Here is a 54,135-nt window from a genome sequence, read left to right as displayed (position 1 = left end):
AGGTTGATCATTGCAATGTCGTATAGCGGCGACTCGTCAATGCTCGGGTCGTTGTTCTGTGCGCCGACAAAGGTGAATGGAATCTCCTTCAGCCGACCGCCAGCGCCCGAAGGCCGAAATTCCTCAGTAACCGCCAGAGGACCGCCATTCTCAGGACCTGAGCGTCGCCAGACCCTGCAAACGAACCCGTCGTCTTCCAGGGCCAGTTCCCGGTACTGCTCGACCGTCTTGAAACCGAAGCCATCGGGGATTTCGGGGGACTCCTTAAGCACCACTAGGGTCAGTACGCTGTGACCGTTCACCATGCCAGTGCGCCAGTTGATGATCTCCTCGGCGCAGTAGGTGAGGATCACAGCATGCCCGCCGATGCCGTCGTCTTGGTGGTAGTCGACATACAGGCCGTGCCGTCCAGCCTCAAGTACCTTTTCCAGCGTGCCTTGCGAGTGCTGGTAGATGCTCACGCCGGAGCCGTTAGCATTGTCCTGCAGATACTCCAGCTTCTTCGCAACAACCAGAGTCGGGTCTTTGTGGAAAGCCAGACCGAGCAAACCATTCCGGGTATGGCCAGTGGCGTTCTTGAACACCGCACGCTCGCGATAGGCTCGATTCCGGTCCTGATTCTCCGGCGACTTGTCGTGTGCATTGATATACGGCAGCCGATCGACGACCCGGTGCTGGCCCGCGCATACGTCGCGGACGGTTGCCCAGCGATCCAGAACTGCTATGTATTCCGCCCGCTTGAAGGAGACGTCGTTGCTCATCGGGCGTATCCCATTTTGATAGCGGTGACCGGTTTGATGATCGGGTACTCGCGGTGAATGAAGTAACCGCCGCCGTCGTTGGCGTGGTCGTTTCCTTGGCTCTTGTCCGGCTCGCCGTTGGGCGCCCAGATCTGCTGTTCTAAGCCGTCGGCGTAGGTCGGACATGAAAACGGGTTCACCAGGTAACGCCGCTCGCCCTGCGCGTTGCAGAACATGGCGTTCATGGCGTTGATCCGGTCCTTCACCGGTGGGTTGGCCGCCGGCGCGATGACCGTGAAGCCTGCCTGCTTGAGCATGGCGATATCGGTGAGGCTGGCATTGACCGACTTGCGCGAGTCGCCGGAGGCGTCTGGGTAGATCCGGATCTCGCAGGTCTTCTTGTAGTCGTTGCCGGTGTGTTCCCAGTACCGCTCTTTGATTCGACGAATCATGTCCGGAGTGTCGTAGCCATCCATCAACTCGTCCACGGCGCGCGGCAGTCCCTGATCACGTTTGACGTGGGTGATCGCCGCCATCTTGCCGACGTTGAAGTCCATGCCGATGAACAGAGGCTCGCCGGGCTGCACAGTGTCGAAGCACTGGATCAGCTTTCGGTCGTAGGCGTGGTAGATCGATCCAGACGTCAGGTTGACGAACTGGCCGTTCAGGTACGCGCGGATCAGTTGCTCAGGATATGACTCCATCAGCGAGGCGATGTAGTCGTCAGGCAGGTTCAGCTCATTGTCGAAGGTGCTGGCCTGAATCAGTCCATACATTTCCTTCAGCGCCGGCTTGTCGCGCAGCTGCTTGACGAACTGGAGAAAGACGAACTTGAAGCCTTCCGGCGTCGTGGTCACGTCCACGCCGTTTTTGAGCCCGGGCAGGTTGTAACGCATCCGGGCAATGATCTTGCGCCAGGCTTGCTGAGCCTTGATCGACGTCAGCACGTCCAGCTCATCCACCAGGGCGTGACCGATCTTGAAGCCGACGATTGTTTGCGGCTTCTCCATCGACCGGCAAATCACAGTGCCGCGATACTGCCGGCCGCTGTAAATGTGAACCTCATGGTTCGCCTGGTTGATCTTGGTCTTCAGTCCCCAGTCATAAGCAACCTCCTCCATCGTGGGATAGAAGATGTCCCGGATCTGCGGGTAAGTCGGTGCGAAGTAACCAGCGTTGACGCCGGGCCACTCCATGAAATGCTTGCTGAGCGCTGAGCAACCGACCCAGGTCTTCCCGGAGCCGAAGCCAGCAACGAATGCGCGAAACTTGTGGGGCAAGAGGAGGAACTGCGACTGCGGAACGTTAAGGCTCGGCATTCGGCTTCCTCGCGTCCACTACGTCGACCTGAATGCGCGTCGGGATTGCCGGCTCATCGTCTGGCTCGTCCTTACGGTTGCGATTGACGTAGACGTCGCCGACTTCCTTAGCAGCCTGCTCGAGGATCTGCATGGCAAGACCGATGTTCTTCATCGTCTCGGCCCGCTCGACAAATCGGTTCATGGCGCGGAGTCGGAACGCTCGGTTGGCGATCGGGATCTCTGCGGTTTCTTCGCGGAAGCGCTTGCGGGCATCTTCAAACATCGTCACCCAGCGCTTGGCCAGGCCTTTCCCTGATGTCTTTGTGGGGTCGTGTGTCTCCACCTGCTGGCGAGTCACCGATATCCCGTATTCCTTTTGGACGGCTTCAACAACCTGTGAAGGCGTGTCGAAGCACGCCAAGGCCTGAACGATAAAGGCCTTCACGTCGTTTTGAAGGGCTGCCATAGATTTTCATCCGTCCAGAGCCTGTCCAGAATCAGGCCGACTTGAGCAGACAGGTTCCGCAGGCCCTCGATATGTTCAATTTCCCCACCTCAGCAGGATTGTTTGCAGCGTCCACCAGCTCTTGCACCTGAGGGCTCGCCCCGTACCGACGCACCACACCGACGAACTCTTCAACGTCGTGTCCGCGCATCTCAAGCTTGGGCAATCCTTCCTGGGTAAACTTGGGTGCGCCGTACTGATCGGTCGCCTGGGCGATGTGGTACAGCTCATGCTCAACCAGTGCGCAGAAGTCAGCGTCGGAGCATTGAGCGCAGTAGTCGGCAGCCAGCGTGATGATGTAGCCCGGCACGTCGCCGAACCAATCCAGCATCTGTTGTTCCATTCGTGCCTTCTGCCAACCACCAGCGCGGAACGCTACCTGTTCGGCCTGGCCTACCACCGTGCGCCCCTTCTTCGTGAAGGCAGCAGACGCCCACATGACTCTCACGTCCGCATCGACCAGATGGGCATGGTCTTCGTTGTGGATGCTGCCGGTGTCGGCGAGGATCTCGGCTTGTAGCCACTCCCACACCTCAGGAGCAGGGCTCAGGCGAATACCGAGGCTGGACAGCTCCGACAGGTCTAGTAGCGACTCCGGAGGCATCGGCCTGTTCATGACTCACCTTGCACTTGTAATGATGGTTGGATGCCGGTATTGGTGAGAATCAAACAAACCACGGAAGACTGTTTATGACTGACCAATCCAGAATCAACCTGTCCGCAGTTCCTTACGCACAAGCCACCGACCCTAAAGCCAAGAGAGCATATGCGGTGTCCGCTGCCTTAGAGCTTATCGCCGTGCGCGTCCTTAACAACACCTCCAGCGGGATACTGGAGAGCGAACTCGGCAAGCTTTCTAGCTATGCCGATACCATCCAGGCCGCCTTGGAAACTAAATAGTCCGTCTTGCAGCGCTAACGATGTGCCGCGACACAATTTGCTGGTTCGCGAAACGTGTCGCGACCTACTTGCTCTGACTGCGCTTGATCTGCGCGTCCACCTGGTCTGCGCAGGTGTCGAGCAGGTTGATGGCTTGGTTCTTCAGCTCCCACAGCTGGCCGTTGTCGGCGAGGTCGTCATCTACTACCCGCTCACACGGCACCAGTTCAGGGGGTTCGACTCTTACTGCCGCTGTCTTTGTTACCAGTGGCGGCTTTCCCGCGCAGGCCGTCAGGCAGAGGCTGAGCAGCCCAATCACGAACAGGCTTGCTGTTGCGTTTGAGTTCTTCAAAGTTCTTCTCCGCCTTTCTGGCTTTGGCCTGGCTGGCCTGTAACCGCTTGTTCAGGTCTTTCTGGTAATCGGCGTTGCGCTGGGCTTCGGCGCGCAGGGTGGTGATCGTGGCCTGGCTTTCGAGGTTGGCGTCGACCGCCTTCTTCTTCTCGCTGGCCTCGAATGCCACCTCCCCGCGAAGGGCAACGACGCGCGACTGCTGAATCCCTATGAGGAGCAGACCGACCAGGGCAATGATGATTGCTGCAGCGAAGGTCTTCATGCGGCATCCGCCTTGCGACCGAGGAAGCGGGTCACCAGCTCGCGAATGGCTGTCACGCCGAGGAAGCCGATCGTTCCACCGGCAGCGATCGATAGGCTTGAAGGCCAGGCCATCCACTCGATAACGCTGGACGCGACCAGACTCAGCGATCCGCAAATCAGCGCCTCGAAAATGATCCGGCGCACGCTGGTTTCTTTTCCGTCGTAGATGACGCGAAGCAAGCAAACGGTCATGGCCATGATGACGCCCGCCATTAGCGGATTGCTCAACGCCAGCCAGAGCTTGGCCCATGTGTCTGGCTTGTCAGGCATGTTTGGCATCCGGGTTGCCTCCCCCTTGGGGAGATTGATAAATCCGGCGTCCGCTGCACTCCCAGCTCGGGGCAATGGGTGTGGGGAGCCGAAAACGAAAAAAAACCCTGCGAATGCAGAGGCTTTGGATATGGAAAAGGCAGCGCGTCAGCGGGCATACTGGGCGTTGAATAATGTCTATCACAGCAAATCATTACGAGGATGGCGGAGTGGCCAAAAGTAATCTCGGACATCTTTCGCTAGCCTTATTGGCTTGCCTCACTGGTCCCGCAAACGCGGTGCCACTTGGCGTTTCATCCGGTGCTGAAGCGCTGTACTTCAAGGCATTGCCTTACCTAGATGAAATTGACGACTTAAACAACGAACTATTCAGTCTTCAGCATCAGCTACTCAAGAACGAAAAAATCCCAGATGGGAAAAAAGAAGCACTAAAAAACAAAATAAGCTCACTGCTGGTGGAGGCAACCCCGTTACTCAGGCTCTCATCTGATGAAGGTAATCCCGCCGCACAATACCGACTAGCTTGGCTTGCAATAGAATTCGATCCCAGAGAACAGGTGCTAGGTCAGGTTTGCTCTTTGTTGAAATCAAGCCTGACAAAGGGATTCGCTCCGGCTGGTCTACAGATGATCAGCTACTGCTTCGACGATGTAAAAACCGTCGAGTTTCGATCGCTGGTTGATGCCTTGCCTGAACCTACAAGCCCGTACAGTAAGTACTATCCGCAGCCAGTGCTTTTGCCGAAATGCGACAGTAAGCACGCCTCCAGCCGTGAAAATGCAATCGATTCACTCGATGAAAAAGCAGTTCGCGCGGATCTTTACATGAGCCTCTCAACTCAAATGTGGAAGCAGAATCTTAAGCAAGAACAAATGAGATATCTCAAAAAGTCTGCAGAATACGGATGCACTCGCGCTGTAGAGCGACTAAAGCTAGAAGCAGGTATCTAGGCCTTCCCGAAGGATGTCCTGGCTACAGGTAAATTAGAGCCAATAAAAAACCCGGCGCGGTGGCCGGGTTTGGTGTGTCAATCCGTTACGCGCAAGATCGACAGGATGGGTAAATATTCTCTCACTTTCTCACTCATTGCAATGGCTTTTTGCTACGCCGCGCAACTTTCGATCAAACCCTCCGCATCGAGCAGCTCCTGCGCCGTTGTCAGTGCTTCGTTAACCTGATCATCGAGCGATTTTCGAATCGATGATCGCCACCGATACCGAGTCGACTCCGGCTTGCCGTCGTTGGACCAGTTAGTGACGTCATACCAGGCGGCAGGCAGCACCGCAGATGAGCGCTTCCCGTCAGTGCCGCCAACCTGCGGTATTGCCCAGGTCAGCACTGCGCACTCACGGAACCGTTGCGGTGCCGGCGACTTCACGGAACTCAGCAGCTCGAGGATCGCGCCGTGCTTGCGCTCTTCGTGCGTTGAATACTTCGCAACCAGTGCGCGCCAATGCGCCGGCGTGAGCGACTTGTGCAGACGGCCGAACACCCAGCAGTCCTGGAGAAAGGCGGCTTCTTTGCCGACGATCTCCCCTTTCTGTTTGGCGCATTGGACCTTTGGCTCGAAGTCGCAGCCCCCAGTCGAGCTGATTGTCTCGGCGGCCAGCGCGCGGACTACGGCGGAAATCACGTTGCGATAGGTCATGCTGCAGCCCTCTTCAGTTCGCGGGTCTTGGCCCGGTATTCGGCCTTGATGGTTTTGATTTCTTCGACGGTGTGCTTGCAGGCCGGGTGCGGTCCTTCCAGCCAATCCACCTTTTGAGGACCGATCAGCTGCAAGAGCGAAAGCCGGTAATTCACCAAGTTGCCGGACAGGTGCGTGTTGCAGGGCGCGCATTGCTTCCACACGTTGAGCGGTTCGAATCGCAGCTCGGGGTTCGCTCCCACAGAGCGATAGTGCCCAGCGTGGTATTGGCCTTCGTGGTGCCGACCGCAACTGATACAAGGGCGATCGGCGTCACGCAGGCGAACCCACTCGTTGAATGCCGCCTGGGCTTCGCGCAGATGATCCGCCCTGCTCTTCAGCTTTTCCTTGCGGACCTGGATCTCGCGGCGATCGCGCTGCGCGATGGCCTTCCGGGCCTTCTCCGTGTGGCGCGGTGCATCAATGGCCGCGCAGGCCGGGCTGCAAACCGCCTGCCCCATCCGCGACGGGACGAATGAGGCCCTGCAAGTAGCGACTCGGCATTGCTTCGGTTTGGGCTGCTTCCGTTCAATTGTCATGCGGCCTCCTGGCTTAGCAAATCATCGAAGTACACGCCCTGCGGTGCGAAGCGCGCGACAATGCGATCGGTGTAGGCAATGCCCTGGGAACGGTTGAACAGACTGGTCACCGGGAAGCCGTCCGGCCCGAACAAATGGCACTCGCCCATCATGTCGAGCTTGGTTTCGTATGGGAGGTGACGCATCACCCGGTACCACTCAGCTTGAAACCCGGCATCCTCGTTCAGCAGGATCTGCACGCCGATGTGCAGCTTGCAGTAGCGCCGGGCTTCAGCCTCATCGCCAATCTGGGTCATTTCAGCGATGCGCTTGTACATTGCGAACCACAGCCGGTTCTGGTCTAGCGTGCGGTCTTTGCCCGGTCGCAGCGACACGACGACGAATTTTTTGTCGCGGAACATGGTGCTGAGCGCGGTAATGGCCTCGGAGAGCTTTGCCTGGCAGTTGACGCTGATCTTGTCAGTCATGCCTGAGCTGCCTTGTCTATTGCCGCGTCAAGGATGGAGCGAGTCTCTTCAAGCCCGGCGTACTCGCTCCAGTATTCACGCTCCAGCGCGCCGTCGACGTCGGCGATCGCTTTGCGCAGCGCCTCGTTCTCGGCCTTGAACTGGTCGATCCGCGTGCGCAGCACATCCGCGCGATGGCGGCCAAGTTCGGACGCTTGCACGGTGGACTGCACCCAATCGGTTTTCTCGACCCACTGCGAAAATGCGTACTCGATTTGCCCAAGCCGGTTGTTCTCAGCCAGCAGCTCCAGCGCCACCTCCTCCACGGTCTTCTCCCCGAGGAATTCCTGCAGCGCCTCAGTGTTGCGCTTCCAGTCTGCGCAGCCGGCACGGTAGGACGCCGCCTCGGCCCACAGCAGCTTCTGGAGTTCTTGTTTGTCGATGCTCATTGAGCCGCACTCCTTGCTTCCAATTGTTCGGCCTGCAGAATGAGCAGCGCCCGGCGGTCCGCCAGCTCATTGGCTGCCAGAATTCGCAGTTCTGTTTTTTGCTCGGCCGATGCCTGGCGCATGGCGAGCATCGAATCCTTCACCGCGGCGAGCCTCTCGCGCAGTTTTGGCGAAGGCCGCACAACCTCACCGGTGAGCAGCGCAACGACGGCACGACCGTCTTCAGTTACCGGCGTGACACTCAAGTCAGCCAGGTACTGCTGAGCTCTCTCCTGTGGGATCCGCCGCATCTGCACAGCCTTGGCGATCGCCTGCGTGCGGCGGTTGGCGTCGAAGCCGACGGACACATGCCAGTTGACGTGTTTGTTGTCATCCCGCGCTTGGCCGACCAAGCGCTCGTAGGCGCTGTTGAACGCCATGCGCGCACCGACCTTGTCGCCGGCATCGAGTACAGGTTTTGCCGCTGCCAACGCGAGCTGAATTTCGTCCGTCAGCACCACAGTTTCAAACTCGTCATTTGTGGTCATGGCGATCGCCCATGCTTCGTCCTTGCCCGGATGCCCGTCGGCGATCTGCACGCGCTGGAGGATGTCCGCCATTGCCAACTTGCCTTTCACCTCAAAGCGGCAGGCCTTCAGTGCGGCCTTCACTACCGGCACCGGGTAAGCGCAAAGGTCTTCAGCCATGATCGCCGCGGTGCCTGGGTTCATTTCCTGACCCATGGCCTCGGCGGTGGCGCAGATCGCTGCAGCGAGCCCGGCAACTTGCTGGTCGTTCATTTCATAGGTACTCATTGCGCTCCCCTGCTTGGCGCTTGGCCAAGACCATTTGCGCGGCCTGCTCGGCGGCGGAGACGTTCGCTTCGGTGCGTTCCATTTGGCGGGCAGTTGTCCCGTTGATGCGCTGCCCCGTAACCCACTGGGTGTGGTAGCTCTCGGCGTTGGCCAGCAGTTCGTTGAGGCTGTGGCATTTGCGGAGAACGGTGGCATCGCTGGTTTTCAGGAAGTGGGCGGCGACGTGATGCGCGACATCGGCGCCGAGGCGGTCGACCAGTTGGCCGAGCTGGCCACCGACCTTGGCGTTCCATACCGGCCAGGCGCTGTAGCGCTTGCGGTAGGCCATGGCGTAGTTCGCCCAGACCTTGAAGGTTTTGCAGGACTGATCCTTGGGGCCCGGCATGTCAGCGGGAATCTCAACCCGTGGCGCATCGGTGCGATCAACCACCAGAACCAGATTGCGGGCCGGCTTGTCCGGGCTGCCATGCAAGTCCTGACTGGTATCCTGATTGGTACCCTGATGATTGGTATCCTGATTTGTCGGAGATTTTTCCGACCCTTGTTCGGATTTTTCTCCGACCTTGCTCGGATTTTTTTCCGAGGTAGATCGGATTTTTTTCCGACCTTCGTTCTTTGGTGGGGTCGGATATTTTTCCGACCCGTCGAGCTTCTGGTTCCACTCGATCGCCTTCTCGGTCAGGCGAAACAAGGTGATGTTTGATGTGCTGGAAAGCTCAATCAAACCAGCTTCTTCCAGAGCCTTCAGCATGCGGTAGGCAGTGTCTGGCTTATCAGTGAGCAGCGGCAGCTCCTCGGTGATTTTTGCCTTGCTCAGCGCGAAGAAGATCCCGTCGTCAGTCTTGATTGGCTTGGTCCAGCTCGGGCAGCCGTAGACGAAGGCAAACAGCAGGGCCTGCTGAGAATTCAGCCCCCACTCCAACGCCTTCACCTGATTGATCGTGACGGTGAATTGCATATCAGGCCTTCCCGACCAGTTTGGCCAGTTCGAGGAAGCGATCGACGTACCAGTGAGGCTGCGTCTCGCGTGGGGATTGGGGGTTGGTCAGGTTCTTGCCGTAGGTCATGCCCTTCTCGGTCACCGACCAGAACGGAACCATTTCCTGTTTGGAGTTCTTGCGCTGGAGCTGCTTGAGGAAACCGTGGGCTTCAAGAACAAGGTTGAACGCCCGCGTTGTGCAAGCGACGCCGTTTTCCTTGATCAACGCGGTGACCGCCTTCGTCGGCATCGAGCTACCGCCAATGGCATCTGGCGCGGCATCGATCGCGTAACCCGGCAGGAAGCTCGACTCCAGACCGTTATTGGTCGCGATCTTCGCCAGCATCATCACTGGGCTGGATGGTGAAGGCTTGAGCAGGCGCGTGTAACACTCCATGAGCGCGAGTTCCCCGACAACCTTTGAACTGCTTGGGCTGGCGGCGTCGAATTTCCCGGTCTTGCGGATGCTAGGCAGAACCTCACCAACCACCCATTCCTCGAAACGTTCGGCGCCAACCAGCTTGGAGCGCATCACCAGACGATAGACATCGCGCTCAGGAATTACAGTCATGAAACCACCACCCTGTTTCGGGGTAGTGGTCGCGGCCTTGCAATGGCGAGAGATAGCGTTCTCTGGCTTGGCATAGCCCAAGGCGTCAGCGACATCACGGGCAATGAACCACGGATCGCCGAGCTCGTCGGTGATTACGCGGATGGCGCCGCCATCAAAGTCGAAAGGAATTACTGAGATGGTACGCGACACGTTTTGTGATTGGTTAAAACGTGTCGCGACATTGTTCGGGGTATTGCTGGAATTTGGCTGGCTCTGCATAATCGGGCCTCTCTAGTTTTGCGAATCAGCCGACCTTCTCCGTCGGCTTTTTTGTGCCCGGGATTCAGGCAGCCTTCACCGAGGCATCCATCACGTCTAGGCTCTGCCGAACGTGGCTGATCTCTTGGCGGATCAAGTTTTTCTCGAAAGAACTGACGTGGTTGTCATCCAGCGCCTGGTGCACCGCGATGGTCAGATCGGCGACCTCTTTGCCGACGTTGATCAGTGATTTGGTCAACGCTTGCGGCTCTGGCGCAGCTTTCGCAACGAGGTCGAAACCAAACTCGCCCGCCAGTGCAGCTAGAGGGCGCATGTCGCCTGTGTGCAGCAGAATCCCGAACAGATGCTCCACGGTCAGGTGGTGAGCGTCGTTGTCCGGATTGGCGCGCTGAAGCAGGCCGACGTGAGGAACGCCCATCTTCGCAGCCAGGGTCTTGGCTTCGTTGTCCAGGACAGCGCTCTGGCAGGCCCGCAGAAAATCTTCCATTCGTAAAACCTCAAATTTGTTTCCGTGGTGCCCTGCCATTACGTGAGCGATTATTTGTTCAGGCAGTCAGCGATGAACGTTTCAAGCTGCTGTGCGCTTGGGTCGCGCAGGGATTGGGCGAATCTCGTTCGCCTCAATGCGCCCGTCGTCATAAAGGGTGATTTCAATGCTTCTGCCGGCTCGAACCATTTGCGAGATCGCGCTCTGGTTCACGCCGAGAGCAGCAGCAAGCGCGGCTTGAGTGCCGTGCTCTTCTAGGTATTTGCTCAAAGGGATCTTTTTCATGGAAATTCCACGGCTTGATATCTGCCATGGATAGTAGCAGCGCTGCTTTTTATCAGCAACAAAATACTAGCAGTGCTATTTGCTTGGATATCAGCTCTGCTAATACTCTTGTCCGTATGAAAATACGCCGCTCACTTACCCCCGAAGAAGTCGCCGAGAGCGCCAGGCTTAAGGCCATCTATGAACAGCGCAAATCTGCTGCAAAAGCTGCCGGGCGCAGCCTGACGCAAGCGGATGTTGCCGAGGCGTGCGGATGGTCTGGGCAAAGTGCATTCAGCCAATACGCCACCGGCAAGGTGCCGCTCAATGTGGAAGCGTTGCTGAAGCTTGCAAAGGCGCTCAATTTTGATGCGAGCGAAGTTAGCTCCCGACTGTTATCCACTGTTGCCAGCGTGCAGCAAGAGCGCATTCAGCCAAGCGTAAAATTAGAAAATATCGAGACTTGGGATGACGAAACCCCGCTCGATGACGATGAGGTCTATGTCCCCTTCCTTCATGAAGTGGAGCTGGCGGCCGGATCTGGCAGGTTTGCGATTGAGGAAAGCGCCAACTCACGCTTGCGCTTCAACAAGAAAGACCTGCGCCACAACGGCGTTCAGTTCAGCAACGCCAAGTGCGTGAAGGTCGGCGGCAACAGCATGGTGCCCGTGCTGCGCGATGGCGCGACTGTAGGCGTGAACGTCGGGAAAAATTCCCTGAGCGATATCGTCGACGGAGAGATGTACGCCATCAACCACAACGGTCAGCTTCGCGTGAAGCAGGTCTACCGCATCCCGACCGGGATTCGCCTACGCAGCTTCAACCGTGACGAGCATCCGGACGAGGACTACACATTCCAGCAGATCCAGGAGCAGCAGATTTCAATCCTTGGGCATGTGTTCTGGTGGGCGATGTACTCTAGATAACGCCAGCTACGTATTTGTCATAAATTGACATTACGTCGTCTCTCTTGCCAACCGATACGAACAATACCCATAAATTGATCGTTGAATGATGATTTGATAATTGAGGAAATTTGTTTGCTCGAGTGAACGCAGAGCGATCTGGCGTACAGCAATATTCGAAGCTTTGGCTTTTCGACCGCGACACAAGGAGGTAAGTGTTGATCCCGCAATGGAACCACCAGGGAATAATCCCCCCTATCGATGAGAATGACCCGACAGCCTTGGAGCGCGCACCTTATCCGGTCACTGTCGAACAGGTTGTTGAGCGATTTTCTACTACGATTGAAAGATGCGACATACTCGAAGGTTTTCTCTCTCATAGGGCTGAGCTTCACCGTATGGGCGTGAATTCGGGCTTCCAATGGTTGAATGGAAGCTTCATGGAGCATGTGGAGCTGCTTGAAGGAAGGGCGCCAAACGACATGGACGTGGTGACTTTTGCGGATATCCTTCCCGGCGTTGAGGCGGCATTACAGCCAGCAGATATCAACACATTGACCGACAACCGATGGATCAAAGCGACTTACAAGGTTGACTTTTATCTGCTCCCGCTTTCCGAACCTGCGGAATATTTAGTCGAGATGTCAGCATACTGGTACAGTATGTGGTCTCACAGAAGGTCGCAGCAATGGAAGGGCTTTTTAAGCGTAAGGCTTGAACCTGACCATGACGCCGATGCTAGGAACCTTTTGGAGAATCGCAAGCGGGAGGTCCAGAATGAACAGAACTGAATTCACCCATGCGCAGGCTGAAATCAATTTCTTGGATCGCATGTCGCGCAAGCCGGGCCTTAGCAGGCTCGCACAATTATCAATAAACTCGAGAAAAGAGCAGGTAGAGTCTCGCCTCCAAGATCCCGGCCGCGGCGCCTTTTCTCCTGCGAAAGCAGTTGTCACTTATAAAGGTGCCCCTGTATGGGGCGTGCACGGTGTCGTGGCGGAATTCGGAGCAATCGCTACTGCGAAGTTTTCGGAGGCCATTGCTGCGGTCGCAGCATCAATAGGTGGGGTACTGAATGATTTTGGACCAATACCGAACAAAGCCCAGAATCAAATCCTGATAACTGGAACGGCTATTGGCTCGTTCGGATTTGAATTCGAAGAGGCCCCCTCCCTCGAGGCCCAATTACCGCTGGAGGGGACGACCTCGGTTTCGCAGGCGTTTGAGCTAGTGGCCGAGCTGCTTGAGGCATCGACAAAAAGCGATGAAGAGCTTTCCGAACCCGCGTCCAGGCTAGGCACCCGTGCGCTTGCAATGATATCGGATTACCTCGATAAGCTGATTGCATACGAAGCGTATTGCTCTATGGCAACGCGGGATCACTTGTTCACATTCACCAGCGTGGATCAAGTCCGGATTAGCAGATCTCGCCTAAGCATCGAGAATATTGTAGAAAAAGACGTTCAGTTTACTGGAGAATTTTTGGGTGCATTTCCTGCCGAAAGACGGTTTGAATTCAAAACTCAAGAAGGATCGATTATTCATGGAAGGATTGCCGCCTCTGTTGAAGATCCAGCTGTTATCAATATGCATCTAAACAAAGCATTCACTGTTCAATTACGAGCTAGAACGGTTGGCAACGGCCGGCCTAGATACACTCTTACCACGCTTCCCTGGTAACGAAGCCCGGCCTAGCGCCGGGCTTTTTCATGCCCACCCTCCCCCGCCCTCCACCTCCTTTGACCAATGGTGGCGCAGGGCCACGAATGGTAAAATCTGAGCTCAATTGATGGAGGGATCCAATGAAAGGTTTTGGGACCGTTGCAATGGTTGTCGGCATCTGCTGGCTGGTATTTGCGCTTGGTATGGATGTTTCCGTCGCGACGGGATCCGGCGGTAGGGTTAACAACCTTGGGCTCATGGCTGACCGCCAAGTGCATACCATCGTAGGCGGCATGATTATGTTGGCAGGCTTACTCATGATTTTGCTGGGGGGCAAATCCTCCGCGGCCCAAGTTGGCACTGACACCGACACTCGCCCCTGCCCTCTCTGTGCCGAATCTATCAAGATGGCAGCAATAAAATGCAAACACTGTGGTGCTGACGTTGAGCCGATGGCAGCTCCGAGACTGAAAAATGGATGGGTCGCTTCGACTTCCTGTCGTGACGAGGAAGAGCGGCTGCGCACGATAGAAGCCATTGCTGCCACCGGACTTCCCGTAGTTTCGATGATCGGCCTGGCCGTTGGCGCAGGGCCATTCGAGACGAAGGACGAAGCCAAGCAAGCCCTGATCACAATGCGAGACGGCCCGAGACTGTTCAGCGAGATTGTTTACAGGGATTCAGTGAGCGGGAAATATCCGCCCATCACTGACAGTATTATCGAGCGTTCCTTTCAGGGTTGGACAGTTCGGATCAAAACCCCTCCAGCAGACTCTCTCAGAATTGAGAACCTGCTTGAAAGTCTAGCGATACCAGTGCTTGCGGTAGATGGCAACACTATCATCACGGGCCCCTTTGAGAATGAGCAATCCGCCAAAGTGGTTTCTGTGGAGCTCAGTGACAATCATGATATTCAATGCAATATGTACTGGGTACCGTCTTAAAGCTGATCCAACGAGACGACCTATCAAGCCCGCTGAACGCGGGCTTTTTTACGCCCGCAAAAATTATTATTAGCAGCGCTATTTACTTTAAATAGCAGCACTGCTACTTTTATTCGCAAGCCGGACAACTCGCCCCAGCAGCGAAAGCCGCGCAGCTCTTTAGCGACACCCTTTGCCGGATCACCACCGGCCCAGATTCAAAGGCAGCGATGAACCGGCCTCAACGGTTCTGAGGGTTGGCAACTGACCCGGGCGTGCAGCGTAAAACGTCGAAAGCAGTTATCCAGCGGGAGAACAAGCCGAAAGGCCCGCGGCTGGAGGAACAATTTGATTGAGCCGATGACGGCCGCCGGCAGCGGGTCACGGCAGGAAAGTTTCACTGATGCACCTGGTGACGGGTGCATTGGGAAAACAACCGAGGGCAACTCAATGAACAAGGTAATTCACATCACCCTGCGCGGAGAGTTGCAGGTCTTCGCTGATGCCGACCTAAACGCCTGCATCCGAGAGGCGAACAGGCTCAACGCTGAGCGCGGGCTCAAAAGCGGCGTGCGCGTTGTTGAGTGCGAAGACGGCCATCGAATGACGGCGGTTGATTGCAAGGCTGCTGCCCGATCCTCTCTATGAGAGCGCATCGGAGTGTGATCTGAAATGGCCCGCCATAAACCAAGAAACTGGAATATGTGGTCAGGTCAGATCACACCCCGATGCGGACGAAACTGCGGCCTATAACCGCCCATCTGCATCAGGAATGAATCACAGCGAAGTGAGCAAGCGAGGCACTTACTTCGCGGTGATGAACCCGCCACAAAGGCTGTCCAGCAAGCTCTGGCCGCCTTTGGAATTGAAGAATTCCATCGACTGCTTCACTTCCATTTCGTACCGAGGATTTGTAGCAACATCACTGATGTGTTTCGCCATCTCGTCAGTCATGCCCTCTTTCTGCTCAGTCAGGAATTTTTCTAAAGTGATACCTGCTTCTGGATGTTTCTTTGCGCACGCCTGGGTGGATGCGACAGCCATAACCGCAGTGTTGTGGTCTGCGACAACGTCGGTGGTAGCCGAAGCTGGGACAGCATAAGGGAGGGCAATCACCGCAATGGCTGTCGCACTGCGAACTTTACTCAGAAACATTCAGATCTCCAGATCTCAATTATTTGGCATTGATGCCAAGACGTATCGGCCAAGCTCGCTGGTTCCTTTAGCGATTTAGTAACCCTTCCCCGACACCACCCGAATGCCCTCCCCTCCGCGCCCAACGGCAACCAGCGGAGCGGATGAGTGCATTGCGAGTTTTGTTGGATCAACCACATGGAGCAAATCATGGCCGAGCAACGAGCGCCGTACCCACGGTCGGCGGACAACGCTGATCAGATGAACCTGCCCGAGGGCAAGACCTGCGACGACTGCGTGCACTGCAAGCGCTGCACTGCGATGTTCGGCCACATCCCTGCGGATGAGTCGTGCGACTGGAGCCCCTCGCGCTTTCGTGAAGCCATTCCGGCCACCGCCTAACCCCAAACACTGGAGGTCGCCATGAGCGATTGGCAAGACATCGCGACGGCGCCACTGGATGGCACAGAGATTCTTCTGGCGTCCATCGGCCAGACATTCGACGGCGCTCCGGTTCCTCCTCGCGTGACCCTTGGGCATTACACGGTTGGCGACGAGCTGCTCCGGGACGCTGGCGATTGTGGCGGGGCCTGCCACTGCCCGGAGTACGAAGAAATCGAACCATTCTGGATGTCGTGGGATGGCGGGTTCACTGATGAGAATCCACCGACGCACTGGCAGCCGCTTCCCGCCCCGCCCACCGAATAAAGCCGATCTGGAGGCAACCATGAACGCAGCACTGAAGATTTGTCAGGCCATGCACGACGCGCAGTTGCCTCCGATGGTGAGCGAGAGCGCGCAGGAAGTGGCTCGGGCTGAGTGGCTTTACAATGCGACCGAGCAGTTGGTGCGGTTCGGCTGCGACGTCTCGTTTCAGCGCCGCATGCGCCCGGCTCTGGGCGTCACGCTGGCCCAGTTCGCTCTGGCAGTTGATGAGCATGCAAACGGACGGCTCGCAGACTGCGAGGTCACCACGGCTTCGCTGGAGTACCTGCTGATCGCTGCCGAGCGCGGTCACGCTGACAAGGTCGCCGCCGCCGAACTCCTCGGTCCAAGCGATCACCCACTGGGCAAGCTCGGCGAAATCGCAGAGGGCCTACTTCGACCCCTTGTCGATGACGCGCTGATCGCCCAGGCCGAGGACAACGAGCTATGAGCAATCAGGTAGCACTGGCCCGGCTGGGCCTTGAGATCGCGAAGATGCGCAAGTCCTGCACTCCGGTGCCGGATCGCACCTTCGTCATGGGCATGATCGAAATGGCGGAGTTCGCCGAGATCATCGACACCCGCACCGCCAATCGTTATCGGGATGCGCTGGACGCCAAGTTCGTCGAGCGCAACACGCATCTGAAAGGAGTTTCGGCATGACAACCCCTCTGGTGAAAACGCTGGTCGATGAGCAGCTCGACGATATCGAGCGCCGCATCGCGATACTCGGTTTCGGCCTGCCCTTCAATGAGGTGATCGGTCGCAAGCGCGAGGATCTGGTCGACAGCCTCCCGCAGCGCCTGTCGGTGACCATGAAAGGCAGACGCATCGCTGTGAGGGCTCGGCCATGAATCTCTTGTACTGGATTCTCGTTGTGATTCTTGTAGACGGCGCAGGCGCCTACGGCATCGTGAAAGACGGCTCGGGCACTTGCCAGGTGCCGCGCTCCACCACCTACCAAGTATTCCGATGACCGGCCGGCAGATGGCCCGCCGAATTCTCATCTGGCGAGGATCGTTCCCAGTCCTCGCGATTTACACCTTCCTGATGCTGCTTAGCGCCCTCGCCGACCGCATCACCTCCTGACTTTCAACTTCAAGCGCTGCGCACGGCGCGGCAAGGATTCCCCGTGTCTACGAACATGCAGATCTGGGACAAGGTCAGCACGACCGATACCCGTTACACCAAAGCCGCCGAGGTTGGCGGGCAGAAAATCACCAGCCTCAACGGCACGGCGATGATCATGAAAGCGACTGAGGTTTTCGGCCCGGTCGGAATTGGCTTCGGTTGGTCGATCGTTGAAGAACGCTTCGATGAGGGTTCCGAAATGGTCAGCGGCGAAGGCGACAAACGCCTGGTGCTCGGTCGCGAGCTGAACCACACCATCAAGATTCGTTTCTGGTTCGAACTGGACGGGAAGCGCGGCGAGATCGAGCAGTACGGCTGCACGCGCTACCTCTACAAATCGAAGTACGGCACCACCACAGACGGGGAAGCGCCGAAGAAGTCGCTGACCGACGCCATCAAGAAATCTCTGTCGATGCTCGGCTTCAGTGCCGACGTGTTCCTCGGGATGTTCGATGACCACACCTACGTCGAGCAGCTCAAGGAAGAACAAGCGATCGAGCAGGCAGTGGACAAGGACGCCGAAATCCTGCGTCAGAAGCAGGAGCGTCTGGAGTGGCTGAATTCTGCGGTGGAAACGATGGGCAAGGCCGTGACCGCCCACGAACTGAAAATGCTGAACGTTAAATACATCCGCGAGGCGACCCGCCGCAACGAGCCGACTTTCATCGCCCGAATCACTCGCGCCTTTGAAGAGCGCAAAGCGGCCATTGAGCCCGGCAAGGAGAATGCAGCATGACCCAGCTCTACGCACTGACCGGCAAGCTCGCCGAACTTCAGGGAATGGCAGACACCGACGACGAGGGCCTGAAAGAGGCCCTGCAGCATGCGATGGACGAAATCCAAGGCGAGTTCGAGGTGAAAGCTGACAACATCGTCATGCTGCGTCGCAACATTGAAAGCGACGTGACCGCCATCGATACGGAGATTGAGCGACTTACCGAGCTCAAGCGCATCAAGTCCAACAGCGTTGCGCAAATCAGCGATTACCTGCGCCGGAACATGGAAGCCGCCAACCTCAAGTCGATCAAGCGCCCGCTGTTCACCATCACCTTGGCCCTGGGCAAGGAGAAGGTCATCGTCGACAACGAGGACGCGGTGCCAGACGAACTGACATCTGTGAAAACGAGCATTGCCCCGGACAAGAACGCGATCGCCGCCAAACTCAAGGAAATTCGCGAGCACAACGAAACCGTGCGCAAGCGCATGGCCGCCGGCGAAGACGCAGAACACGAACTGCTCGAAGAACCTGCCTACGCGCATTTGGAGCGCGGCGACAGTTCGATCCGGATCAAGTGAGGCCAGCATGATCAGCAACCACCTCAACCTCGTCGAGCAGCACCGACCTGACTCCGAGTCGATCGCTGAACGAATCGCGCAGTACTTGGCCGCCGGCGGGCGGATCGACCAACTGAAAAACCCGCCGCGCAATCCACTGCCACCGCCCCGCTCGAAGAAAATAGACCCTGAAACGGTCCTCAAGCGGCGGCCGAAGCCGATATCCGCCGCCGAACGCAAGGCGCTGCGCAAAATGGCTGACTCGCTATGAAGTCGAAACGCAAACCCAACAACGGTTTCGCCCGGGCTGAACGCAGTTGCCGGGCCTTACTGCGCACCAACCACGTTGCGGTGGTGAACATCGATCCCAGCGGCAGCCAGATCATGGCGAACTGGAAGAGCTGCAAGCAGATCCGCAGTCTGGCGATCGCCAACGCAATCTTCGATTTCTCCTACCGCTGGACGATCTATATCGCCGCCATGTGTCGAGACGAGCGCGGCGCCGAGTACATCAAGTCGGTGGAGATCTCGCCCGAGGGCATCTACAAGGTCGAGCGCCTCACCGATGCGATCGAGCATTACTATCTGGAGCTGCGCAACAGCGCGAATCCAAACCATCTGGTTGCGTCAGGGTGGATTGCGATTCCCGACAAGATATCAATGGACGAAGCCCAAGCCGCGAAGCTGTTCTACGCCGCCGGCGCCTGGCATCAGGTGAAGGTCGCAGCGTGAGACGTTTTCGCACCCAACAACGCAAACGACAGACCTGGCTGGACTTGCCAGCCAGCGGAATTGAAGAGGTAGGCCATGGCCAAGACTGGCAAAGAGCGATCAGCGAAGGCTGCCGAAAAGCGGATCGAGTACGACGAGAAGGAGTTGCGGCACCGGGTCAGGCTCGGCACCCGGCAGAAGCTTGATGAACTGATGGCCTGGAACGGCATCACGGAAATCAACGAGGCGGTGCAGAACCTGATTCTGAATGCTCATGCGCTCGGGCCGACCCTTTCCTACCAGGCGATGGAAAGTCCGCGCCACAAAGTGCAGATAAGCGAAAACGTGGCGCGGATGTTCCGGGAAGAAAGCCTAGCAGAGTTAAAGCGCGACCCTGGGGATGAATAGCGGACTAGCTACCACTCCAAAGCTTTACTTATGCAGGATTTGCTCGATCAAAACTTATTTTTGCAATGCCTCCTGCCCCTCTAACATCTTTAACCCTCATAATAAAATTATCGACAACTTCTTTTCCCATCCCATATGAGTACGTGATCGAAAAACTATAATCTTTACTTTCTGCATCCAAGGGCACACGAAACTCAACGGACTTACCAGCAGCAATTGCACTACCACTATAAACCTGGGACTTACCGATAGAGACCGACACACCTTCGGCATTCTTCCCAATATTTTCTATTTTAATAAAAACGTCCATCACCCGGTCTGATGCAGTGGGGACCCGAGCAGAAAACTTCATATTAGGCCGATTTTCGTACTCGGCTATTTGCCTGCTGTATTTTACATTTTCCAGCTCATTTTCTAGTTGCCTACCAGCGATGCCAACCATTTCTTTTTGCTGGTCTACCGAATTTTTCAACTCCTGCGCCTGTAATTGCAACGCCTCCGAGCTTAATTTTAATTCGCGTCCCTGCTGAATATATCCGAGCACCAACCAGAGAAAAGCTATCGGCCCAAATACACCCGCGAGAAAATCACCTATTGCGTTAAGCTCAAGAGTTGGAAGAGTTGTACGCTTCCAATACACAAGAACGGCTACGCACACTAGATAAACGCCCGTTGCTACCCCACCGACAACTTCTGATTTTACCTTCATATCTCGCTCCATCGAATGATCGCGAGATAATAAACGCAGCACCAATTCTTTGGAAGCATTTTGCCATCATTCGTGGCACTTCCAGCCACCGAGGGCAAGCCTGACTGGATCTAAAGGCGCACGGAATTGAAGAGGTAGGCCATGGCCAAGAGCAATGCAGATCGCTCAGCGAAAGCCGCGGCGATGAGGAAATCAGGCTGCACTGCCTGCCCGGTACTCGCCAAGCCCTTGCTGAGCTGATGGCATGGAGCGGCATCGAGGAGCAGGGCGAGGCGATCACGCTGATGATTCACCATGTGCATGCGATGGGGCCTCAAAAGTGTCTGCCGATGCTGGATCCTCCGCGACACGAAATCACGATCAGTGAGAACGTGTCGCGTAGGTTGGAGCTGGCTTTTCAGAGAGAGCTGGTGAGGGTTTCTAAGAGTATGTCAACTGAGGAAAGCTATTAGCTGAATGCCAAGCGGGCTTGTCCTTCTCGCCAGCATGCCATCACCGCTCATCCCGGTGTTCAGCCCGTCGGTAGTGACCAAGCCTCTCTGGAAAAGGTCCTTCCAAATGGAATCGCGAATATCGTTATGACCTTTCAATTCTGGCATTGCCAAATCAACGACAGTGGCAAGCGACCCCATTGTCCAGTTAGGCAGATGCTGACCTCTCTGATCGAACCAAGCTTGAGGACGATCGAAGAGCTGCAATAGTTTGATATGCGTCACTGTGCAGACATCAACAAAATTCAAGAAGAGTTGACGGTAGTCGTCTGCCGGGCAGGATGGCAGAGCTGAATTACGGACCGCATTTTTAAGAGCCTCGAGCTTTTCTATCTGATGATTTCTCAGAGAAATAGCGCATACCTCCGCCACGGTACTAATGAATGCTTCGTTCTCGTGAAGGTCTTCTTCGGTTACAACCTTCTTTTCAAGCAGGTCGTTTATAACCTCCCCGATTTGAACCATGGTTTCCCATCGCCGCTTTGTAAGGGGAGACTCTATTGCAGAATTGAATACCTCTACCAAAGCTCCTCCGACACCAGGAACGAATGAGAGTGCTATACGGGTAGCGCGGTGGATTTTCTCGCTGTCCGGCTCCAAGTTTGGGTCAATAGCATCTATATCGATTCTACTCATACAAGCCCCTTGATCCGGCCCCATGCCGGGCCGAACACAAATACCCCACTTATACGAATCACGCCAGCCGGCGAGGCAATCGGCTGTCTGGAGCAATTATGAATCCCTACCTGATCACCGGCCCGGCCCAGATCGGCATCAGTGGTGGTCGCACCAGCGGGCACATGGTCTACAAGATCCTCGAAGCACACGGCGGCACCCTCCCGCCTGATGTGCACCTGTTCTTCCAGAACACTGGCAAAGAGCGCGAGGAAACGCTGATCTTCATCGACCAGATTGCGAAGCGCTGGAACGTGAACATCGTCTGGATGGAATGGTGCCGCAAGTACGGCCAGCCGGATGACGCGCCCTGGTACAGGCTGGTGGACTTCGAAACTGCCAGCCGCAACGGCGAGCCTTTCACGATGATGCTCGAGTATTACGCCGCATACCGGAAGGCCGAAAAGAACCTGCCTCCGGTGCTGCCGAACTTCTCGAACAACATGTGCACCGCGTATCTGAAGGTGAAGATCGGCGAGAAACACATGCGCGCCCTGGGATACACCGAGTGGGATTGCGTTGTCGGCATTCGCTACGACGAGCCGAAGCGGTATCACCGAATGATGGCTGCCAATGATCGCGGCGGCACCCGCTGGGACAACGTGTGCCCGTCCTACACCGCCGGCGTCACCAAGGAGGATGTCGGCGCGTTCTGGACGGCCCAACCGTTCGATCTCGGAATGGACTCGGACTTCGGCAACTGCGACCTGTGCTGGAAGAAGAACGAAGGAAAGCTGATCAAGACCATCATGGATGACCCGTCGCGGGTAATCTGGTGGTCAGGCACTGAAGAGCGGTTCGGCCAGGTGTTCAGACAGGATCGAGCAGACTACAAGACGATGGGCTGGTCTGCCGAGCAACGCTCCCGACAGACCAACTTCGATTTTGAGTATCTCGCCGAAGACATCGAATGCTTCTGCGGCGATTGATTTTCATAATATTGGCTTCTGTGTCCCCGGGTATGCCTCATCAAGCTTCTCATACGCCTCTTTTACACCGCTTTCCAGAAACGCACGGACTTCCGCAACACTTTTAAATTCAGCAAGCGATATATCCAATGCAACTTTTGACAAGTGATCCACTGACTCACGAGCTTTGTTTCGATGATCAATCATACCTTTGAGCTTATTATATTGCTCTTCCGTCATATTTTTTTCGAACTCTGCACGATACCTAAAAGACATGTCATGCTGCCGATCAAAGTCACGCTCATGCATATTCATTCTCATCTCGATTAAACGAACCGCCGACTCTTGCGCAGCTGCGACTTGAATAATTAAAGCGTCCCGAGCAGAGCGTTCCACTTGCGATTGTTGGGATTCGAATGTCTTCGTCTGTAGCTCATTCATTCGATCAAACTCTTTCTGCTGAGCGCCTAACAATTCGCGCTGCAAAAATACGGTTTTCAAAACCGCCATTAGAGTCACGAAAGAAACAAGTGGGCCGAAAACACCACCAATATAACTACCAAAATTCGACCACTCGCTAGACACACTCGAAAGCTCACCACCGAATTTTAGTCGATATAAATATACCGCTATCGCGAGCGCAACGATTAGTGGCAGCAAAGAGAACAACCAAAATCCATTTAACGAACGAAAATATTTATTCATGTATTGCCCTCATGCTGTTCCAATTCTTTTCTGGATGATCGCATGACGGCAATTAAGTAGAAATCCCCCCTCCATCGCCCGGGCATGACCCGGCATAGGACGCCCCATGCCCACTGCAATCGATTTGTTCGCCGGTCTCGGCGGATGGTCCACCTGCGCGCGCTGCATCGCCAGATTTACCGGGGGGCGGTCTGCAATCGCCACCTAGCGGCTTGGAGCAGTTGACCACTGAACAAGGAAGCGAAGTCGGGTCTGAGCATGATCGCCTCGACTGTCAGGTGCTCCCTTCCCTCTCGCAATAGCTTCCTGAATCCGTCTTGAAACTCGGGGGATTGAACCAGTTTGATTGATGCTTCAACCGGATGCTGCGCTCGGTTCATTGCCTCCCATTTAGATGGGTGGTATCCAAACTCGTGGCATTCCCTAATTGCATCAAAAATCGCCTCAGCAAATGCAGCTCTGACCTGCTCCACGCAAACCTCCTTGCTTATAAGGATGGCACATTGCCGTCCACAACCTCCTGAATACCCCAAATCATCAACTCACGCCACCTCAGGCGAGGACCCCCCTATGTCCGCACAACAGATATTGCCTCATTTCATCCATGGCCAGCCGAGCATGGGCCTGCCGTTCGAAAAGGAACTTGTGGTGGACCTGTTCGCCGGCGGCGGTGGCGCCAGCACCGGCATCGCCCGGGCATACCGGGAGCCGGACGTGGCGGTGAACCATAATCCAATTGCCCTGGCTGTGCACCGCGCCAACCATCCCACGACGGCGCATTACGTCGCCGACGTGTTCGAAGTTGATCCGCGAGAAGCCACGGGAGGCCAGCCGGTGGCAATCATTTGGGCATCGCCGGATTGCCGTCACCACAGCAAGGCCAAAGGCGGCGCGCCACGCGATCGCGGCGTGCGCGGTCTGGCCTGGGTTGTAATTCGCTGGCTATTCGCCACGAAGTCGCGCCTGCTCTTCCTCGAAAATGTCGAAGAGTTCTGCGATTGGGGCCCGATCGACGATAACGGCCAGCCGATCAAGTCTGAGCGCGGCCGCACCTTCAAAGCGTTCATTGCCGCAATCAGCACCGGCCTGCCCGCTGATCATCCAGACATGCCGGAAATCATCGGAGCGATCGGAAAGTTCGTGCCGATGGACGCGTTGGTCCGAGGACTGGGCTACAACGCCGAATGGCGGGAGCGCATCGCGGCGAACGCCGGCACCCCGACCATCCGCAAGCGCCTTTACCTGGTGGCCCGCAGCGACGGGAAGCCGATCGTCTGGCCCACGCCGAAACGTCACAAGCGGCCAACCGCGAAACAATTGCCGTGGCGCTCGGCGGCAGAGTGCATCGACTGGAGCAACCTCGGGCGCACGATCTTCCGCGACAAACCGATGGCTGAGAACACGATGCGCCGCGTGGCCAAGGGCTGCTGGCGTCATGTCCTGACCAGTGCGAAGCCTTTCATTGTTCCAATGCGCGGCACCTCATCGGCGCACACCAGCACGCACGGAACCGACGAAGCGCTTTCCACAATCAGCGCGGGCGGCACCCATCACGCACTGGTGCAGCCGGTTGCTGCGCCCTTCCTCACCGAGTGCGCCAACGGATCAGCACAGCGAAACTTCAACGTGCAGGAGCCGCTGCGCACGCAGGTCGCCCAAGTCAAAGGCGGACACTTCGCGATGGCGGTAGCGCATATGACTGCGTTCGGGCAGAACGCAGCGGGCAGCTCGCCTGACGATCCAACTCAGACAGTTCTGGCCGGCGCCACGCGTCACGGCATCGTCACTGCGTTTTTCGAGCAAGCGAATGGCGGCTTCTACAAAGGCGATGGCAGATCGGCTTACGATCCGATATCGACCATTTGCCAGTCCGGGGCCAATCAGCGGCTGGTAAGTGCTTACCTGGTGAAGTACTACGGCAACGAGAAGGACGGCATCTCGCTCAATGAGCCGATGCACACGCTGCCGACGAAAGACCGGGTAGCGGTTGTCGAGACGGTGCAGGTACCGGACACGCTGACGCCCGAACAAATGGAAGGCGCCCGGCGCTGCGCCGCGTTCATGCACAAATATCTGCCGGAGCACTTCAACGACCCTGCCGAAATGGTGATGGTCGGCGGTTATGTGCTGATCGATATCACCCTGCGCATGCTACAACCGCCTGAGTTGAAGGCCGCGCAAGGCTTCGACAAAAACTACATCATCGATCGCGGACTGTTCGTCGACCCGGCCACCGGCGCTGAAGAATGGCGCGATATCAAGAAGGTCGACCAGGTGCGATTGATCGGCAACAGTGTCTGTCCCGACGAAGCCGAGGCACTGGTCGCCGCCAATGCCGCAGACATAATCGAGCTTTACCGGCGCCTCGCAGCATGACTCGCTACTGTATAGACGTGGCTCAAGGCTTCACGAAAGAGGATTTACCCCACATATAAAAACCTCCGCATGAAAGTAAAACCCCAACTACAAATACAATGCCAAACATCCAACTAGCTAATACAAATCTCTCATATCTTGCGGCTGCAAGCTTGAGCGGCTTTTCCATCTCCTTCATAACTCGCTCGGTTTCTTTGGACGCGGGCGAGGCGAGATTCAATTGTTTTTCAACGAAAGCCAATTGAACTTCATCAAGCTTGGACTGATCGCCCCCAACACTGTTTATTAGCTTAATGGCTTTATTAGTTGCTTCAGCCATCTGCCGGTATGACTCTAGGTATTTGTCTGTCTGATAACGCATTTCAACGTAGTCGTTGTCTGCTTCAACTTTTAGAGGCCACCAGTAGTAGTAGCTACCAAAAATCATAACAAGGCCCAAAATTGCGAGGCATTTTGGCAGGCTGTCAGTAGGTATTGTGACCAAGGTCTGAAGTCCTTTTCGATTTAGAAAGATAGAGGATCTTGCATTGCCCTAAATTTGCTTGCAACTGCAAATGCTAAGTAATTGAAAGGGGTACAAATGTACTCCGCTTCTAGCCATCTCCTTAAAGTCAGCCGCTATAGCGGCAAGGACGACCCATGTCTCAAATAAAGGAACGGCCGATCCTGTTCTCGGCGCCGATGGTGCGCGCCATTCTGGATGGACGTAAGACGGTAACGCGCCGCCCGGTCAAAGGGTCGGCCCTGAAATGGCTGGAAGATTTCGTGCCGGAGTTCGTCGCGCTTTCAGCCAATGAGCTTTGCCCGTTCGGCCAGATCGGCGAACGACTGTGGGTGCGTGAGGCTTGGCAGGATGTGCATCCGGTCCAAGTCATTGATCGCTACTCACAGCCAGGCCGGGCCGGAATTCCTGGTCCTCCGGGAGTCACTTATCAAACGATCTACCGAGCGGACGGTGACTACCCGCCGGTCCATTACACACATGAGCATCCCTACAGATGCCTCGAGCCAGACCCAAACCATGGATTTCGCGGAGCGGCAGATTCCGGTTGGACGGGCTGGACACCAAGCATCCACATGCCGCGCTGGGCCTGCCGCATCCTGCTGGAGATCACCGACGTGCGCGTCGAGCGGTTGCAGGACATCAGCGACGATCAGGCCGAGGCCGAAGGCTGCTTCTTCACCGATTACGGGCGCAAGTGCGGTCACTCCGGGAAAGGCTGGACCGAGGTCGGCGACTGCCCGGCGCCGAAGGATCATCACCCCCAGCGCGACGGCTGGATGTGGGACAAGACAATCAGTCATGAACAATGCCTGGGTGCGCCACGCTGGGCGTTCGCCAACCTCTGGAACTCAACCGGCGGCGACTGGGACGCCAACCCGTGGGTCTGGGTCGTTGAGTTCAAACGGGTGACGCCATGATCACCAAGTGCTTACTCGGCTGCACCCTCTTCTTCTGGCTTCCATTGGTACTGACCATAAAGGCGGTGATCGGATGAGCGAACAACACCGTATTTTGGTCGGTGACTGCATCGACATGATGCGGACGCTGCCCGACAAATCAATTCATACGTGCGTGACTTCGCCGCCCTACTTCGGCCTGCGCGATTACGGCGTCGAAGGCCAGATCGGCTTAGAGGAAACCCCGGGCGAGTTCATCGCTCGCCTGGTCGAAGTGTTCCGGGAGGTGCGCCGAGTACTACGCGACGACGGCACGGCTTGGGTGAACATGGGCGACAGTTACGCCGGCAGTTGGGGCGCGCAAGGCAGGCCTCAAGGTGACGGACAGATGGCCGGGCGCAGCGTCACCTCAGCCCGCCAGATCAACGAGCATCCACGATTCAAGTCCGGTACCGGCGTGCGCGGCCGCGAGATGGGTATGAAGTCTAAGGATTTGATGGGCATGCCTTGGCGCCTGGCGTTCGCGCTGCAGGATGACGGCTGGTATCTGCGCCAGGACATCATCTGGAACAAGCCAAACCCGATGCCGGAGAGCGTCCGAGACCGCTGCACCAAATCGCACGAATATGTGTTCCTTCTCAGCAAGTCGAAGAAGTACTACTTCGACCAAGCGGCGATCCTTGAGCCGTGTTCGCCCAACACTCACGCCAGGCTGTCGCAAGACGTACAGGCGCAGATCGGCAGCGAGCGGGCGAATGGCGGCGCCAAGAGCAATGGCAACATGAAGGCGACTGCGCGGAAGACCAACGGCGTTGGCTGGGGTCATGGAAGCGATGCTGATGAGCGTCAGCGTGGAAGGGTCAAGGATAACGACTCGATGAACTCGGCACTCGCGATCATGCCGACGGAGCGAAACAAGCGCAGCGTTTGGACTGTGGCCACACACAGCTTCAAGGGCGCCCACTTCGCCACCTTCCCGCCCGACCTAATCCGCCCTTGTATTCTCGCCGGCGCCCCGCGCGGCGGTGTGGTGCTGGACCCGTTCGGTGGCGCCGGTACCACTTCGCTGGTGTCGATGCAGGAAGGTCGCCGTTCGATCATCTGCGAGCTGAATCCAGAATACGCCGCAATGGCTCGGCGCCGGATTGACGCGGCATGGCTCGACGGCGCAGCGCAGATGGACGTGTTTCACGACGCGAAGGCGGTGTCGGGATGAACCGCATGGTCAGCGTCCGCACCGAGGAACTGACCGGCCCGGCGCTGGACTGGGCGATCAACGCGATCGAGGGTGATCAGCAGCCCGCCGCCGGCCAGCTGGATCTATTCGCCCTGCCCGACTCCGAGCAACTGATCACGAAGTACGGCGTCTGGGTCGACGCTGGCCACCGGCACTCATGGCTGGCCGACGCAACAAACGAACCTTTCAACCGCCAGCCCGGCGAAACTCGAACCATCGCAGTGTTCCGCGCTGTGGTGTTCGCCAAGCGCGGCGCCGCGGTGAAAGTCCCCGCCGAACTGATCCAGCAATAACCCCAACCACTCAACAGCCTGCCGGTGTACGGCGGGCGAGGTATTCGTATGTCCACACTGAACCGCTTTCATGAAACAGCGAGCGATGCCTTGGAGAAGATCAGCGCCAGCTTGCCGGCCGGCGCCAAACTCTGCCTTTCCATCTACCCCCCGGAAAAACCAGAACTCGACATCGTACTGCAGGACAAAGGGCTCGACCTGAACGAGGTCGTTTCAACCCTGCGTCGGCGCGGCCTGAGCATCGACGGCGACAACGCCTACAAGCGCGATCTGCTGGACTGCGTCGTCGGCGCCTTGGCACACGGAGCACAGAACAGGAATCCACCGCCGGCCGGACACTGGGGCCAGCGCTTCTGGGATATCGGTCGTGAGGAGCGCGGACTGCACGAAGAGCTGGTCGCGGCACTGAAGCTCACCCGCGAGAACCTGCGCGCCTGCCAGGCAACGATCCACTTGGCCGGGTACTTCGACCCCGCCTACGTCAACGATGCACAGGCTGCCAGAAGGTCGCCGACGCAGTCCTAGCCAAAGCCGGCGCATAACCCATCACCACCTTCTGCCGCCACGCGCGGCATGGAGCATCATCATGGCAAAGGTCATTGCCCAAATTACGGCCAGGCTGCCGCGCCTCATGGAGGCAGGCGAATACAGGAAGCTGCGGTACGCCGGCGGGAAGCCGAGTCTGCAGCAGTTGAAAAAATGGATTGAGGAAGGCGAAGTTGTGGGAGAGATAAAAGGCGGGATGTATTTCGTGGATCTGCAGGCGGTTGTGCTGGGTTCGAATGATCCCCTGCTCGCCAAGATGATGGAGGTGGGCTGATGGCTCCGCCGCGCGCCAGGACAATCAAGAACCGGGATCTGCCGGCCAACCTTTACCCGAACGGGAAATATTGGCAGTACAAGAACCCGATCACCGGCAAGAAGACCAGCATCAACAAGCCGATGGCGGAGGCCATCAAGCTGGCCAACGCCGCCAATGCGAAGTTGCTGCCCTTGCTGGCCGACGACGGCGCGCTGCTGGCAATGCTCACCGGCGAGGCCGCGCCGAAGTTCAGCGGGTGCCTCGATCGTTTCGAGAATGAATGGCTGGGCACCAGGAACTATGCCGAGCGAACGTTGAAGGAAATCAAATTCAAGTTGGCGCGGTACCGGGATGACCTGGGCGATTTGATGATGGGGCAGCTCGACGTGCTGACCGTGGCCGAATACCTCGACGGATTCGAGAACAACGCCTACACCAAGCATCGCGGCCTGCTCGTTCAGATCTTCGCTTTCGCCGTGGCCAAGGGCTTGTGCGAACGCAACTCGGCCGAGCTTACGCTGGTGAAGAAGGAGGCCGAGAAGAAGCGCCAGCGCCACACGGTCGAAGGGTTGAACACGATTTTTAATTACGTGGGGACACCGGTCTGGCTGAAGCGCGCGATCCGACTGGGTTTGCTGAGCCTTCAGCGGCGGGAGGATATCGTGATGTGGCCGAAGTCGGCCGTTGACCTCGAGCAGAACACCATCAAGGTGTCGCCCGGGAAGACGCAGAACTATGGGAAGCCGGTTCACTTGGAGATTGCCATGGGCCCGGCGCTGCGCGAGGTGGTCGCCGAGTGCATGCGGTCGCCCGTCGTTTGCCCTTACCTCATCCACTACTCGCCGAAGGCCCGCAAACGGTCGCAACTCGATGCCAAGCTTCATTGGAACGCCGTCACGCCCGACTACCTGACCAAGTCATTTGCTCAGGCGCGGGATGATTCCGAGGCATACAAGGACATACCGTCCGGCGAGCGCCCCACTTTTCACGAGATTCGGGCGCTGGGTGCGTGGCTGTACGAGCAGCAGGGTTTCCCGCAGGAATATATCCAAGGGCTGATGGGTCACGCGGACGTCAAAATGACTGAACACTACCAGGCAGGCCATGGCGATGACGCCGTGGTGTACATGCGGGTGAGCGCCGACCTGAAGGTGTGAGCGGTGGTCGTTTGCCCAAAATATTCCCAAAGTTTGCCCAAAGGCCAGACAACAAAAAAGGGCTCACCTTTCGGTGAGCCCTTCTAGACCGCCCAGCAGAGCGGATTTTGTTTGGTAGGCGCGATTGGACTCGAACCAACGACCCCCACCATGTCAAGAGCCACCATGCTAGGCGTAGAGCTACGAAGCTCAAGGCCCCGAGAGAACGCCCATTCACATCATGAGGCGTCAACAATGGCTAATATCCGCTCCCTTCCCTCTGGTAACTGGAACGCTCAGGTACGTCTGAAAGGGAAACCTGCTCAGTCCAAAACCTTCCCTACTCAAGCAATGGCCCAAGCATGGGCTGACCAGCTTGAAGCTGTCACCAAGGAACACCAAACCCATACGCTCTACACCTTGGGCATGACCTACTGTGAAACCTTACTCAAGGGTAAGGGTAGCTATGACCATGCAATCAAGATCGTTGACCAGCTATATGCTGCGTTCCCCCAGTCAATTCATGACATCACCCCTCAGCTAGTCAATGACTTCAAGCTGAAGCGTCTACAGACGGTCAAGCCTGCTACCTGTCGCATTCAGTTAGCGTTCATGTCCCGTTTCTTCAGGTTCGCTAAGCGTGGCCTGCTAATCGACATACACAACCCCGTAAGTGATATCGCCCTACCCAAGCCAGATAAATCTAGCGACAAGGTAATCAGTGCTGGCGAGCTTAGACAGTTGCTCAACAAGCTATCCCCTACCATGGCGCTCATCGTGGAGCTTGCCTTTGAAACCGCTATGAGACGATCAGAAATACTCAAGCTCACAACTCACTGCCTTCACCTGGAGGATCGAATTGCGGATGTGATTGATGGTAAGAACGGCACTAGGTCTGTGCCCCTAACCATTAGAGCCATAGAGTTATTGAAAGAGGCTCAGCGTCTCGCATTAGCAGACAGAGCACACAAAGGAAGACTGTTCACTGTGACGCCTCATAGCGTCTCACAGGCTGTCAGATTGGCAAGGAACAAAGCAGGCTTGGACAATAGCGTTAGGCTTCACCAATTAAGACATACCCGAATTACTAACGTAGCTAAGAAAGGGTTTAACAACGCCCAGATAATGATTGTGTCGGGACATAGGGATACAAGGTCAGTCGCTAGATACTCTCACCTAAACGCTAGGGATGTACTTCACCTCATTGACTAAGCTCGCTGCAAGCTCACGAGAGCGACGATAACAGACAGCCCCACCCAACATAGCCATATAACCTAATAGCCCCTTCACAGGGGCTTATAGTGATAATGAGTAATGGGATGATGAATAGCGAGAGTTACCCTTAGAAAATAATTTAGAGAACCGTTGTAGTCTTTCCTCTCAAAATTAAGTAATAGTACATAGAGGCGTTAAATTTCCACCTGACAAACACCCACTCTTTGAGTCTGAGGGAATGGGCTGTGCTGTCTCTTGAAAAGTAATGCCATAACACGCAATCGATTGAGAGAACACTATGACTATCACACTGGAAGAGATTATCGCTATCCAGCACCAAGCATTAAATACGCTACCACGAAAGATCATCTATCTGATGATCCGCAATAGTGAAGACGCTACAGGATGGGCCACAATTTCTAGAGGTTCATTCTCTAGCGCAACTGCACTACCACGCCGAAGTGTTGACTACGTAACAAAGCATCTAATGAGCGTTGGTCTAATTGAAAGACGCAAATCAGCAGAGCATGTTAATGCCACCTACCAATATCGTGTAATCGAAGCTTAAGGAAACCCTATGAAAACCATCACTATGACAGATGTTAACGAGCTCGCTCGACGCACAGGTAATACTCCCATGGGAGTCCTCACAGAGTTAATTGAACAAGGCTATCAGCTAACAGAAGAAGCACCCCAATCAAAAGGCAAACCTCTTAGCTCCGCCAAGGATGCCCTCTCACAGTGGAAAGAGTCCAAGCAACGTGTAGCTCAGGAAATGTATGCGGGAGATCCTTTGGTTCGACAGCTAATGGACGCTGAAAACGCGTCTAAAAGCTTCGCTCCTCAATCCCAGAAAAGCATCCTTCAGCGTGATGAACAAGGTAACCTCACAGGCACATCTAAGAGCATGCTCACAGGCGCCACTATGAAAGAGCAAGCTGAGCTAATGGCCGCGATCCGTGCCTCTTACAATCAAGGAGATAACTAATGGGCAACACCTATCTAACAGAAGCTGAACAACGAGCACTACAAGAACGACGCTCCGAGCTAGGAGCAATGGATTGTAGCATTGAGCAGAAGAATCGACTCATCACAGGTATACGTGACTACAAATTCGTTGAATATGGCATGAGCCAGTATGGCTACTATCAGGTTCTGAAAATCAAGGGAAACAAAGTTCCTGAAGAACTCACTGGCAACTTCACCCATCCTAACTACATCATTAAACAAGTAGACAGTTTACTCAAAGAAGGAAAACTGATTGAGCCTAAGTGAGTCAAGGGTCATATACGTAGCAGAAGCCACACCGGGTACGGGCAAGACAGAACAATTCATCAGAGAGCTAGACTACGATCCCTACAAACGCTATCTCTATGCTGTACCTACCAAGGTACTGTCAAAAGATGTCGTTAAGCGTATCCAAGCAATTGGCATTAATCACATTTGCGTAATCAATAGTGACACCCACAAGCATGTCACTGACACCGTAGAATGTACACTCCTAGAAGATGACCCCAAGGTTCTTATCATCACGCATAAGACCTTACTAGACCTTGATCCTTGCTACCTGCAAGATTGGATTGTGGTCATTGATGAAGTCCCATCTGTCGCTAACAATCTCACCCGAGATATTGGCGACCACGCCTATACAAACTTCCTAGAAAAATTCATTGAGATTGATAGCGTCTCGACCAAAGCATCTATCAAGCAAGGAATGACCAAGGAAGCACGAGCGATCTATTCAGATGTAATCGATGACAAGGGAATGTCAACAATCACCACTTGCTTAGGAGCATTGCTCAGAGGCAAAGCGGACGTATTCATTAAAGAATATCTGAGCAAGAAGGAAAGCAAGTGGAAGTGGCAAGTTAGGGTAATTGATTACTTTGACTTGAGTGGTATCTATGAGCACGCCTCTGAGACACACATCCTTGGAGCTAATGTTACAGGCACCCTTGCATATCAACATGCCCTTACCAAGGGTTATACCATTGCAGAGTCTAAATTCACACCAGAATACAGACGCTATAAATTTGAGAGCTACATCTACCCATTGATTGGGGGCAGCAAGGTTAGCAAGACCATGCTCCTTACGCTCCCTGATGGGGCTGTAGCTGAAGACTGGAGCGATAGTGTCTACGGGCATACTCTGTTACGTGATGCTATAGAGTTCGTGCAAGGCGAACCCATCCTTGTACAGGTTCATGAGTGGTGCAAGTACCCATTTGACAACCACCCTAATGTAATACGCATCCCCTTTGATGCAAGGGGTTTGAATGGCTATTCAGACGTACACCACACACTTTCGTTAATTCATGGTAACCCTAACCCTATTGATGACCAGAACAACTCTGAGATGCTGGAGAAGATGGATATCTCTTCAGCAATAGGTAAGCAAGCCCTGCGTAATGAACGCTACAGAGAGTTAATATTTCAAGCCGCTACACGTAGTAGCATCAGGACATTCAACAATGATAGACCTACAGTTCACTTCGTACCTACAGAGGAATCAGCACGTCACCTAGCATTTGATCTTAGGGGTAATCATCTAATCCTAAAAGACCTTACTCGACCAGCGCCACAAACTAACTCAAGAAGCAAGCTAGAAGAAAATATGATAATCGCCAAAGAGTTGTCATCAGATGGCTTATCAGCAAGGAAGATTGCTAGCCTAATGGGAGTTAGCAATAGAACTGTAAGCTTGTGGCTAAAGAAGCCTGTGTAATTTTCCTTAAAGATACTCTAAGGGATTTTACACACTTTAATACTTAACAACCAAGATCAAAAGCAACGTCGGCACAGCCGACAAAGAGCCCGCATTAAAGAGAGAATCAAAAGCAGAGCAACCATTAGTAATCTGCTCTTGATCTTTCTTATTTGCGTATGCCACTCCGTGGCGTGTTCTTGCTTTTGCTTCTGTCACGCAGTGACGCTAAGATAATATTGATAACCGAGAACAATCATGTCAGACCTAGACACAATTAGAATACCTAGCTTCGTATCATTTGCTATCAAAAATATAATTATCTCCAGAGGACTAGCCAAAGAGATAATCGATAAGCGCAATGATAATAGAGAGCTATACAACATCTCCCTTCATAATCGCCTTACCCTACAGTCAGTGGGTTATATCTCACGCTGCAACATTAAAGACATCGAGCAAGCGCCAGCGATCTAGACAGTGTACTACCTCCTAACCCTCCTGCTATGCCTTCAATACACCCAAATACTAATCTTACAGATAATGCAGAATTACAGCATTTTAGCCATAGCCCTAAATATCACCTGCCACGCACTCACATTAATAATAACAACGCAACATATAAGACAGAGAGCACCATGAACCTTACAGATAAAGATAAGAACGAATACATTGAGACCAATTCACACTGCGACCTAGCTAAACGCTTAGGCGTAAGCATACTCACTCTAGATACTTATGCAGAAGAACAAGGATGGAAAGAGGAGCACCGGATTTACTGGCACGACAAGTCCATTGAAATATTGAAACAGGAGCTAGTCAATGGAAACATAGCAGCGGTTAAGGAGATGCTTAAGGTAACTGGTAGTGTAAGACCTGTAGGACGCCCAAGGAAGGTAGATGTTGAGCGTGAAGTAGCGATTAGTAAGCGCATTGCTGATGAATATGAAGCTGACGTACAGAGACTCAGCCTTGGAGGCGGCTAGTAGAATAATTATTTATTAAGATAGAGGGGGTGTATTGGCTTTGAGGTAGAGCGACCAGATTTATTTTTGATAAATGAAATAAAAGAGGAAGCCAATGACACCGACAATCAACGCTAACGCTCCGAGATTTAAAACCAATCTAATCAGTACGACCTTGAGCGTTTCCACGCAATCATCCTCTTGATGGGCATAGCAATCCTTTGTCGCGTCCGCTCTGCTAGGTGCTCACCTAGTACCCCTTGGGGGTGCTCAATGCGTTGCCACACTGGCCGTTCTTCACAGGGGCTAACGCCTGCTGTGCCTGATAGTTCAGCTATCAGTTCCTGCCCTCCTAACAACGCCAGAAGGGGTAAGCGCTCCACCTCTGAGGGTGGCACCTCGGCCTGTTTACTAACCACCGGCTCGGTCTTCTGAGCGTTCACATCACCACTACACCATCCAAGGTTCGCTATGACGCTACTGACGTTGAAGCGTCTCACTCTCTGAGGCATACAGTTGACTAGTTTCAGTTAGGCCCGTTTGCCTATGAATCGCGAACATACAGTGGCCAAATGCAGTCCGTCAAGCCTATCCCCTCCGCACATGACATGTCATAGCTGCCAAAGCTCGCGTGGACGCCTCAGCGCTCCTTGCCTGGGTTATATATCCGTCCACACAATCACGAAAGGGCAAACTGATAGCGTACGAGAGTATTAATGCAGAACAAACGATTGAAGCTGCAATCCATTTCATATGCGCTCCATGATACTCAGGCCCATGGCAGGCTATTAACACGCCCATAAATGTGACCATCACTGATGTAGCAACTGGTATACCCGGAAGGACCGTAGATATGTCGCTCACTGATATAGCAGCTTGTATAACCTTTGGGTCCATAGATATGACCATCGGAAATCCAGTGACTAGTGTATCCCTTCGGGCCATAGATATGGTTTTCGCTGATCCAATAACCTGTATACATCACACGCCCCTCGCTCCTTAGACTCAACAACGAATAGCAGATCGCCACCATTTTGGCTAGAAATTCACGAGCGACATTGCATACATAAGCACCCCACCCCCAACCCCCTTCCCCACCCCGTTAAACAAACTCTCACAGGAATTCCTACAGGCTCATTCAAGGCGTCCATGATTCAACACATAGCGTTGGTGTTGTAGAGCGTGGCCGATAGGCGTTTATCGCCTCACAGCAGGCACGTAGCTCAGTTGGTTAGGCAGCATGCCCTTGTGAGGTACGAACAACGGGCAAGGGAGTGAGCTTGCGAACGTACCACCACCTAGACAAGAAAGGGCTCAAGCCTTACGCATCAATAGGTTAGGTATGGTCATTCACAATTCTGAGTGTGAACAGAGGCAGGCATGAGTGAACGTTCACATTGCCTTGTGTGAACGAAGCGTATAATTTGTGAACGTTTTCTTAGGCAAAGAAAAAGGGGAACCCTTTCGGATTCCCCCTCACACCGCCCAGCAGAGCGGATTTTGTTTGGTAGGCGCGATTGGACTCGAACCAACGACCCCCACCATGTCAAGGTGGTGCTCTAACCAACTGAGCTACGTGCCTGCTGTGAGGCGGCATTCTACGGAATTCCGGAGGGGTGTCAACACCTTTTTTTCACCTAACCCTATGAATATGCAAAATATTTAATTTCGCCTCAGCGACGAAGATTTTCCGGTGGCTGGCGGAGGTTTTTCAACTCGGGTAGGATCGACGCACTCGTAAAATATATTAAACAGAGGCGGCAGGATGGCGAACACCCAATACCCAGAGTCTTATTACGCTGCGTCGGCCAATGCCGTACCACCACGCCCTGTGCTGCAGGATGATGTGGAGACGGACGTCTGTGTGATCGGCGCCGGGTATACCGGGCTGTCGTCCGCTCTGTTTCTGCTGGAGAACGGTTTTCGCGTAACCGTGCTGGAAGCGGCGAAAGTCGGTTTTGGCGCTTCAGGCCGAAACGGCGGGCAGATCGTCAACAGCTATAGCCGCGACATAGACGTCATTGAACGCACGGTCGGCCCCAAGCAGGCGCAACTGCTCGGCGAAATGGCCTTTGAAGGCGGCCGGATCATTCGCGAGCGCGTGGCCAGATACAACATCCAGTGCGACCTGAAAGATGGCGGTGTATTCGCCGCCCTTTCCGCCAAACAAATGGGCCACCTGGAATCGCAAAAGCGCCTGTGGGAACGCTTTGGCCACACCCAGCTGGAATTGATGGACCAACGCCGCATCCGTGAAGTGGTGGGTTGCGATCAATACGTCGGTGGCATGCTCGATATGAGCGGCGGCCACATCCATCCGCTGAATCTGGCGCTCGGTGAAGCAGCGGCAGTCGAGTCTCTCGGCGGCACCATCTATGAGCAATCACCTGCCGTGCGCATCGAGCGCGGGGCCAATCCGGTTGTGCATACGCCGCAGGGCAAGGTCAGGGCCAGGTTCATCATCGTTGCCGGCAACGCCTACCTAGGTAATCTGGTGCCGGAACTGGCGGCCAAATCGATGCCGTGCGGCACTCAGGTGATCACCACCGAGCCCTTGGGTGATGAGCTGGCGAAAGCGCTTTTGCCGCAGGATTACTGCGTGGAGGATTGCAACTATCTGCTCGACTACTATCGCCTGACCGCCGACAAGCGCTTGATCTTCGGTGGCGGCGTGGTTTACGGCGCTCGCGATCCGGCGAACATCGAAGCGATCATTCGCCCGAAGATGCTCAAGGCCTACCCGCAACTCAAGGATGTGAAGATCGATTACGCCTGGACCGGCAACTTCCTGCTGACCTTGTCGCGCTTGCCTCAGGTCGGACGACTGGGCGACAACATCTATTACTCGCAGGGCTGCAGCGGTCACGGCGTCACCTACACGCATCTGGCTGGCAAAGTCCTCGCCGAAGCGTTGCGCGGTCAGACCGAGCGTTTCGATGCCTTTGCCGACCTGCCCCACTACCCCTTCCCCGGCGGGCAACTGCTACGCACGCCGTTTGCCGCGCTGGGCGCCTGGTATTACGGGCTGCGCGATAAGTACGGTCTATAAACACCATTGTGGCGAGGGGATTTATCCCCGTTGGGGGTGCGAAGCGCCCCCTCTTGAGCAGGAGGGGACTGCTGCGCAGTCCAACGGGGATAAATCCCCTCGCCACAGTAGATTCAGCAAGGCTTAGGATCAGAGCTGATCCCGAGCGATGCCGCTGCGAATCCGCAGGATATCTGCCAGCACCGCCAGCGCAATTTCCGCCGGTGTCTTGCTGCCGAGGTTGAGGCCGATCGGCGCATGAATCCGCGCCAGCTGCGCCTCGCTCAAACCACCAATGCGACGCAAGCGCTCAAAGCGTTTTTGCGATGTCTGCAGCGACCCCATCACACCGATGTAAAACGCCTCGGTCCGCACCGCCTCCATCATCGCCAGATCATCGATACGCGGATCGTGGGTCAACGCCACTACCGCCGTATCGCGATGACAACCACCGTCGGCAATAAACACCGAAGGCAACTGCCGACGGATTTCCACGCCATTGAGCACCACACCTTCCAGCACCTCCTCGCGCGGATCGCAGAGAATCACTTCGAAGCCAAGCCCTACCGCGAATTCGGCACAGGCCTGCGCCACACTGGAGTAGCCGGCGAGCAACAAGCGCTGTGCTGCACCGATACGGATGCGCACCCGATCAATCTCACGCTCGATCCGTGCACCCTGCTCGCGATCAGCCAACAGAACGCGCGCACCGCTGGCCAGATCGACTTCGCGAAGCAGACGACGCTGACCCAGCAGCGCTGATTCCAGTTCACGCAGATGCGCCTGCACCGCGCAGTCGGCGTCAAGTTTTTCCACCAACACATCGAGAATGCCACCGCAAGGCAGACTGACCCGCGAGCGCGGATCATCGCCTTCGCCGTAACGCACGACGCTGACTGCTTCGAGAAACGCACCTTCGGCGACGCGTTCAAGAAAGTCCTCCTCGACGCAACCGCCCGACAGCGAACCGATCCACTGCCCGCCTTCATTCACTGCGAGCAGCGAACCCGGCGCGCGCGGCGCCGAGCCGTAAGTGGTCAGCACCGTGCACAGCCAGATTCGCTGCCCGGCCACCGACCATTCCAACGCCCGACGCACCACTTGCAGATCGAGATGCTGCATATCAGTGGGCCTTGTGCTCGACGCTCGGTGCGTCGGATTGCAGCTTCTGCACTTCGCTCACCGCCAGTTCAGCGCCCTGCCCGCCCCAACCCTGACGCAGGTAGTTGAGCAGATCAGTCAATTGCTCAGGACTGAGCTTTTCAGCAAAACCCGGCATCGGCTGCATGTGCTCGAACCCGGAGAACTTCTGTTCGCCGATGCCATCTTCGATCACTCGCAACAGGTTGCGCGGATCTTCCAGACGCAACGTGGTGTTGCCACGCATGGCCACTGCGATGTGCGGCTTGCCTTCACCGCCAGCCGCGTGACAACCGGCGCAGACGTTCAGATATTCCTGACGGCCGCGCTGAGCACTCGGGCTGAGCTTGTCGAGCGGCACCTCGACGAGCTCTTTGGCTGGCGGCGGTTGCTCACCCAGCAGGAATGTTGCCATTGCTGCCAGATCAGCATCGCTCAGACCCTGAGTGCTGTTGTGGAACACCGGGAACATTTCGTTGAACATCGTTCCTTGCGCGCTCATGCCGTGTTTAAGGAACGTGCTCAGATCCTGCTGATTCCAGCCGCGCGCGGCCAGGTCGGTGGCCAGCAGGCTCGGCGCCAGATAACCATTGAGGATGCCGCCGGTCATGCGCTTGTCCATTTGCATCGCGCCGGGCAGGCCGCGTGGCGTATGGCATTCGCCGCAGTGACCGAGAACGTCGACCATGTACTGGCCGCGCTTCCACGCCTCACTTTTGCCTTCCGCCGATTCCAGCTTGACCTCTTTGCCGTAGAGCATGTTCCAGCCGGTCAGGCCCAGACGCACATTGAACGGAAAGCTCAGGCTGGTCACCGGCGCGGCGCGTTCGATCGGCTCGATGGTTTTCAGATACGCGTGAATCGCATCGGAATCGGCGCGCGGCATCAGGTGATACGAGGTGTACGGCATCGCCGGATACAGATTCGCACCGTCGCGCCGCTTGCCTTCGGTCAACGCAGCGAAGAACTCATCATCGCTGTACAGACCGATGCCGTGCTCTTTGCTCGGGGTGATGTTGGTGCCGTAGATCGTGCCGAATGGCGAGACGATCGGCAGGCCGCCGGCATAGGGCGCGCCACCCGGTGCGGTGTGGCAGGCCATGCAGTCAGCGGCGCGGGCGAGGTATTCGCCGCGCTTGACCTGATCGTCGGCGTGGGCCGCCATAAGCGGCGCAGCCAGTCCGACCGCGAGGGCCAGGCGGGTCAGTAAATGCTTCATGCTCAACCCTCCTTGACCAGACCAAGATCGGTCAGCACGTTGCGCGTGGCGTTGTAATAACGCACGTAACCGGTGCAGCGGCAGACGTGATGGCCGAGGCTGTCCTCGATCACCTGTTCCAGCTGACTTTTGACGATCGGCTGGCGCTGCAGCTTCTCGACCAACACCGTCGCGGCGTTGACGAAGCCTGGCGCGCAATAGCTGCACTGGAAGGCGAACTCGTCGACAAAGCGCTGCTGGATCGGATTGAGCTCGGTGACCTGACCCTGCTCGTCGCGAGTGGCGTGGCCTTCGATGGTGCGGACTTTCTTGCCCTCGAAGTAGTGCGCGCCGGTGATGCAGGTGCGCACTTCTTCGCTGGTACCGTCTGGGTTATCGACGATCACCACGCAGGCGTGGCAGATCCCCTGACCGCAGCCCAGCCGCGAGCCGGTGAGGTTTTTGTATTCGTGCAGGTAGTCGATCATCGGCAGGTCATCAGGGATGTCCACCGGGCCGACGGATTGACCATTGAGGGTCAGTTGAAGCGGACGGTTAGCCATTGAGGGCCTCCTTGATGCGCGCAGCGGTGATAGGCAAGTCACGAACACGTTTACCGATGGCGTGCGCCACGGCGTTACCGATGGCACCGACAATCGGGATCATCACCACTTCGGCGATGCCCTTGGACGGATCGCTCGGCGACAGCGGCGGCAGGATCTCCGCAGTCTGCTTCCACACCGCAACGTGACGCGCCATCGGCAGACGGTAACGGTTGAAGTTCCAGTCACCCTCCCCCGGCCCGCCTTCGTACAACGGCATCTCTTCCATCAGCGCATGACCAATACCCATGGCGATACCGCCTTCGAGCTGGCCCTTGACCAACTCTTCAACCAGCACCCGACCACACTCGATCCACGAATGGTGGTTGAGCACCTGAACTTCCGCCGAGCCTTTATTGACCTTCAACTCGACCAGCGTCGCGACCGGGCTGTAATAGGTCACGGCAGCGTTGTTCAACTGGACCACCGGGTAGTTGACGTTCTGCCGATCAAGCAAGTGGAAGCCGGCGCTGTTCATCTGCGCTTTCTTCGCTTGCGGCGCGCCATCGCCGTATTTCACCGCCAGACCGTCGAGCGGCAGGCGCTCGCGCACGCCGTCGATGCTGTATTCAGCCTCGGCCCAGCTCCAACGGTTGAAACCGTGCACCGTGGCGCCCGTCACCAGCCCGCGTTCGTGGGCGCGCTTGGCCAGCTCTTCGAAACTCAGCGGCTGCATGCCGTTGGCGGTCAGCTTGCCGTCGATCCAATGCGCATCTTCGCGACGCACCACATAAGGGTTGGCCTGGCCGCCGTACGGACCCTGACGCCAGATCTCCAGCGCCGCCGGCCACAAGCCGTGGTTGAACAGCACACGCGCCGCTTCACGGGTCGCATGACTGAAGTAATAGGCGGAGTTGGTCGCCGAAGACGCCGACGCCAGCTTGCCGACCCAGCGCGGATTGCGCAGCAGATTGTCCTGCTCGGCCTGACTCATGATGTAAGGGTTGCCGCTGGTGATCAGCTGCATTTCCTGCCATTCGGTTTCGCCGGTCTTCACCTCGTGCGCCGGGCTGCCGAGGAAATCGGCGACGACCAAGGCTTGCGAAGTGGACATGCCGGTGCCGATTTCGATACCGATGTGGCGCAGAGTAATGCGCCCGTCTGCAGTGAATTCGATGCTGGCCATCGGCGCTTCGGAGCCGGTGCCGAAGTCTTTCTGGCAGATGGCGAAACCGACGCCGTACCAGTTATCCGGGTCTGCCGCTTCACGTTGCTGCTTGATCGTGTCGCGATTTTTCCAGACTTCGTGCACCGAGGCTTTGTCGAGGATTTCATGCAGGCGCAGTGCACCGGCCGGGATTGCGCCCTGGGTGTTTTTCATGCCGGATCGCAGGGCATTCCTGCGGCGCAAATCGATGGCGTCGACACCCAGGCGATTGGCGATCTCGTCGACCATCATTTCGGTCGCCGCCATGCTTTGCAGAGTGCCGTAACCGCGCATCGAACCCGCCTCGACCGCGCGCGAGTGATACGCGGTGACCTGCAGATCGTTCTGCGGCATGTAGTAGATCGACTGCGCTGCGGTGGCGCCAACCGCCGCCACCGATGGGCTGTAGTTGACCCGACCGCCGCCATCGACGCTCATTTCCGCGCGGAAAATCTTGAAGGTGTAGTCGTTCTTGTCCACGGCTAACTGGTAGCGGATGTCGAACGGGTGACGCTTGATGCCGCTCTGGAACTGCTCGTAGCGGTCGTTGGCCAGACGCACCGGCACACCGGCGCCGTACAGCGCGGCCAGGGCTGCGTAGTAGACGAAAATGTTGTGGTCTTTGGAGCCATAGCCGACGGTATAGCCCGGGTGCATGTTCAGATTGGCCAGGCCGAAACGCGACGGCCCGATCATCTTCGCGGTCTCGGTCGCGACTTCCAGCGGGCACTGCGTCGCCACGACGAAATGCAGGGTTTTGGTTTTCGGGTCGTACCAGCCGTTGCCGTTGTCCGGCTCGAGGGCGGCCGGCTCGATCGACGGCGTCTTGTAGCGCTCATCGAACACCAGCCAGTTGTCTGGCGGCGTGTCGATTTCCTGCTTCATGCGATCGGCGTAGAACAGGCCGCGCTCGGTAAGGTTGCCATGCAGGTTCGGCGATGCATTCCACACTGGACGGCGGTTCTTCAGCATCGGGAACAGGATCGAATCCTTGAGGCTGGCGAACTCGTCTTCGTCCGCCGAGGTCGCGCCGCCGACGCGCACGTAGCGGAAGCTGCCGTAGGGATCGCCTTCGTAGAACGGCACTTTGGCGCCGTAACGAATCGCTTTGTCATTGAATTTGAGTTGATTCTTGGCCTGACGGAAACGCTCGAAATCGTTCCAGATCAGAATCGCTACCGGGTGACCGATGAACATCGGCACTTTGCCTTCCGGCAGCAATGGATCAGGCGCGTGCTCTTCGGGGAAGTGGATACCGTCCTTGTCCAGATCGGCAGCGGTAACGATGCGGTCTGGCTGCAGATCAGCGCCGAGCCACGACAGGTCGTAGCCTGCGTAGATGCGGTCGGCCTTGATGGTTTTCAGCAGCATGGCGTGACCCTGTTGCTCAGGCCAGCCGGGCATGTCCTTGGCGCGGATGTCGCGGGCAAACACCTTGCTGCCGCAGACCTTGGACAAGGCATCGTTGCGTTGCCGCGCCTTGCCGTTATTGCCGAGCCATTTCTCGGACGGCACGGTGACGCTGTTTTCCATCAAGGCAGCCAGCGCCTGACTGCTGAGCGGCGTAAGCGTAACGCTCACACCCGCCACCAGCCCGCCCTGGAGGAACGAGCGCCGGGATATTTCACGGTTGGACATGGATCATCCTCTGGGCGGTTATAGGTCCGCCCTTGTGGTTATCTACTGGGGATCTCGAGTCGTGCAGAAGCTCTTTCTGGCGAAGCAAAGAGCTGTGTTGACAGTGCAAAGCTGACCGAAAGGTTAACTTTAAAGGTTTCTGCGCCCACAGCAAACAACCAGTTACAAAAACCTGACTAAATAATCAAAAAAATCAATGCGACGTGGCACCGCAGTAGGCTTGCAGAGATTCTTGTAGGAGCTGTCGAGTGAAACGAGGCTGCGATCTTTTGATCTGGATTTTTTAAGAGCAAGATCAAAAGATCGCAGCGTGCCGCAGCTCCTACAGGACGATTTGCGCAGGAGTTCGAGAGGGGAATAACCAAATTTCAGACACAAAAAACCCCGGTCTTTCGACCAGGGTCTTTGCTATCGATCCGATTCAGCCGATGGCTGGTTTCGGCGCTTCAAGGCGTTCAGTGGTCCTTGAAACAGATATGGCGCAGCGGACGGGACTCGAACCCGCGACCCCCGGCGTGACAGGCCGGTATTCTAACCGACTGAACTACCGCTGCGTATCGCTTTGAGCTTGCGCTCAAGTAACTCGTTTTGATTACCGGCTTCGGTGCCTAGCAATCGCGAACCAGATCAATCTGACTCGTAAAATATGGCGCAGCGGACGGGACTCGAACCCGCGACCCCCGGCGTGACAGGCCGGTATTCTAACCGACTGAACTACCGCTGCGCGTCGGTGCAGGCACTTTCAGCCTACTCTCTTGCTTGCGCAAGCTTCTCGGGAGTGGTGGGTGATGACGGGATCGAACCGCCGACATTCTGCTTGTAAGGCAGACGCTCTCCCAGCTGAGCTAATCACCCGTTTGCATCTCCGAGGCCGCGAAATTTACGCAGGTGGCGAAGCTAAGTCAATAGCAGGATTGGAGTTTTTTTCAAAAACGGGTTTTAGCTGCAAGCTGCAAGCTCCAAGAAAAAGCAGGATCACCTAAAGCAGGCACACCAGCGTCTTGCTTTAGCTTGCAGCTTGCAGCTGCCTTTCACTGCTCGTAGATCATCTTCTTGGTCATGCCGCCGTCGACGACGAATTCCTGGCCGGTGACAAACCCGGCATTCCTCGACAGCAACCACGCCACCATCGCCGCCACGTCCTCGACAGTCCCTACCCTGCCCGCCGGATGCTGAGCATGATCGGCATCGGCCAAAGGTTCGGCGCGACGCACCGAGGGATCACGGGCATCAATCCAGCCAGGACTGACTGCGTTCACGCGGATTTCCGGTCCAAGGCTGATTGCCAGCGCATGGGTCAGCGCCAACAGCCCGCCCTTGCTCGCCGCATACGCCTCGGAGTCCGCCTCCGACTGTCGCGCGCGGGTCGAGGCCAGATTGACGATCGAACCGTTGTGCGCACGCAGATAAGGCGCACAGTGCTTGGCCAGCAACATCGGCCCGCTCAGATTCACCGCCAGCACCCGATTCCAATACGCCAGATCGAGGCTTTCCAAGGTGATGTTGTGCGGATCGGCGACCGCCGCGTTGCAGACCAATGCATCAAGGCGACCAAACTGCCCCAATACCTCGGCCACGCCCAGCGCGACCTGATTTTCGTCGGCGACGTCCATGGCGATGAACCAGGCGTTCTCGCCCAGCACCTTCGCCACTTTCGAACCACGCACCCGATCAAGATCGGTCAGCACCACCTGCCAGCCTTCGCTGATCAGCCAAGCGGCGATTCCGAGGCCAATACCGCGCGCAGCCCCGGTGACCAGCGCCACGCGGCCATGGGTGTTGGCCGCGGGTGTGGACAACTCGATCACAATGCCGCCAGACCGCGCGCCAGGTCAGCTTGCAGGTCAGCCACATCTTCCAGACCGACCGCAACGCGGATCAGACTGTCACGAATGCCTGCCGCTTCACGCTCCTGGGGCGCCAGACGGCCGTGGGAAGTGGTGCTTGGATGGGTGATCGTGGTTTTGCTGTCGCCGAGGTTGGCGGTGATCGAAATCAACCGCGTGGCATCGATAAAGCGCCAGGCGCCTTCTTTGCCGCCCTTGACCTCGAAGCTGACCACCGCACCAAAACCCTTCTGCTGGCGCTGGGCCAACTCGTGCTGCGGATGGCTCTTCAGACCGGCGTAATGGACCTTCTCGATGCCGTCCTGCTGCTCCAGCCATTCGGCCAGCGCCTGAGCGTTCGCGCAATGCGCTTTCATGCGCAGGTTGAGGGTCTCGAGGCCTTTGAGGAAGATCCACGCGTTGAACGGGCTGAGGGTCGGCCCGGCGGTCCGCAGGAAACCCACCACCTCTTTCATCTGTTCACCGCGACCGGCGACAACGCCGCCCATGCAGCGACCCTGACCGTCGATGAACTTGGTCGCCGAGTGCACGACAATGTCCGCGCCGAGCTTCAGCGGCTGCTGCAACGCCGGGGTGCAGAAGCAGTTGTCGACCACCAGCTGCGCGCCCTTGGCATGAGCGATTTCAGCCAGGGCGGCGATATCCACCAGCTCGGCCAACGGGTTGGACGGCGACTCGACAAAAAGCAGTTTGGTGTTGGACTTGATCGCCGCGTCCCAAGCTGACAGATCGGCCAGCGGGACGTAATCGACTTCGACGCCGAAGCGTTTGAAGTATTTCTCGAAGAGGCTGATGGTCGAGCCGAACACGCTGCGCGACACCAGCACATGATCGCCAGCACTGCACAGGCTCATCACCACCGCCATGATCGCGGCCATGCCGGTTGCCGTGGCGACGGCTTGCTCGGCGCCCTCCAGCGCGGCAATGCGTTCTTCGAACGCGCGCACGGTCGGGTTGGTGTAGCGCGAATAGACGTTGCCAGGCACTTCGCCGGCAAAGCGCGCCGCTGCATCGGCAGCGGTGCGGAACACGTAACTGGAGGTGAAGAACATCGGGTCACCGTGTTCGCCTTCCGGCGTGCGGTGCTGACCGGCACGGACGGCCAGGGTATCGAACGCTACGCCTTCGAGGTCGCTGTCCAGCCGACCGGCATCCCATTCCTGACTCATGCTGTCTCTCCTTGCTGTTCTCGAACAATAAATATCAGATACAAAACCGGCCCCTCAGGGCCGGTGGAAACTCAGTTGTTGTACAGATCGATGATCGCACTGACTGCCTGGGTCTTGACCTTCGAGGCATCGTTGCGCGCCTGCTCGATCTTGTTCAGGTAAGCCTCGTCGACGTCACCGGTCACGTACTTGCCATCAAACACTGCGCAATCGAAGTGCTCGATCTTGATCTTGCCGCCGCCGACCGCTTCGATCAAGTCAGGCAGATCCTGATAGATCAGCCAGTCTGCACCGATCAGGTCGGCCACGTCTTGAGTCGAACGGTTGTGCGCGATCAGTTCGTGGGCGCTCGGCATGTCGATACCGTACACGTTCGGGAAGCGCACCGCAGGTGCCGCCGAGCAGAAGTAGACGTTTTTCGCGCCGGCTTCGCGGGCCATCTGGATGATCTGCTTGCAAGTGGTGCCGCGCACTATCGAGTCATCGACCAGCATGACGTTCTTGCCGCGGAATTCCAGCTCGATGGCGTTGAGCTTCTGGCGTACCGACTTCTTGCGTGCGGCCTGGCCCGGCATGATGAAGGTGCGACCGATGTAACGGTTCTTGACGAAGCCTTCGCGGAATTTCACGCCAAGGTGATTGGCCAGTTCCAGCGCTGCGGTACGGCTGGTGTCCGGAATCGGGATGACCACGTCGATGTCGTGCTCAGGGCGCTCGCGCAGGATCTTCTCGGCAAGCTTCTCGCCCATGCGCAGACGTGCTTTGTACACCGACACGCCGTCGATGATCGAGTCCGGACGCGCCAGGTAGACGTGTTCGAAAATGCACGGGGTCAGCGACGGGTTGGTTGCGCACTGACGGGTGTGCAGCTTGCCATCTTCGGTGATGTACACCGCTTCGCCTGGCGCGAGGTCGCGGATCAGGGTGAAACCGAGCACGTCCAGGGAAACGCTTTCCGAGGCAATCATGTACTCGACGCCTTCGTCAGTGTGACGCTGGCCGAACACGATCGGGCGAATGCCGTGCGGGTCGCGGAAACCGACGATGCCGTAACCGGTGACCATCGCCACAACGGCGTAGCCACCAACGCAACGGTTGTGCACGTCGGTCACGGCGGCGAACACGTCTTCTTCGGTCGGCTGCAGCTTGCCGCGCTGGGCCAACTCGTGGGCGAACACGTTGAGCAGCACTTCCGAGTCGGAGCTGGTGTTGACGTGACGCAGATCGGATTCGTAGATCTCCTTGGCCAACTGTTCAACGTTGGTCAGGTTACCGTTGTGCGCCAGTGTGATGCCGTACGGCGAGTTGACGTAGAACGGCTGGGCTTCGGCCGACGTCGAGCTGCCGGCAGTCGGGTAACGGACGTGGCCGATACCCATGTGGCCGACCAGACGCTGCATGTGACGCTGCTGGAACACGTCACGCACCAGGCCATTATCCTTGCGCAGGAACAACCGGCCATCATGGCTGGTCACGATACCGGCAGCGTCCTGGCCGCGGTGCTGGAGCACGGTTAGCGCGTCATACAGCGCCTGATTGACGTTCGACTTACCGACGATACCGACGATGCCACACATGCGACGCAACCCCTACTTAATGGATCTGAACTGAACAGCACTCACTGAGGCGTTTTCGCCGTCGGCAAGAGTTGCTCCTTGAACGGAATCTCAGCGGGTACGCTGATTCCGCTGGCAAGCCACTGACTGCTCCACCCCAGTATCAGGTTTTTGGACCAGTCGGCGACCAATAGAAACTTGGGCACGAGCTGTGATTCTTTCCACCACCCGTCCTGCTGTACCGGCCCCAGGCTCAACAGCCCGACCGCCACGACCACCAGCAACACGCCACGCGCTGCGCCGAAGGCCATGCCGAGGAATCGATCGGTCCCGGACAACCCGGTGACGCGAACCAACTCGCCGATAAGATAATTGATCATTGCGCCCACGATCAGTGTGGCGACAAACATGATGGCACAGCCCGCGATCACGCGAGCCGATGGGGTTTCGATGTATCCGGCGAGGTACTCGGACAGTGAGCCACCAAACATCCAGGCAACCGCTCCTGCGATGATCCAGGTCAGCAGCGATAACGCTTCCTTTACGAAGCCGCGGCTCAGACTGATCAATGCGGAGATGGCGATGATTGCAACGATCGCCCAGTCAACCCAGGTAAATGGCACAGTGCAGCCTACAGACGGATAAGGCGGCGCATTTTAGCAGAGCGCATGGCTGTCGGTAAGCTGCGATTGTCAGTGCTTTTCAATCGAGGTGATAGATTTCAGCCACGTTCAGGCTGAAAACGGACAACGAAGCCTTTGAGGTTCTGCTGACGACTCAGCAGATCACGCAGACGGTCGGCTTCGGCACGCTCGATCAGCGGACCGACGAACACCCGATTCTTGCCATCGGCCGAACGAATGTAGGCGTTATAACCCTGGCTGCGCAGGTTCTTCTGCAGGCTCTCGGCGCTGGCGCGGCTCGACAGGCTGGCAAGTTGCACCGACCAGCTCACCGACAGACCGTTGGCATCGACGCGGCTCTGCGTGGTGTCAGGCTTGCTGTTTGCGGAGGTGATTGGCTGAGCCGGCGCCGGAATCGGCTTGGCCACCGGTGGCGGCGTTGCCGGGCGGGCAATCTGCGCCGGGATGGTCGGTGCCGGGGCGGCCGGAGCAGCAGCCACCACTTCTTCAGCGACCTCTTCGTCCGTTGGCACCGGTTCTTGCGGCAAAGCCTGGGGCTCAGGCACGGCGACCGGGTCCATTTGCACTTGCGGCATGGCCGAAGGCTGAGGCGCAGCCGGGGCCTCGACGGTCACCTGACGCTGCTCATCCTGACGGGAAAACAGCATCGGCAGGAAGATCACCGCCAGCGCCACCAGCACCAAAGCGCCGACCATGCGCTGCTTGTACGCTTTATCCAGCAAAGCCATTTGCCGCTTCCTCCGTGGAGCGCCGGGCCAGCCATTCAAGGGCCTCGGCGACACAATAAAATGATCCGAACAACAGAATCTCGTCGTCGCTGGTTGCCTCAGCGCACTGCCCTTCCAGAGCGGCCGCAACGCTGGCATAGGACGTAACCGAAGCACCAAGGTTCTGCAGCGCTGCCTCAAGCTCAGCTACGGGACGCGCACGCGGCGAATCCAGCGGCGCGACAGCCCAATGCGCGACACTAGCATTCAATTCGCCAACAACACCATCGAGATCCTTGTCCGCCAGCAACCCGAACACCGCCAAACGCTTGCCAACCGGCGGCCGCGCAGCCAGACGTCGCGCGAGATATTCAGCGGCATGCGGATTGTGACCAACATCCAGCAACAGGTTCAGGCGCTTGCCGTTCCATTCGAACGAACGACGATCGAGGCGCCCGACCACGCGCGTCGCCTGCAACGCCGCGACAATCTGTTCGGCATTCCACGGCAAACCTGTCAGCAGATAGGCTTGCAGCGCCAGCGCGGCGTTTTCCATCGGCAGATCAAGCAGTGGCAAATCACGCAATTCGACCGCTTGGCCCTGCGCGTCGGTACCGCGCCACTGCCAGTGCTGCTCAGTGATGCCGAGATCGAAATCGCGACCACGCAGAAAAAACGGGCAAGCCAGTTCGCGTGCCTTGTCGAGCAGCGGTTGCGGAGGATTCAGGTCGCCACACAGAGCAGGCTTGCCCTGGCGGAAGATTCCGGCCTTCTCGAAGGCTACGGATTCGCGGGTATTGCCCAGATAATCGGCGTGATCGACACCAATACTGGTGACCAGCGCGATGTCGGCATCCACCACATTGACGGTATCCAGACGCCCGCCCAGACCCACTTCAAGCACCACAGCATCAAGCGCGGACTGTTGGAACAGCCAGAACGCCGCCAGGGTGCCCATTTCGAAGTAAGTCAGGGAAGTGTCGCCGCGGCCCGCCTCGACCGCAGCAAAAGCTTCGCACAGCTGGGCGTCAGTGGCTTCGACGCCGTTGAGCTGCACCCGCTCGTTATAACGCAGCAGGTGCGGAGAATTGTAGACGCCAACGCTCAGGCCCTGCGCACGCAGCAAAGAAGCCACGAACGCGCAGGTCGAACCCTTGCCGTTGGTGCCGGTGACCGTGATCACCCGAGGCGCCGGCTGGCCCAGCCCCAAGCGGGACGCTACCTGTTGCGAACGCTCCAGGCCCATATCGATGGCCGACGGATGCAACTGCTCGAGGTAGGCGAGCCATTCACCAAGGGTGCGCTGGGTCATACGTTGGCAGGCACCGGCGGCACCACGATCGGCTCGATCGGCGCGGCGACGAATTTCGGCGTCGGCTTGCCAGTCATTTGTGCCAGCAGGTTACCCAGACGCGGACGCAGTTCCTGACGGTGAATGATCATGTCGATTGCACCGTGCTCCAGCAGGAATTCGCTGCGCTGGAAGCCTTCCGGCAGTTTTTCGCGCACGGTCTGCTCGATTACCCGCGGACCGGCGAAGCCGATCAGGGCTTTCGGTTCGCCAACGATGACGTCACCGAGCATCGCCAGACTGGCGGAAACGCCGCCGTAGACCGGGTCGGTCAGTACGGAGATGAACGGAATGCCTTCTTCACGCAGACGCGCCAGCACGGCCGAAGTCTTGGCCATCTGCATCAGCGAGATCAGCGCTTCCTGCATGCGTGCACCACCGGAGGCGGCGAAGCAGATCATCGGGCAGCGGTTTTCCAGTGCGTAGTTGGCAGCGCGAACGAAGCGCTCACCGACGATGGCGCCCATGGAACCGCCCATGAAGTTGAATTCGAACGCCGAAACCACTACCGGCATGCCCAGCAAGGTACCGCTGACCGAGATCAGCGCGTCTTTTTCGCCGGTCTGCTTTTGCGCGGCAACCAGGCGATCCTTGTACTTCTTGCCGTCGCGGAATTTCAGACGGTCAACCGGCTCCAGATCAGCACCCAGTTCGTTGCGGCCTTCCGGGTCGAGGAAAATGTCAATGCGCGCACGTGCGCCGATGCGCATGTGATGGTTGCACTTGGGGCAAACGTCCAGGGTCTTTTCCAGCTCCGGACGGTACAACACCGCCTCGCAGGATGGGCATTTGTGCCACAGACCTTCAGGCACCGAGCTCTTCTTGACCTCCGAGCGCATGATCGAAGGGATCAGTTTGTCTACTAACCAGTTGCTCATGCTTTCTTTCTCCAGTACCGGCGGCCCGAACGCTCTGGTTCGCAGCCCCGCGTATGCCCTTGAGCTAAATTCATGTGTGTGGCGATGGTTGCCGAACAGTCGCGGTCAGCGCGAAACATGACCTGCGTACGATTCAGCAACCCTCAGCCGCGCCTGCTTTGTGCAAGTGCATTGATGGACGGCGGCAGACTGCCAGCCGTCACATCGACGATGTATTGCCGCGCACCGCGTTGATGAATGCGCGAATCTTGTGGTGATCCTTGATGCCTTTGCTCGCTTCTACCCCGCCGCTGACATCCACCGCGTAGGGCTTGACCCGTGCTACCGCGTCGGCAACGTTCTCCGGCGTCAGGCCGCCGGCCAGAATCAGCGGTTTGCTCAGGTGTTGCGGAATCAGTGACCAGTCAAACGCCTCGCCGGTTCCACCGGGCACCCCTTCGACATAGGTGTCGAGCAGTACGCCACTGGCGCCGGGGAAGGCATCGCAGGCAGCGGCAATGTCATCGCCAGCCTTGACCCGCAGCGCTTTGATGTACGGACGATGCCAGCCTTCGCACTCCTGCGCACTTTCGTCGCCATGGAATTGCAGCAGATCAAGCGGCACCGCATCGAGGATTTCTCCCAGCTCGCAACGACTGGCGTTGACGAACAGCCCCACGGTGGTGACGAACGGCGGCAACGCCTTGATGATCGCCCTTGCCTGCTGCACATTCACTGCACGCGGGCTCTTGGCGTAAAACACCAGACCGATCGCATCGGCACCGGCTTCGACGGCGGCCAGTGCATCTTCAATGCGGGTAATGCCACAGATCTTGCTGCGAACAGCTGACATGTCAGGAAAACCTCAAGGCAAAATCCGAAAACGTCCCGGATGGTAACAAAAGCGTCCGAGGGCGTCAGCCGTCAAGTTCGGAGAAACCCGTAAGGAAATGTGGCCCGATAAAGCGCTCGGGCAACGGGAATTCGTCGTGATACTCGACCTGCACCAGATAGAGCCCATATGGATGCGCCGTCACCCCGCCGGAGCGACGCTCGCGACTCTCCAGCACTTCTTTCATCCACTCCACCGGGCGCTCCCCGGCACCGATGGTCATCAGCACACCGGCAATATTGCGCACCATGTGATGCAGGAACGCGTTGGCACGAATGTCGAGCACGATCATCTTGCCGTGACGGGTCACGCGCAGGTGATGCATCTTCTTGATCGGCGACTTGGCCTGGCACTGACCGGCCCGGAACGCGCTGAAATCGTGGGTACCGATCAGGTACTGCGCGGCCTCGGCCATACGCTCGGCGTCGAGCGGACGGTGATTCCAGGTGATTTCTTCATTGAGGTGCGCCGGGCGAATCTGATCGTTGTAGATCACATAGCGATAACGCCGGGCGATGGCCTTGAAGCGCGCATGAAAATGCGCCGGCATGACCCTGGCCCAACTGACGCTAATGTCGTGGGGCAGATTGATATTGGCGCCCATGACCCAGGCTTTCAGCGAGCGATCAACCTGGGTGTCAAAGTGCACCACTTGGCCGCAGGCATGCACGCCGGCATCGGTACGCCCGGCGCATTGCAGGGAAACCGGCGAATTGGCGACTTTCGACAGGGCTTTTTCAAGCTCTTCCTGCACCGTCGCCACTCCGGTCAGCTGCCGTTGCCAGCCGCTGTAACGCGAGCCTTTGTACTCAACGCCCAGCGCGACGCGGTAAAAGCCGTCGGGCGCCATTTCGGCGACCGGGTTATCTATGTTTGCCAAGGTGGTACAGCCTGCTGATTTTGCAAAGGCGGGCATTATAAGGCGGTGGGCCGGGGATGCCAGAGGTTCTCTGTCGCATGATCTGCCGCCATCGCTGGCAAGCCAGCTCCCACATTGATTTGCGGCGTGCACCCAACCTGTGGGAGCTGGCTTGCCAGCGATGACGACGGCACTCACAACCCTT

The 54,135-nt window shown here is 56.9% G+C and carries 65 protein-coding genes, 4 tRNA genes and 1 pseudogene (1 of these 70 only partly in view); 32 read left to right on the top strand and 38 right to left on the bottom strand.

All coding sequences use genetic code 11. The features are described 5' to 3' along the window. The 4 genes in view from QMX86_RS03395 to QMX86_RS03380 are tightly spaced (at most 31 nt apart) and all read right to left on the bottom strand, a layout consistent with a single transcriptional unit that may run on beyond the window. Positions 1-761: the 5' portion of a DUF4055 domain-containing protein gene (locus QMX86_RS03395; RefSeq protein ID WP_282381950.1), read on the bottom strand. 658 nt of this gene lie to the left of the window's left edge; 761 of the gene's 1,419 nt are visible here — the first part of the coding sequence; its start codon is at positions 759-761; its stop codon lies beyond the left edge, outside the window. Beyond that, complete coding sequence (locus QMX86_RS03390) at positions 758-2,059, bottom strand: terminase family protein (protein WP_282381953.1); 1,302 nt, start codon at positions 2,057-2,059, stop codon at positions 758-760. The genes QMX86_RS03395 and QMX86_RS03390 overlap by 4 nt, the downstream gene beginning before the upstream one ends. After that, positions 2,046-2,507, bottom strand: a complete 462-nt coding sequence (locus tag QMX86_RS03385; protein ID WP_122706967.1) for a DUF2280 domain-containing protein — start codon at positions 2,505-2,507, stop codon at positions 2,046-2,048. The genes QMX86_RS03390 and QMX86_RS03385 overlap by 14 nt, the downstream gene beginning before the upstream one ends. Positions 2,508-2,538: 31 nt before the next feature. After that, the gene (locus tag QMX86_RS03380) at positions 2,539-3,162 is read right to left on the bottom strand and encodes a putative metallopeptidase (RefSeq protein WP_282381961.1); all 624 of its coding nucleotides are present in this window, start codon (positions 3,160-3,162) and stop codon (positions 2,539-2,541) included. Positions 3,163-3,236: 74 nt separating this feature from the next. Here QMX86_RS03380 and QMX86_RS03375 point away from each other — a divergent pair, with 74 nt between their 5' ends. Beyond that, positions 3,237-3,446, top strand: coding sequence for a hypothetical protein (locus QMX86_RS03375; protein WP_252878041.1), 210 nt, complete (start codon positions 3,237-3,239; stop codon positions 3,444-3,446). A gap of 64 nt (positions 3,447-3,510) precedes the next feature. Here QMX86_RS03375 and lysC read toward each other — a convergent pair whose 3' ends face one another. Genes lysC through QMX86_RS03360 form a run of 3 tightly spaced genes read right to left on the bottom strand, consistent with a single transcriptional unit; the run spans position 3,511 to position 4,359 of the window. After that, entirely contained in the window at positions 3,511-3,744 is a 234-nt protein-coding gene (gene lysC / locus QMX86_RS03370) for an Rz1-like lysis system protein LysC (RefSeq protein ID WP_252878040.1), read from the bottom strand. Continuing rightward, entirely contained in the window at positions 3,653-4,039 is a 387-nt protein-coding gene (locus tag QMX86_RS03365; RefSeq protein WP_064361125.1) for a hypothetical protein, read from the bottom strand. Before QMX86_RS03365 ends, lysC begins: the two co-directional genes overlap by 92 nt. Beyond that, complete coding sequence (locus QMX86_RS03360; protein WP_282381978.1) at positions 4,036-4,359, bottom strand: phage holin, lambda family; 324 nt, start codon at positions 4,357-4,359, stop codon at positions 4,036-4,038. Before QMX86_RS03360 ends, QMX86_RS03365 begins: the two co-directional genes overlap by 4 nt. A gap of 164 nt (positions 4,360-4,523) precedes the next feature. Between QMX86_RS03360 and QMX86_RS03355 the strand changes: the two genes are divergently transcribed. Beyond that, complete coding sequence (locus tag QMX86_RS03355; RefSeq protein WP_252878039.1) at positions 4,524-5,300, top strand: hypothetical protein; 777 nt, start codon at positions 4,524-4,526, stop codon at positions 5,298-5,300. A gap of 152 nt (positions 5,301-5,452) precedes the next feature. Here QMX86_RS03355 and QMX86_RS03350 read toward each other — a convergent pair whose 3' ends face one another. From QMX86_RS03350 to QMX86_RS03310, 9 genes are all read right to left on the bottom strand, one after another. After that, on the bottom strand, positions 5,453-5,998 hold the full coding sequence (locus QMX86_RS03350) for a hypothetical protein (RefSeq protein WP_282381984.1): 546 nt from the start codon (positions 5,996-5,998) through the stop codon (positions 5,453-5,455). Continuing rightward, entirely contained in the window at positions 5,995-6,576 is a 582-nt protein-coding gene (locus QMX86_RS03345) for a recombination protein NinG (RefSeq protein WP_252878038.1), read from the bottom strand. The genes QMX86_RS03350 and QMX86_RS03345 overlap by 4 nt, the downstream gene beginning before the upstream one ends. Next, on the bottom strand, positions 6,573-7,043 hold the full coding sequence (locus QMX86_RS03340) for a hypothetical protein (protein ID WP_252878037.1): 471 nt from the start codon (positions 7,041-7,043) through the stop codon (positions 6,573-6,575). The genes QMX86_RS03345 and QMX86_RS03340 overlap by 4 nt, the downstream gene beginning before the upstream one ends. Then, on the bottom strand, positions 7,040-7,471 hold the full coding sequence (locus tag QMX86_RS03335; RefSeq protein WP_282381990.1) for a hypothetical protein: 432 nt from the start codon (positions 7,469-7,471) through the stop codon (positions 7,040-7,042). The genes QMX86_RS03340 and QMX86_RS03335 overlap by 4 nt, the downstream gene beginning before the upstream one ends. Beyond that, the gene (locus QMX86_RS03330; RefSeq protein WP_282381992.1) at positions 7,468-8,265 is read right to left on the bottom strand and encodes a hypothetical protein; all 798 of its coding nucleotides are present in this window, start codon (positions 8,263-8,265) and stop codon (positions 7,468-7,470) included. The genes QMX86_RS03335 and QMX86_RS03330 overlap by 4 nt, the downstream gene beginning before the upstream one ends. After that, positions 8,252-9,223, bottom strand: a complete 972-nt coding sequence (locus QMX86_RS03325; protein ID WP_282381995.1) for a phage replication protein — start codon at positions 9,221-9,223, stop codon at positions 8,252-8,254. Before QMX86_RS03325 ends, QMX86_RS03330 begins: the two co-directional genes overlap by 14 nt. Before the next feature lies 1 nt (position 9,224). Continuing rightward, positions 9,225-10,076 (bottom strand): BRO family protein, encoded by an 852-nt coding sequence (locus tag QMX86_RS03320; protein WP_282381997.1) that lies wholly within the window; start codon positions 10,074-10,076, stop codon positions 9,225-9,227. 64 nt (positions 10,077-10,140) lie between these two features. Further along, entirely contained in the window at positions 10,141-10,563 is a 423-nt protein-coding gene (locus QMX86_RS03315) for a phage regulatory CII family protein (protein WP_282382000.1), read from the bottom strand. A gap of 81 nt (positions 10,564-10,644) precedes the next feature. Continuing rightward, complete coding sequence (locus tag QMX86_RS03310; RefSeq protein ID WP_025110113.1) at positions 10,645-10,848, bottom strand: Cro/CI family transcriptional regulator; 204 nt, start codon at positions 10,846-10,848, stop codon at positions 10,645-10,647. 116 nt (positions 10,849-10,964) lie between these two features. Between QMX86_RS03310 and QMX86_RS03305 the strand changes: the two genes are divergently transcribed. The 5 genes from QMX86_RS03305 to QMX86_RS03285 all read left to right on the top strand — a co-directional run bounded on the left by QMX86_RS03305 (position 10,965) and on the right by QMX86_RS03285 (position 14,965). Continuing rightward, complete coding sequence (locus QMX86_RS03305; RefSeq protein WP_282382087.1) at positions 10,965-11,753, top strand: LexA family transcriptional regulator; 789 nt, start codon at positions 10,965-10,967, stop codon at positions 11,751-11,753. Between the two features lie 197 nt (positions 11,754-11,950). Continuing rightward, positions 11,951-12,523, top strand: coding sequence for a hypothetical protein (locus tag QMX86_RS03300; RefSeq protein ID WP_282390381.1), 573 nt, complete (start codon positions 11,951-11,953; stop codon positions 12,521-12,523). Beyond that, positions 12,510-13,412 carry a hypothetical protein gene (locus QMX86_RS03295; RefSeq protein ID WP_282382009.1) on the top strand — a complete coding sequence of 301 codons (903 nt, stop codon included), beginning with the start codon at positions 12,510-12,512 and terminating at the stop codon, positions 13,410-13,412. The genes QMX86_RS03300 and QMX86_RS03295 overlap by 14 nt, the downstream gene beginning before the upstream one ends. Positions 13,413-13,534: 122 nt before the next feature. Beyond that, a complete protein-coding gene (locus QMX86_RS03290; RefSeq protein WP_282382011.1) occupies positions 13,535-14,338 on the top strand; it encodes a zinc ribbon domain-containing protein in 804 nt (267 codons plus the stop codon). 327 nt (positions 14,339-14,665) lie between these two features. Beyond that, on the top strand, positions 14,666-14,965 hold the full coding sequence (locus tag QMX86_RS03285; RefSeq protein WP_282382012.1) for a hypothetical protein: 300 nt from the start codon (positions 14,666-14,668) through the stop codon (positions 14,963-14,965). Between the two features lie 156 nt (positions 14,966-15,121). Here the strand turns inward: QMX86_RS03285 and QMX86_RS03280 are convergent, their stop codons facing one another. Continuing rightward, positions 15,122-15,472, bottom strand: coding sequence for a hypothetical protein (locus QMX86_RS03280; RefSeq protein ID WP_282382015.1), 351 nt, complete (start codon positions 15,470-15,472; stop codon positions 15,122-15,124). A 189-nt stretch (positions 15,473-15,661) separates the two neighbouring features. Between QMX86_RS03280 and QMX86_RS03275 the strand changes: the two genes are divergently transcribed. The 10 genes from QMX86_RS03275 (at position 15,662) to QMX86_RS03230 (ending at position 19,681) form a co-directional block, all read left to right on the top strand. After that, complete coding sequence (locus QMX86_RS03275; protein ID WP_282382018.1) at positions 15,662-15,853, top strand: hypothetical protein; 192 nt, start codon at positions 15,662-15,664, stop codon at positions 15,851-15,853. Positions 15,854-15,874: 21 nt separating this feature from the next. Then, positions 15,875-16,159, top strand: a complete 285-nt coding sequence (locus QMX86_RS03270) for a hypothetical protein (protein ID WP_282382020.1) — start codon at positions 15,875-15,877, stop codon at positions 16,157-16,159. Between the two features lie 19 nt (positions 16,160-16,178). Next, positions 16,179-16,607, top strand: coding sequence for a hypothetical protein (locus tag QMX86_RS03265; protein WP_282382022.1), 429 nt, complete (start codon positions 16,179-16,181; stop codon positions 16,605-16,607). After that, entirely contained in the window at positions 16,604-16,819 is a 216-nt protein-coding gene (locus tag QMX86_RS03260; RefSeq protein ID WP_024013561.1) for a hypothetical protein, read from the top strand. Before QMX86_RS03265 ends, QMX86_RS03260 begins: the two co-directional genes overlap by 4 nt. Beyond that, positions 16,816-17,010 carry a hypothetical protein gene (locus QMX86_RS03255; RefSeq protein WP_282382024.1) on the top strand — a complete coding sequence of 65 codons (195 nt, stop codon included), beginning with the start codon at positions 16,816-16,818 and terminating at the stop codon, positions 17,008-17,010. Before QMX86_RS03260 ends, QMX86_RS03255 begins: the two co-directional genes overlap by 4 nt. Before the next feature lie 290 nt (positions 17,011-17,300). Beyond that, positions 17,301-18,023 (top strand): hypothetical protein, encoded by a 723-nt coding sequence (locus QMX86_RS03250; RefSeq protein WP_282382089.1) that lies wholly within the window; start codon positions 17,301-17,303, stop codon positions 18,021-18,023. After that, positions 18,020-18,583 (top strand): siphovirus Gp157 family protein, encoded by a 564-nt coding sequence (locus QMX86_RS03245; protein WP_282382026.1) that lies wholly within the window; start codon positions 18,020-18,022, stop codon positions 18,581-18,583. Before QMX86_RS03250 ends, QMX86_RS03245 begins: the two co-directional genes overlap by 4 nt. A 7-nt stretch (positions 18,584-18,590) precedes the next feature. Next, complete coding sequence (locus QMX86_RS03240; RefSeq protein WP_282382028.1) at positions 18,591-18,833, top strand: hypothetical protein; 243 nt, start codon at positions 18,591-18,593, stop codon at positions 18,831-18,833. Beyond that, the gene (locus QMX86_RS03235) at positions 18,830-19,294 is read left to right on the top strand and encodes a hypothetical protein (protein WP_282382030.1); all 465 of its coding nucleotides are present in this window, start codon (positions 18,830-18,832) and stop codon (positions 19,292-19,294) included. Before QMX86_RS03240 ends, QMX86_RS03235 begins: the two co-directional genes overlap by 4 nt. 75 nt (positions 19,295-19,369) lie before the next feature. Beyond that, positions 19,370-19,681, top strand: a complete 312-nt coding sequence (locus QMX86_RS03230; RefSeq protein ID WP_282382033.1) for a hypothetical protein — start codon at positions 19,370-19,372, stop codon at positions 19,679-19,681. A 28-nt stretch (positions 19,682-19,709) separates the two neighbouring features. Here QMX86_RS03230 and QMX86_RS03225 read toward each other — a convergent pair whose 3' ends face one another. Together QMX86_RS03225 and QMX86_RS03215 are read right to left on the bottom strand one after the other, a co-directional pair. Continuing rightward, entirely contained in the window at positions 19,710-20,390 is a 681-nt protein-coding gene (locus tag QMX86_RS03225; RefSeq protein WP_282382036.1) for a hypothetical protein, read from the bottom strand. 431 nt (positions 20,391-20,821) lie between these two features. Further along, the gene (locus QMX86_RS03215; protein ID WP_282382039.1) at positions 20,822-21,517 is read right to left on the bottom strand and encodes a hypothetical protein; all 696 of its coding nucleotides are present in this window, start codon (positions 21,515-21,517) and stop codon (positions 20,822-20,824) included. Between the two features lie 98 nt (positions 21,518-21,615). Here QMX86_RS03215 and QMX86_RS03210 point away from each other — a divergent pair, with 98 nt between their 5' ends. Beyond that, on the top strand, positions 21,616-22,485 hold the full coding sequence (locus QMX86_RS03210; protein WP_282382042.1) for a hypothetical protein: 870 nt from the start codon (positions 21,616-21,618) through the stop codon (positions 22,483-22,485). Between the two features lie 3 nt (positions 22,486-22,488). Here the strand turns inward: QMX86_RS03210 and QMX86_RS03205 are convergent, their stop codons facing one another. Beyond that, entirely contained in the window at positions 22,489-23,169 is a 681-nt protein-coding gene (locus tag QMX86_RS03205; protein WP_282382044.1) for a hypothetical protein, read from the bottom strand. 570 nt (positions 23,170-23,739) lie between these two features. Here QMX86_RS03205 and QMX86_RS03200 point away from each other — a divergent pair. Beyond that, positions 23,740-25,545 carry a DNA cytosine methyltransferase gene (locus QMX86_RS03200; protein ID WP_282382046.1) on the top strand — a complete coding sequence of 602 codons (1,806 nt, stop codon included), beginning with the start codon at positions 23,740-23,742 and terminating at the stop codon, positions 25,543-25,545. 22 nt (positions 25,546-25,567) lie between these two features. Here QMX86_RS03200 and QMX86_RS03195 read toward each other — a convergent pair whose 3' ends face one another. Beyond that, positions 25,568-26,029: a hypothetical protein gene (locus QMX86_RS03195; protein WP_064361221.1), complete on the bottom strand. Its 462-nt coding sequence runs from the start codon at positions 26,027-26,029 to the stop codon at positions 25,568-25,570. 155 nt (positions 26,030-26,184) lie between these two features. On the opposite strand from QMX86_RS03195, the gene QMX86_RS03190 reads away from it, so the two are divergent. From QMX86_RS03190 to QMX86_RS03135, 12 genes and pseudogenes are all read left to right on the top strand, one after another. Continuing rightward, positions 26,185-26,967 (top strand): hypothetical protein, encoded by a 783-nt coding sequence (locus QMX86_RS03190; protein ID WP_282382052.1) that lies wholly within the window; start codon positions 26,185-26,187, stop codon positions 26,965-26,967. A gap of 73 nt (positions 26,968-27,040) precedes the next feature. Continuing rightward, the gene (locus QMX86_RS03185; protein ID WP_282382055.1) at positions 27,041-28,162 is read left to right on the top strand and encodes a site-specific DNA-methyltransferase; all 1,122 of its coding nucleotides are present in this window, start codon (positions 27,041-27,043) and stop codon (positions 28,160-28,162) included. Beyond that, complete coding sequence (locus QMX86_RS03180; protein WP_282382058.1) at positions 28,159-28,476, top strand: hypothetical protein; 318 nt, start codon at positions 28,159-28,161, stop codon at positions 28,474-28,476. Before QMX86_RS03185 ends, QMX86_RS03180 begins: the two co-directional genes overlap by 4 nt. Positions 28,477-28,524: 48 nt before the next feature. Then, positions 28,525-29,018 (top strand): annotated as a pseudogene (locus tag QMX86_RS03175) (hypothetical protein). 44 nt (positions 29,019-29,062) lie between these two features. Next, positions 29,063-29,296, top strand: a complete 234-nt coding sequence (locus QMX86_RS03170; RefSeq protein ID WP_282382061.1) for a hypothetical protein — start codon at positions 29,063-29,065, stop codon at positions 29,294-29,296. Beyond that, entirely contained in the window at positions 29,296-30,435 is a 1,140-nt protein-coding gene (locus QMX86_RS03165) for a tyrosine-type recombinase/integrase (protein WP_282382064.1), read from the top strand. Before QMX86_RS03170 ends, QMX86_RS03165 begins: the two co-directional genes overlap by 1 nt. Before the next feature lie 234 nt (positions 30,436-30,669). Further along, positions 30,670-31,626 carry a site-specific integrase gene (locus QMX86_RS03160; protein WP_282382066.1) on the top strand — a complete coding sequence of 319 codons (957 nt, stop codon included), beginning with the start codon at positions 30,670-30,672 and terminating at the stop codon, positions 31,624-31,626. A gap of 301 nt (positions 31,627-31,927) precedes the next feature. After that, entirely contained in the window at positions 31,928-32,197 is a 270-nt protein-coding gene (locus QMX86_RS03155; RefSeq protein ID WP_282382069.1) for a hypothetical protein, read from the top strand. A gap of 9 nt (positions 32,198-32,206) precedes the next feature. Continuing rightward, on the top strand, positions 32,207-32,617 hold the full coding sequence (locus tag QMX86_RS03150; protein WP_282382072.1) for a hypothetical protein: 411 nt from the start codon (positions 32,207-32,209) through the stop codon (positions 32,615-32,617). Further along, positions 32,617-32,904 (top strand): hypothetical protein, encoded by a 288-nt coding sequence (locus QMX86_RS03145; RefSeq protein WP_282382075.1) that lies wholly within the window; start codon positions 32,617-32,619, stop codon positions 32,902-32,904. The genes QMX86_RS03150 and QMX86_RS03145 overlap by 1 nt, the downstream gene beginning before the upstream one ends. Further along, a complete protein-coding gene (locus tag QMX86_RS03140) occupies positions 32,891-34,354 on the top strand; it encodes a DEAD/DEAH box helicase (protein ID WP_282382078.1) in 1,464 nt (487 codons plus the stop codon). Before QMX86_RS03145 ends, QMX86_RS03140 begins: the two co-directional genes overlap by 14 nt. 614 nt (positions 34,355-34,968) lie before the next feature. After that, positions 34,969-35,316, top strand: a complete 348-nt coding sequence (locus QMX86_RS03135) for a hypothetical protein (protein WP_282382080.1) — start codon at positions 34,969-34,971, stop codon at positions 35,314-35,316. Between the two features lie 1,484 nt (positions 35,317-36,800). On the opposite strand, the gene QMX86_RS03130 is transcribed toward QMX86_RS03135, so the two are convergent. Beyond that, positions 36,801-36,877 (bottom strand) — tRNA-Val (locus QMX86_RS03130). A gap of 183 nt (positions 36,878-37,060) precedes the next feature. Here QMX86_RS03130 and QMX86_RS03125 point away from each other — a divergent pair. Continuing rightward, entirely contained in the window at positions 37,061-38,344 is a 1,284-nt protein-coding gene (locus tag QMX86_RS03125; protein ID WP_282382084.1) for an FAD-binding oxidoreductase, read from the top strand. 129 nt (positions 38,345-38,473) lie between these two features. Here the strand turns inward: QMX86_RS03125 and QMX86_RS03120 are convergent, their stop codons facing one another. From QMX86_RS03120 to truA, 16 genes are all read right to left on the bottom strand, one after another. Further along, positions 38,474-39,445, bottom strand: a complete 972-nt coding sequence (locus QMX86_RS03120) for an XdhC family protein (protein WP_282386004.1) — start codon at positions 39,443-39,445, stop codon at positions 38,474-38,476. A 1-nt stretch (position 39,446) separates the two neighbouring features. Then, positions 39,447-40,682, bottom strand: coding sequence for a cytochrome c (locus QMX86_RS03115; protein WP_282386002.1), 1,236 nt, complete (start codon positions 40,680-40,682; stop codon positions 39,447-39,449). Positions 40,683-40,684: 2 nt separating this feature from the next. Continuing rightward, positions 40,685-41,224, bottom strand: a complete 540-nt coding sequence (locus QMX86_RS03110; RefSeq protein ID WP_016773947.1) for a (2Fe-2S)-binding protein — start codon at positions 41,222-41,224, stop codon at positions 40,685-40,687. Further along, the gene (locus tag QMX86_RS03105) at positions 41,217-44,048 is read right to left on the bottom strand and encodes a xanthine dehydrogenase family protein molybdopterin-binding subunit (RefSeq protein ID WP_122700518.1); all 2,832 of its coding nucleotides are present in this window, start codon (positions 44,046-44,048) and stop codon (positions 41,217-41,219) included. Before QMX86_RS03105 ends, QMX86_RS03110 begins: the two co-directional genes overlap by 8 nt. Before the next feature lie 477 nt (positions 44,049-44,525). Further along, a tRNA-Asp gene (locus tag QMX86_RS03100) sits at positions 44,526-44,602 on the bottom strand. A gap of 93 nt (positions 44,603-44,695) precedes the next feature. Beyond that, positions 44,696-44,772: transfer RNA gene (locus QMX86_RS03095), tRNA-Asp, on the bottom strand. A 55-nt stretch (positions 44,773-44,827) separates the two neighbouring features. After that, a tRNA-Val gene (locus QMX86_RS03090) sits at positions 44,828-44,903 on the bottom strand. A gap of 176 nt (positions 44,904-45,079) precedes the next feature. Beyond that, positions 45,080-45,856, bottom strand: coding sequence for an SDR family oxidoreductase (locus tag QMX86_RS03085; RefSeq protein ID WP_071171659.1), 777 nt, complete (start codon positions 45,854-45,856; stop codon positions 45,080-45,082). After that, entirely contained in the window at positions 45,853-47,064 is a 1,212-nt protein-coding gene (locus QMX86_RS03080; RefSeq protein WP_016773944.1) for an O-succinylhomoserine sulfhydrylase, read from the bottom strand. The genes QMX86_RS03085 and QMX86_RS03080 overlap by 4 nt, the downstream gene beginning before the upstream one ends. A gap of 71 nt (positions 47,065-47,135) precedes the next feature. Beyond that, the gene (purF, locus tag QMX86_RS03075) at positions 47,136-48,641 is read right to left on the bottom strand and encodes an amidophosphoribosyltransferase (RefSeq protein ID WP_016773943.1); all 1,506 of its coding nucleotides are present in this window, start codon (positions 48,639-48,641) and stop codon (positions 47,136-47,138) included. Between the two features lie 41 nt (positions 48,642-48,682). Next, positions 48,683-49,243, bottom strand: a complete 561-nt coding sequence (locus QMX86_RS03070; protein ID WP_016773942.1) for a CvpA family protein — start codon at positions 49,241-49,243, stop codon at positions 48,683-48,685. Positions 49,244-49,341: 98 nt separating this feature from the next. Then, the gene (locus QMX86_RS03065; RefSeq protein WP_122751125.1) at positions 49,342-49,992 is read right to left on the bottom strand and encodes an SPOR domain-containing protein; all 651 of its coding nucleotides are present in this window, start codon (positions 49,990-49,992) and stop codon (positions 49,342-49,344) included. Continuing rightward, positions 49,976-51,283, bottom strand: a complete 1,308-nt coding sequence (gene folC, locus QMX86_RS03060) for a bifunctional tetrahydrofolate synthase/dihydrofolate synthase (RefSeq protein WP_122751126.1) — start codon at positions 51,281-51,283, stop codon at positions 49,976-49,978. The genes QMX86_RS03065 and folC overlap by 17 nt, the downstream gene beginning before the upstream one ends. Next, the gene (gene accD, locus QMX86_RS03055; RefSeq protein WP_016773939.1) at positions 51,280-52,200 is read right to left on the bottom strand and encodes an acetyl-CoA carboxylase, carboxyltransferase subunit beta; all 921 of its coding nucleotides are present in this window, start codon (positions 52,198-52,200) and stop codon (positions 51,280-51,282) included. The genes folC and accD overlap by 4 nt, the downstream gene beginning before the upstream one ends. 199 nt (positions 52,201-52,399) lie before the next feature. Next, positions 52,400-53,032 carry a phosphoribosylanthranilate isomerase gene (locus tag QMX86_RS03050; protein WP_024012391.1) on the bottom strand — a complete coding sequence of 211 codons (633 nt, stop codon included), beginning with the start codon at positions 53,030-53,032 and terminating at the stop codon, positions 52,400-52,402. A 64-nt stretch (positions 53,033-53,096) separates the two neighbouring features. Further along, positions 53,097-53,921, bottom strand: coding sequence for a tRNA pseudouridine(38-40) synthase TruA (gene truA, locus QMX86_RS03045; RefSeq protein ID WP_016773937.1), 825 nt, complete (start codon positions 53,919-53,921; stop codon positions 53,097-53,099). Positions 53,922-54,135: the final 214 nt, after the last annotated feature.

This window comes from Pseudomonas sp. PS01270 (assembly GCF_029959775.1).
Classification (GTDB): domain Bacteria; phylum Pseudomonadota; class Gammaproteobacteria; order Pseudomonadales; family Pseudomonadaceae; genus Aquipseudomonas; species Aquipseudomonas atacamensis.
The sequence above is the reverse complement of the archived record's forward strand: the minus strand, read 5'-3'. Positions and strand labels throughout refer to the sequence as shown.

What these genes read in the sequence shown, in the direction of transcription:
- QMX86_RS03390 (WP_282381953.1), bottom strand. Translation starts at nt 2,059, where the DNA reads ATGCCGAGCCTTAACGTTCCGCAGTCGCAGTTCCTCCTCTTGCCCCAC.
- QMX86_RS03385 (WP_122706967.1), bottom strand. Translation starts at nt 2,507, where the DNA reads ATGGCAGCCCTTCAAAACGACGTGAAGGCCTTTATCGTTCAGGCCTTG.
- QMX86_RS03380 (WP_282381961.1), bottom strand. Translation starts at nt 3,162, where the DNA reads ATGAACAGGCCGATGCCTCCGGAGTCGCTACTAGACCTGTCGGAGCTG.
- QMX86_RS03375 (WP_252878041.1), top strand. Translation starts at nt 3,237, where the DNA reads ATGACTGACCAATCCAGAATCAACCTGTCCGCAGTTCCTTACGCACAA.
- QMX86_RS03365 (WP_064361125.1), bottom strand. Translation starts at nt 4,039, where the DNA reads ATGAAGACCTTCGCTGCAGCAATCATCATTGCCCTGGTCGGTCTGCTC.
- QMX86_RS03360 (WP_282381978.1), bottom strand. Translation starts at nt 4,359, where the DNA reads ATGCCAAACATGCCTGACAAGCCAGACACATGGGCCAAGCTCTGGCTG.
- QMX86_RS03355 (WP_252878039.1), top strand. Translation starts at nt 4,524, where the DNA reads ATGTCTATCACAGCAAATCATTACGAGGATGGCGGAGTGGCCAAAAGT.
- QMX86_RS03350 (WP_282381984.1), bottom strand. Translation starts at nt 5,998, where the DNA reads ATGACCTATCGCAACGTGATTTCCGCCGTAGTCCGCGCGCTGGCCGCC.
- QMX86_RS03345 (WP_252878038.1), bottom strand. Translation starts at nt 6,576, where the DNA reads ATGACAATTGAACGGAAGCAGCCCAAACCGAAGCAATGCCGAGTCGCT.
- QMX86_RS03340 (WP_252878037.1), bottom strand. Translation starts at nt 7,043, where the DNA reads ATGACTGACAAGATCAGCGTCAACTGCCAGGCAAAGCTCTCCGAGGCC.
- QMX86_RS03335 (WP_282381990.1), bottom strand. Translation starts at nt 7,471, where the DNA reads ATGAGCATCGACAAACAAGAACTCCAGAAGCTGCTGTGGGCCGAGGCG.
- QMX86_RS03330 (WP_282381992.1), bottom strand. Translation starts at nt 8,265, where the DNA reads ATGAGTACCTATGAAATGAACGACCAGCAAGTTGCCGGGCTCGCTGCA.
- QMX86_RS03325 (WP_282381995.1), bottom strand. Translation starts at nt 9,223, where the DNA reads ATGCAATTCACCGTCACGATCAATCAGGTGAAGGCGTTGGAGTGGGGG.
- QMX86_RS03320 (WP_282381997.1), bottom strand. Translation starts at nt 10,076, where the DNA reads ATGCAGAGCCAGCCAAATTCCAGCAATACCCCGAACAATGTCGCGACA.
- QMX86_RS03315 (WP_282382000.1), bottom strand. Translation starts at nt 10,563, where the DNA reads ATGGAAGATTTTCTGCGGGCCTGCCAGAGCGCTGTCCTGGACAACGAA.
- QMX86_RS03310 (WP_025110113.1), bottom strand. Translation starts at nt 10,848, where the DNA reads ATGAAAAAGATCCCTTTGAGCAAATACCTAGAAGAGCACGGCACTCAA.
- QMX86_RS03305 (WP_282382087.1), top strand. Translation starts at nt 10,965, where the DNA reads ATGAAAATACGCCGCTCACTTACCCCCGAAGAAGTCGCCGAGAGCGCC.
- QMX86_RS03295 (WP_282382009.1), top strand. Translation starts at nt 12,510, where the DNA reads ATGAACAGAACTGAATTCACCCATGCGCAGGCTGAAATCAATTTCTTG.
- QMX86_RS03290 (WP_282382011.1), top strand. Translation starts at nt 13,535, where the DNA reads ATGAAAGGTTTTGGGACCGTTGCAATGGTTGTCGGCATCTGCTGGCTG.
- QMX86_RS03280 (WP_282382015.1), bottom strand. Translation starts at nt 15,472, where the DNA reads ATGTTTCTGAGTAAAGTTCGCAGTGCGACAGCCATTGCGGTGATTGCC.
- QMX86_RS03275 (WP_282382018.1), top strand. Translation starts at nt 15,662, where the DNA reads ATGGCCGAGCAACGAGCGCCGTACCCACGGTCGGCGGACAACGCTGAT.
- QMX86_RS03270 (WP_282382020.1), top strand. Translation starts at nt 15,875, where the DNA reads ATGAGCGATTGGCAAGACATCGCGACGGCGCCACTGGATGGCACAGAG.
- QMX86_RS03265 (WP_282382022.1), top strand. Translation starts at nt 16,179, where the DNA reads ATGAACGCAGCACTGAAGATTTGTCAGGCCATGCACGACGCGCAGTTG.
- QMX86_RS03260 (WP_024013561.1), top strand. Translation starts at nt 16,604, where the DNA reads ATGAGCAATCAGGTAGCACTGGCCCGGCTGGGCCTTGAGATCGCGAAG.
- QMX86_RS03255 (WP_282382024.1), top strand. Translation starts at nt 16,816, where the DNA reads ATGACAACCCCTCTGGTGAAAACGCTGGTCGATGAGCAGCTCGACGAT.
- QMX86_RS03250 (WP_282382089.1), top strand. Translation starts at nt 17,301, where the DNA reads ATGCAGATCTGGGACAAGGTCAGCACGACCGATACCCGTTACACCAAA.
- QMX86_RS03245 (WP_282382026.1), top strand. Translation starts at nt 18,020, where the DNA reads ATGACCCAGCTCTACGCACTGACCGGCAAGCTCGCCGAACTTCAGGGA.
- QMX86_RS03240 (WP_282382028.1), top strand. Translation starts at nt 18,591, where the DNA reads ATGATCAGCAACCACCTCAACCTCGTCGAGCAGCACCGACCTGACTCC.
- QMX86_RS03235 (WP_282382030.1), top strand. Translation starts at nt 18,830, where the DNA reads ATGAAGTCGAAACGCAAACCCAACAACGGTTTCGCCCGGGCTGAACGC.
- QMX86_RS03230 (WP_282382033.1), top strand. Translation starts at nt 19,370, where the DNA reads ATGGCCAAGACTGGCAAAGAGCGATCAGCGAAGGCTGCCGAAAAGCGG.
- QMX86_RS03225 (WP_282382036.1), bottom strand. Translation starts at nt 20,390, where the DNA reads ATGAAGGTAAAATCAGAAGTTGTCGGTGGGGTAGCAACGGGCGTTTAT.
- QMX86_RS03215 (WP_282382039.1), bottom strand. Translation starts at nt 21,517, where the DNA reads ATGAGTAGAATCGATATAGATGCTATTGACCCAAACTTGGAGCCGGAC.
- QMX86_RS03210 (WP_282382042.1), top strand. Translation starts at nt 21,616, where the DNA reads ATGAATCCCTACCTGATCACCGGCCCGGCCCAGATCGGCATCAGTGGT.
- QMX86_RS03205 (WP_282382044.1), bottom strand. Translation starts at nt 23,169, where the DNA reads ATGAATAAATATTTTCGTTCGTTAAATGGATTTTGGTTGTTCTCTTTG.
- QMX86_RS03200 (WP_282382046.1), top strand. Translation starts at nt 23,740, where the DNA reads ATGTCCGCACAACAGATATTGCCTCATTTCATCCATGGCCAGCCGAGC.
- QMX86_RS03190 (WP_282382052.1), top strand. Translation starts at nt 26,185, where the DNA reads ATGTCTCAAATAAAGGAACGGCCGATCCTGTTCTCGGCGCCGATGGTG.
- QMX86_RS03185 (WP_282382055.1), top strand. Translation starts at nt 27,041, where the DNA reads ATGAGCGAACAACACCGTATTTTGGTCGGTGACTGCATCGACATGATG.
- QMX86_RS03180 (WP_282382058.1), top strand. Translation starts at nt 28,159, where the DNA reads ATGAACCGCATGGTCAGCGTCCGCACCGAGGAACTGACCGGCCCGGCG.
- QMX86_RS03170 (WP_282382061.1), top strand. Translation starts at nt 29,063, where the DNA reads ATGGCAAAGGTCATTGCCCAAATTACGGCCAGGCTGCCGCGCCTCATG.
- QMX86_RS03165 (WP_282382064.1), top strand. Translation starts at nt 29,296, where the DNA reads ATGGCTCCGCCGCGCGCCAGGACAATCAAGAACCGGGATCTGCCGGCC.
- QMX86_RS03160 (WP_282382066.1), top strand. Translation starts at nt 30,670, where the DNA reads ATGGCTAATATCCGCTCCCTTCCCTCTGGTAACTGGAACGCTCAGGTA.
- QMX86_RS03155 (WP_282382069.1), top strand. Translation starts at nt 31,928, where the DNA reads ATGACTATCACACTGGAAGAGATTATCGCTATCCAGCACCAAGCATTA.
- QMX86_RS03150 (WP_282382072.1), top strand. Translation starts at nt 32,207, where the DNA reads ATGAAAACCATCACTATGACAGATGTTAACGAGCTCGCTCGACGCACA.
- QMX86_RS03145 (WP_282382075.1), top strand. Translation starts at nt 32,617, where the DNA reads ATGGGCAACACCTATCTAACAGAAGCTGAACAACGAGCACTACAAGAA.
- QMX86_RS03135 (WP_282382080.1), top strand. Translation starts at nt 34,969, where the DNA reads ATGAACCTTACAGATAAAGATAAGAACGAATACATTGAGACCAATTCA.
- QMX86_RS03125 (WP_282382084.1), top strand. Translation starts at nt 37,061, where the DNA reads ATGGCGAACACCCAATACCCAGAGTCTTATTACGCTGCGTCGGCCAAT.
- QMX86_RS03120 (WP_282386004.1), bottom strand. Translation starts at nt 39,445, where the DNA reads ATGCAGCATCTCGATCTGCAAGTGGTGCGTCGGGCGTTGGAATGGTCG.
- QMX86_RS03115 (WP_282386002.1), bottom strand. Translation starts at nt 40,682, where the DNA reads ATGAAGCATTTACTGACCCGCCTGGCCCTCGCGGTCGGACTGGCTGCG.
- QMX86_RS03110 (WP_016773947.1), bottom strand. Translation starts at nt 41,224, where the DNA reads ATGGCTAACCGTCCGCTTCAACTGACCCTCAATGGTCAATCCGTCGGC.
- QMX86_RS03105 (WP_122700518.1), bottom strand. Translation starts at nt 44,048, where the DNA reads ATGTCCAACCGTGAAATATCCCGGCGCTCGTTCCTCCAGGGCGGGCTG.
- QMX86_RS03080 (WP_016773944.1), bottom strand. Translation starts at nt 47,064, where the DNA reads ATGAGTCAGGAATGGGATGCCGGTCGGCTGGACAGCGACCTCGAAGGC.
- purF (WP_016773943.1), bottom strand. Translation starts at nt 48,641, where the DNA reads ATGTGTGGCATCGTCGGTATCGTCGGTAAGTCGAACGTCAATCAGGCG.
- QMX86_RS03065 (WP_122751125.1), bottom strand. Translation starts at nt 49,992, where the DNA reads ATGGCTTTGCTGGATAAAGCGTACAAGCAGCGCATGGTCGGCGCTTTG.
- folC (WP_122751126.1), bottom strand. Translation starts at nt 51,283, where the DNA reads ATGACCCAGCGCACCCTTGGTGAATGGCTCGCCTACCTCGAGCAGTTG.
- accD (WP_016773939.1), bottom strand. Translation starts at nt 52,200, where the DNA reads ATGAGCAACTGGTTAGTAGACAAACTGATCCCTTCGATCATGCGCTCG.
- QMX86_RS03050 (WP_024012391.1), bottom strand. Translation starts at nt 53,032, where the DNA reads ATGTCAGCTGTTCGCAGCAAGATCTGTGGCATTACCCGCATTGAAGAT.
- truA (WP_016773937.1), bottom strand. Translation starts at nt 53,921, where the DNA reads ATGGCGCCCGACGGCTTTTACCGCGTCGCGCTGGGCGTTGAGTACAAA.